Origin of the sequence: Pedobacter zeaxanthinifaciens (assembly GCF_003313335.1) — a bacterium.
GTDB lineage: Bacteria > Bacteroidota > Bacteroidia > Sphingobacteriales > Sphingobacteriaceae > Pedobacter > Pedobacter zeaxanthinifaciens.
In genome coordinates, this window is the sequence record NZ_QMHP01000002.1 from 57,672 (window position 1) to 115,342 (window position 57,671).

Annotated in this window: 57 protein-coding genes (2 of these 57 cut by a window edge); 21 read left to right on the top strand and 36 right to left on the bottom strand. The window is 37.7% G+C overall.

The features are described 5' to 3' along the window. Together DUT68_RS02800 and bshB1 are read left to right on the top strand one after the other, a co-directional pair. Positions 1 to 396, top strand: partial view of a glutathione peroxidase gene (locus DUT68_RS02800; RefSeq protein ID WP_113635573.1) — the 3' portion only. 111 nt of this gene lie to the left of the window's left edge; only the last 396 of its 507 coding nucleotides appear in the window; its start codon lies off the left edge, out of view; the stop codon is at positions 394 to 396. 90 nt (positions 397 to 486) lie between these two features. Beyond that, positions 487 to 1,203: a bacillithiol biosynthesis deacetylase BshB1 gene (gene bshB1 / locus DUT68_RS02805; RefSeq protein WP_113635575.1), complete on the top strand. Its 717-nt coding sequence runs from the start codon at positions 487 to 489 to the stop codon at positions 1,201 to 1,203. A gap of 9 nt (positions 1,204 to 1,212) precedes the next feature. Here the strand turns inward: bshB1 and DUT68_RS02810 are convergent, their stop codons facing one another. Both DUT68_RS02810 and DUT68_RS02815 read right to left on the bottom strand, forming a co-directional pair. Next, positions 1,213 to 1,557, bottom strand: coding sequence for a DUF5615 family PIN-like protein (locus DUT68_RS02810; protein WP_113635577.1), 345 nt, complete (start codon positions 1,555 to 1,557; stop codon positions 1,213 to 1,215). Position 1,558: 1 nt separating this feature from the next. After that, complete coding sequence (locus tag DUT68_RS02815; protein WP_113635579.1) at positions 1,559 to 1,795, bottom strand: DUF433 domain-containing protein; 237 nt, start codon at positions 1,793 to 1,795, stop codon at positions 1,559 to 1,561. 194 nt (positions 1,796 to 1,989) lie between these two features. Here DUT68_RS02815 and DUT68_RS02820 point away from each other — a divergent pair, with 194 nt between their 5' ends. Then, positions 1,990 to 3,351, top strand: coding sequence for an acyl-CoA dehydrogenase family protein (locus tag DUT68_RS02820; RefSeq protein ID WP_113635581.1), 1,362 nt, complete (start codon positions 1,990 to 1,992; stop codon positions 3,349 to 3,351). Here the strand turns inward: DUT68_RS02820 and DUT68_RS02825 are convergent. From DUT68_RS02825 to DUT68_RS02840, 4 genes are all read right to left on the bottom strand, one after another. Continuing rightward, positions 3,348 to 3,740, bottom strand: coding sequence for a hypothetical protein (locus tag DUT68_RS02825; protein ID WP_113635583.1), 393 nt, complete (start codon positions 3,738 to 3,740; stop codon positions 3,348 to 3,350). The two genes, DUT68_RS02820 and DUT68_RS02825, sit on opposite strands and share 4 nt — an antisense overlap. A gap of 98 nt (positions 3,741 to 3,838) precedes the next feature. Next, complete coding sequence (gene lat / locus DUT68_RS02830) at positions 3,839 to 5,170, bottom strand: L-lysine 6-transaminase (protein WP_113635585.1); 1,332 nt, start codon at positions 5,168 to 5,170, stop codon at positions 3,839 to 3,841. Between the two features lie 161 nt (positions 5,171 to 5,331). Then, entirely contained in the window at positions 5,332 to 6,198 is an 867-nt protein-coding gene (locus DUT68_RS02835) for a 1-aminocyclopropane-1-carboxylate deaminase/D-cysteine desulfhydrase (protein WP_113635587.1), read from the bottom strand. A gap of 48 nt (positions 6,199 to 6,246) precedes the next feature. After that, positions 6,247 to 7,284: a DUF6588 family protein gene (locus tag DUT68_RS02840; RefSeq protein ID WP_113635589.1), complete on the bottom strand. Its 1,038-nt coding sequence runs from the start codon at positions 7,282 to 7,284 to the stop codon at positions 6,247 to 6,249. Between the two features lie 191 nt (positions 7,285 to 7,475). Here DUT68_RS02840 and DUT68_RS02845 point away from each other — a divergent pair, with 191 nt between their 5' ends. Both DUT68_RS02845 and DUT68_RS02850 read left to right on the top strand, forming a co-directional pair. Continuing rightward, positions 7,476 to 8,510 carry an RluA family pseudouridine synthase gene (locus DUT68_RS02845; RefSeq protein WP_113635591.1) on the top strand — a complete coding sequence of 345 codons (1,035 nt, stop codon included), beginning with the start codon at positions 7,476 to 7,478 and terminating at the stop codon, positions 8,508 to 8,510. 1 nt (position 8,511) lies between these two features. Further along, positions 8,512 to 9,351, top strand: a complete 840-nt coding sequence (locus DUT68_RS02850; RefSeq protein ID WP_113635593.1) for an aminotransferase class IV — start codon at positions 8,512 to 8,514, stop codon at positions 9,349 to 9,351. A 125-nt stretch (positions 9,352 to 9,476) separates the two neighbouring features. Here the strand turns inward: DUT68_RS02850 and fmt are convergent, their stop codons facing one another. Beyond that, positions 9,477 to 10,391 carry a methionyl-tRNA formyltransferase gene (fmt, locus tag DUT68_RS02855; RefSeq protein ID WP_113635594.1) on the bottom strand — a complete coding sequence of 305 codons (915 nt, stop codon included), beginning with the start codon at positions 10,389 to 10,391 and terminating at the stop codon, positions 9,477 to 9,479. A 93-nt stretch (positions 10,392 to 10,484) separates the two neighbouring features. Then, positions 10,485 to 10,934 carry an SsrA-binding protein SmpB gene (gene smpB, locus DUT68_RS02860; RefSeq protein WP_113635596.1) on the bottom strand — a complete coding sequence of 150 codons (450 nt, stop codon included), beginning with the start codon at positions 10,932 to 10,934 and terminating at the stop codon, positions 10,485 to 10,487. Between the two features lie 140 nt (positions 10,935 to 11,074). Here smpB and DUT68_RS02865 point away from each other — a divergent pair, with 140 nt between their 5' ends. Next, positions 11,075 to 13,345 carry a TonB-dependent receptor gene (locus tag DUT68_RS02865; RefSeq protein ID WP_113635598.1) on the top strand — a complete coding sequence of 757 codons (2,271 nt, stop codon included), beginning with the start codon at positions 11,075 to 11,077 and terminating at the stop codon, positions 13,343 to 13,345. 142 nt (positions 13,346 to 13,487) lie between these two features. Here the strand turns inward: DUT68_RS02865 and DUT68_RS02870 are convergent, their stop codons facing one another. The 4 genes from DUT68_RS02870 to DUT68_RS02885 all read right to left on the bottom strand — a co-directional run bounded on the left by DUT68_RS02870 (position 13,488) and on the right by DUT68_RS02885 (position 16,751). Beyond that, entirely contained in the window at positions 13,488 to 13,904 is a 417-nt protein-coding gene (locus DUT68_RS02870; protein ID WP_113635600.1) for a type II toxin-antitoxin system VapC family toxin, read from the bottom strand. Beyond that, entirely contained in the window at positions 13,904 to 14,149 is a 246-nt protein-coding gene (locus DUT68_RS02875) for a DUF6364 family protein (RefSeq protein ID WP_113636274.1), read from the bottom strand. The genes DUT68_RS02870 and DUT68_RS02875 overlap by 1 nt, the downstream gene beginning before the upstream one ends. Positions 14,150 to 14,238: 89 nt before the next feature. Then, positions 14,239 to 16,098, bottom strand: a complete 1,860-nt coding sequence (locus DUT68_RS02880; protein ID WP_113635602.1) for an Nramp family divalent metal transporter — start codon at positions 16,096 to 16,098, stop codon at positions 14,239 to 14,241. Next, positions 16,098 to 16,751 (bottom strand): metal-dependent transcriptional regulator, encoded by a 654-nt coding sequence (locus DUT68_RS02885; protein WP_113635604.1) that lies wholly within the window; start codon positions 16,749 to 16,751, stop codon positions 16,098 to 16,100. The genes DUT68_RS02880 and DUT68_RS02885 overlap by 1 nt, the downstream gene beginning before the upstream one ends. Before the next feature lie 139 nt (positions 16,752 to 16,890). Here DUT68_RS02885 and DUT68_RS02890 point away from each other — a divergent pair, with 139 nt between their 5' ends. After that, the gene (locus DUT68_RS02890; protein WP_113635607.1) at positions 16,891 to 17,361 is read left to right on the top strand and encodes an Lrp/AsnC family transcriptional regulator; all 471 of its coding nucleotides are present in this window, start codon (positions 16,891 to 16,893) and stop codon (positions 17,359 to 17,361) included. A 96-nt stretch (positions 17,362 to 17,457) separates the two neighbouring features. On the opposite strand, the gene ung is transcribed toward DUT68_RS02890, so the two are convergent. Beyond that, positions 17,458 to 18,135: a uracil-DNA glycosylase gene (ung, locus tag DUT68_RS02895; protein ID WP_113635609.1), complete on the bottom strand. Its 678-nt coding sequence runs from the start codon at positions 18,133 to 18,135 to the stop codon at positions 17,458 to 17,460. A 48-nt stretch (positions 18,136 to 18,183) separates the two neighbouring features. Further along, positions 18,184 to 18,702: a TlpA family protein disulfide reductase gene (locus DUT68_RS02900; protein ID WP_113635611.1), complete on the bottom strand. Its 519-nt coding sequence runs from the start codon at positions 18,700 to 18,702 to the stop codon at positions 18,184 to 18,186. Positions 18,703 to 18,787: 85 nt separating this feature from the next. Here DUT68_RS02900 and DUT68_RS02905 point away from each other — a divergent pair, with 85 nt between their 5' ends. Then, positions 18,788 to 19,333, top strand: a complete 546-nt coding sequence (locus tag DUT68_RS02905) for a DUF2892 domain-containing protein (protein WP_113635613.1) — start codon at positions 18,788 to 18,790, stop codon at positions 19,331 to 19,333. Between the two features lie 53 nt (positions 19,334 to 19,386). On the opposite strand, the gene DUT68_RS02910 is transcribed toward DUT68_RS02905, so the two are convergent. From DUT68_RS02910 to DUT68_RS02955, 10 genes are all read right to left on the bottom strand, one after another. Beyond that, positions 19,387 to 19,599 (bottom strand): hypothetical protein, encoded by a 213-nt coding sequence (locus DUT68_RS02910; protein WP_113635615.1) that lies wholly within the window; start codon positions 19,597 to 19,599, stop codon positions 19,387 to 19,389. 94 nt (positions 19,600 to 19,693) lie between these two features. Beyond that, entirely contained in the window at positions 19,694 to 19,903 is a 210-nt protein-coding gene (locus DUT68_RS02915) for a KOW motif-containing protein (protein WP_237088246.1), read from the bottom strand. 96 nt (positions 19,904 to 19,999) lie between these two features. After that, positions 20,000 to 21,709 (bottom strand): lysine--tRNA ligase, encoded by a 1,710-nt coding sequence (gene lysS / locus DUT68_RS02920; protein ID WP_113635617.1) that lies wholly within the window; start codon positions 21,707 to 21,709, stop codon positions 20,000 to 20,002. A gap of 267 nt (positions 21,710 to 21,976) precedes the next feature. After that, on the bottom strand, positions 21,977 to 23,452 hold the full coding sequence (locus tag DUT68_RS02925; protein ID WP_113635619.1) for a cryptochrome/photolyase family protein: 1,476 nt from the start codon (positions 23,450 to 23,452) through the stop codon (positions 21,977 to 21,979). A 31-nt stretch (positions 23,453 to 23,483) separates the two neighbouring features. Beyond that, entirely contained in the window at positions 23,484 to 24,800 is a 1,317-nt protein-coding gene (locus DUT68_RS02930) for an ABC1 kinase family protein (protein WP_113635622.1), read from the bottom strand. Positions 24,801 to 24,816: 16 nt separating this feature from the next. After that, on the bottom strand, positions 24,817 to 25,473 hold the full coding sequence (locus DUT68_RS02935) for a TetR/AcrR family transcriptional regulator (RefSeq protein WP_113635624.1): 657 nt from the start codon (positions 25,471 to 25,473) through the stop codon (positions 24,817 to 24,819). Positions 25,474 to 25,976: 503 nt separating this feature from the next. After that, positions 25,977 to 27,887, bottom strand: a complete 1,911-nt coding sequence (locus DUT68_RS02940; protein WP_113635626.1) for an AMP-dependent synthetase/ligase — start codon at positions 27,885 to 27,887, stop codon at positions 25,977 to 25,979. 154 nt (positions 27,888 to 28,041) lie between these two features. After that, complete coding sequence (locus tag DUT68_RS02945; RefSeq protein ID WP_113635628.1) at positions 28,042 to 28,368, bottom strand: HesB/IscA family protein; 327 nt, start codon at positions 28,366 to 28,368, stop codon at positions 28,042 to 28,044. A gap of 111 nt (positions 28,369 to 28,479) precedes the next feature. Beyond that, complete coding sequence (iscU, locus tag DUT68_RS02950; RefSeq protein ID WP_113635630.1) at positions 28,480 to 28,893, bottom strand: Fe-S cluster assembly scaffold IscU; 414 nt, start codon at positions 28,891 to 28,893, stop codon at positions 28,480 to 28,482. Between the two features lie 124 nt (positions 28,894 to 29,017). Continuing rightward, positions 29,018 to 30,229, bottom strand: a complete 1,212-nt coding sequence (locus tag DUT68_RS02955) for an IscS subfamily cysteine desulfurase (RefSeq protein WP_113635633.1) — start codon at positions 30,227 to 30,229, stop codon at positions 29,018 to 29,020. 286 nt (positions 30,230 to 30,515) lie between these two features. On the opposite strand from DUT68_RS02955, the gene mce reads away from it, so the two are divergent. Then, entirely contained in the window at positions 30,516 to 30,917 is a 402-nt protein-coding gene (mce, locus tag DUT68_RS02960; RefSeq protein ID WP_113635635.1) for a methylmalonyl-CoA epimerase, read from the top strand. A 5-nt stretch (positions 30,918 to 30,922) separates the two neighbouring features. Next, positions 30,923 to 31,201: a hypothetical protein gene (locus DUT68_RS02965; RefSeq protein ID WP_113636278.1), complete on the top strand. Its 279-nt coding sequence runs from the start codon at positions 30,923 to 30,925 to the stop codon at positions 31,199 to 31,201. Positions 31,202 to 31,229: 28 nt separating this feature from the next. Here the strand turns inward: DUT68_RS02965 and DUT68_RS02970 are convergent, their stop codons facing one another. Further along, complete coding sequence (locus DUT68_RS02970; protein WP_113635637.1) at positions 31,230 to 31,409, bottom strand: hypothetical protein; 180 nt, start codon at positions 31,407 to 31,409, stop codon at positions 31,230 to 31,232. A 346-nt stretch (positions 31,410 to 31,755) separates the two neighbouring features. Between DUT68_RS02970 and DUT68_RS02975 the strand changes: the two genes are divergently transcribed. The 6 genes from DUT68_RS02975 to DUT68_RS03000 all read left to right on the top strand — a co-directional run bounded on the left by DUT68_RS02975 (position 31,756) and on the right by DUT68_RS03000 (position 36,755). Next, entirely contained in the window at positions 31,756 to 32,004 is a 249-nt protein-coding gene (locus DUT68_RS02975; RefSeq protein ID WP_113635639.1) for a type B 50S ribosomal protein L31, read from the top strand. 71 nt (positions 32,005 to 32,075) lie between these two features. Next, entirely contained in the window at positions 32,076 to 33,245 is a 1,170-nt protein-coding gene (locus tag DUT68_RS02980; RefSeq protein ID WP_113635641.1) for a putative sugar nucleotidyl transferase, read from the top strand. 92 nt (positions 33,246 to 33,337) lie between these two features. After that, positions 33,338 to 34,099 carry a triose-phosphate isomerase gene (tpiA, locus tag DUT68_RS02985; RefSeq protein ID WP_113635643.1) on the top strand — a complete coding sequence of 254 codons (762 nt, stop codon included), beginning with the start codon at positions 33,338 to 33,340 and terminating at the stop codon, positions 34,097 to 34,099. A gap of 68 nt (positions 34,100 to 34,167) precedes the next feature. Continuing rightward, positions 34,168 to 35,010 (top strand): 50S ribosomal protein L11 methyltransferase, encoded by an 843-nt coding sequence (gene prmA, locus DUT68_RS02990; RefSeq protein WP_113635645.1) that lies wholly within the window; start codon positions 34,168 to 34,170, stop codon positions 35,008 to 35,010. Positions 35,011 to 35,040: 30 nt separating this feature from the next. Next, a complete protein-coding gene (locus tag DUT68_RS02995; RefSeq protein WP_113635647.1) occupies positions 35,041 to 36,396 on the top strand; it encodes a UDP-N-acetylmuramate--L-alanine ligase in 1,356 nt (451 codons plus the stop codon). Positions 36,397 to 36,407: 11 nt separating this feature from the next. Beyond that, positions 36,408 to 36,755, top strand: a complete 348-nt coding sequence (locus DUT68_RS03000) for a helix-turn-helix domain-containing protein (RefSeq protein WP_237088247.1) — start codon at positions 36,408 to 36,410, stop codon at positions 36,753 to 36,755. A gap of 23 nt (positions 36,756 to 36,778) precedes the next feature. Here the strand turns inward: DUT68_RS03000 and DUT68_RS03005 are convergent, their stop codons facing one another. The 4 genes from DUT68_RS03005 to DUT68_RS03020 form a co-directional block, all read right to left on the bottom strand. Further along, positions 36,779 to 37,897, bottom strand: coding sequence for a GNAT family N-acetyltransferase (locus tag DUT68_RS03005; RefSeq protein ID WP_113635649.1), 1,119 nt, complete (start codon positions 37,895 to 37,897; stop codon positions 36,779 to 36,781). A gap of 79 nt (positions 37,898 to 37,976) precedes the next feature. Further along, complete coding sequence (locus DUT68_RS03010; protein WP_113635651.1) at positions 37,977 to 38,168, bottom strand: hypothetical protein; 192 nt, start codon at positions 38,166 to 38,168, stop codon at positions 37,977 to 37,979. A 424-nt stretch (positions 38,169 to 38,592) separates the two neighbouring features. After that, on the bottom strand, positions 38,593 to 41,526 hold the full coding sequence (locus DUT68_RS03015; protein WP_113635654.1) for a sensor histidine kinase: 2,934 nt from the start codon (positions 41,524 to 41,526) through the stop codon (positions 38,593 to 38,595). A gap of 13 nt (positions 41,527 to 41,539) precedes the next feature. Continuing rightward, complete coding sequence (locus DUT68_RS03020; RefSeq protein ID WP_113635656.1) at positions 41,540 to 42,328, bottom strand: LytR/AlgR family response regulator transcription factor; 789 nt, start codon at positions 42,326 to 42,328, stop codon at positions 41,540 to 41,542. A 130-nt stretch (positions 42,329 to 42,458) separates the two neighbouring features. Between DUT68_RS03020 and DUT68_RS03025 the strand changes: the two genes are divergently transcribed. Continuing rightward, complete coding sequence (locus DUT68_RS03025) at positions 42,459 to 43,178, top strand: ferritin-like domain-containing protein (RefSeq protein ID WP_113636282.1); 720 nt, start codon at positions 42,459 to 42,461, stop codon at positions 43,176 to 43,178. Between the two features lie 19 nt (positions 43,179 to 43,197). Further along, a complete protein-coding gene (locus DUT68_RS03030; RefSeq protein WP_113635658.1) occupies positions 43,198 to 44,052 on the top strand; it encodes a ferritin-like domain-containing protein in 855 nt (284 codons plus the stop codon). Between the two features lie 49 nt (positions 44,053 to 44,101). On the opposite strand, the gene DUT68_RS03035 is transcribed toward DUT68_RS03030, so the two are convergent. Together DUT68_RS03035 and mqnC are read right to left on the bottom strand one after the other, a co-directional pair. Next, positions 44,102 to 44,605, bottom strand: a complete 504-nt coding sequence (locus tag DUT68_RS03035; RefSeq protein ID WP_113635660.1) for a hypothetical protein — start codon at positions 44,603 to 44,605, stop codon at positions 44,102 to 44,104. 10 nt (positions 44,606 to 44,615) lie between these two features. Then, positions 44,616 to 45,740 (bottom strand): cyclic dehypoxanthinyl futalosine synthase, encoded by a 1,125-nt coding sequence (gene mqnC, locus DUT68_RS03040; RefSeq protein ID WP_113635662.1) that lies wholly within the window; start codon positions 45,738 to 45,740, stop codon positions 44,616 to 44,618. A gap of 966 nt (positions 45,741 to 46,706) precedes the next feature. Between mqnC and DUT68_RS03045 the strand changes: the two genes are divergently transcribed. Together DUT68_RS03045 and DUT68_RS03050 are read left to right on the top strand one after the other, a co-directional pair. After that, on the top strand, positions 46,707 to 47,945 hold the full coding sequence (locus DUT68_RS03045; RefSeq protein WP_113635664.1) for a M16 family metallopeptidase: 1,239 nt from the start codon (positions 46,707 to 46,709) through the stop codon (positions 47,943 to 47,945). Continuing rightward, the gene (locus DUT68_RS03050) at positions 47,938 to 49,212 is read left to right on the top strand and encodes a M16 family metallopeptidase (RefSeq protein ID WP_113635666.1); all 1,275 of its coding nucleotides are present in this window, start codon (positions 47,938 to 47,940) and stop codon (positions 49,210 to 49,212) included. The genes DUT68_RS03045 and DUT68_RS03050 overlap by 8 nt, the downstream gene beginning before the upstream one ends. Positions 49,213 to 49,259: 47 nt before the next feature. Here the strand turns inward: DUT68_RS03050 and DUT68_RS03055 are convergent, their stop codons facing one another. The 4 genes from DUT68_RS03055 to DUT68_RS03070 all read right to left on the bottom strand — a co-directional run bounded on the left by DUT68_RS03055 (position 49,260) and on the right by DUT68_RS03070 (position 55,741). Next, a complete protein-coding gene (locus DUT68_RS03055) occupies positions 49,260 to 51,155 on the bottom strand; it encodes a DUF3857 domain-containing protein (RefSeq protein WP_113635668.1) in 1,896 nt (631 codons plus the stop codon). Position 51,156: 1 nt separating this feature from the next. Further along, complete coding sequence (locus DUT68_RS03060) at positions 51,157 to 53,145, bottom strand: DUF3858 domain-containing protein (RefSeq protein WP_113635670.1); 1,989 nt, start codon at positions 53,143 to 53,145, stop codon at positions 51,157 to 51,159. Positions 53,146 to 53,389: 244 nt separating this feature from the next. Then, the gene (locus DUT68_RS03065) at positions 53,390 to 55,225 is read right to left on the bottom strand and encodes an outer membrane protein assembly factor BamB family protein (RefSeq protein WP_113635672.1); all 1,836 of its coding nucleotides are present in this window, start codon (positions 55,223 to 55,225) and stop codon (positions 53,390 to 53,392) included. 108 nt (positions 55,226 to 55,333) lie between these two features. Beyond that, positions 55,334 to 55,741: a hypothetical protein gene (locus DUT68_RS03070; protein ID WP_113635674.1), complete on the bottom strand. Its 408-nt coding sequence runs from the start codon at positions 55,739 to 55,741 to the stop codon at positions 55,334 to 55,336. Between the two features lie 309 nt (positions 55,742 to 56,050). On the opposite strand from DUT68_RS03070, the gene guaB reads away from it, so the two are divergent. Then, the gene (guaB, locus tag DUT68_RS03075; RefSeq protein WP_113635676.1) at positions 56,051 to 57,523 is read left to right on the top strand and encodes an IMP dehydrogenase; all 1,473 of its coding nucleotides are present in this window, start codon (positions 56,051 to 56,053) and stop codon (positions 57,521 to 57,523) included. A 54-nt stretch (positions 57,524 to 57,577) separates the two neighbouring features. Here the strand turns inward: guaB and DUT68_RS03080 are convergent, their stop codons facing one another. Then, positions 57,578 to 57,671, bottom strand: partial view of an SDR family oxidoreductase gene (locus tag DUT68_RS03080; protein WP_113635678.1) — the final stretch only. The gene runs 659 nt beyond the window's last position; only the last 94 of its 753 coding nucleotides appear in the window; the start codon falls outside the window, past its right edge; it ends in the stop codon at positions 57,578 to 57,580.

Here is a 57,671-nt window from a genome sequence, read left to right on the forward strand (position 1 = left end):
GGTTGTGGTTTTACGCCCCAGTTAAAAGAACTACAACAGTTACAAGATGAATTTCATGACCTTGGTTTCGAAGTGCTGGGCTTTCCATCAAATGACTTTGGGAAGCAAGAACCTTTAAACGGTACGGCCATTAATGAGTTTTGTGAAGTGAATTACGGCGTTAAATTCCCCATTTTTGATAAAGTGATGGTTAGAGGCAGGGAGGCTCATCCGCTATTTAAATTTTTGGCAGATAAGAAGCTCAATGGAAATTTGACCTCAACGCCACGTTGGAATTTCCATAAATATTTGGTGAATAAAAAAGGGGAGGTGGTAGAATATTTCTTTCCTTTTACCAAGCCCACGTCTTCAAAAGTGAAGAAAAAGATACAAAGGTTGCTACAGGAAAATGAGTAATGATTAATTGAAACAATGAGAAATTGGCTGAAATCATTGTCAAAAAATATTTTCTCGTTTAATCCTTCACTCACTTAAAATTGATTTTTAATGAAATTAGATTTGTTGGTACTAGCCGTTCACCCGGACGATGCAGAACTGGGTTGTTCAGGTACTATAATTAAACATATAGCCCAAGGTAAAAAAGTAGGAATTATTGATTTTACCAAAGGCGAACTAGGAACCCGAGGTACGGTAGAAACTCGTGACGAAGAGTCGAGAAATGCCAGTAAGATTATGGGAATTCATGCTAGAGAGAATATTGGCATAAGAGATGGTTTCTTTAAAAATGATGAGACTCACCAGCTAAAAGTGATAGAGATGATCAGGAAATATCAACCTGAAATTATCTTAACTAACGCACTATATGATAGGCATCCTGACCACGGAAGGGCATCTGAGCTAGCAAATGATGCTGTTTTTCTTTCGGGTTTACGCAGAATAGAAACAATGATGAATGGTGAGACTCAACAGCCATGGAGACCGCGATTGACCTTGCAATACATTCAGGATACTTACATTAAGCCAGATATTATTGTAGATATTTCTGAACAGATGGAACAAAAACTGGATGCCATAAGGGCTTTTAAAACTCAGTTTGATAGTCCAAGTGAAGATGAGCCTCAGACCTACATATCTACGCCAGCATTTTTACAATCGGTAATTGCTAGGGCTAGGGAAATGGGCAAAAATATTGGTGCGGAATATGGAGAAGGATTTACTTCTAGAAAATTATTAGGCGTAGATAGCTTGTTTGATTTGAGGTAATATTTAGTACTATTCTATTCCTTCTAACCTGTCATGGAAAAGATTAACTAACTTGTAGTTCGAATTAAGTTCAATTACTTGAGGCCAGAGCTTAGAGAGAATGTCATGAAACTGGCGCATTTTAACATTCCCTAATCGGACGTGGATTACCTTTGGCGGAGGTGTTTGCATAATCATTTTTGTCGAAAAGTCGCTGTCTTTCGTGATGATTGTTAGATGATTTAGTTTCGCATAATTCCAAATTTCCAAATCCGTCCACTCATCACCTAAATCAAATTGATGTATATAGTCTTCATCATTCCAGATTGAGAAAAATCTTGGAAGATTTACATCAATTAAATACTTAGCAGGCATCTTAAGCTACTGCTTTTTTGATTACGAAACTGTGATTTGTTAGTTCTGTAGCGAACTTTAAACAGGCTACAATATCATCAGCCTCTAATGAAGGATACTGTTCTAATATTGATTTATGGCTTTCACCGCTGCTCAAAAATTCCATAATAGTTTGCACAGTAATTCTTTTGCCTCTGATGATTGGTTTGCCATTGCAAATATTAGGATCTATATAGATGCGATCAAAAATCTGTTCCATTGCTTTTTTCTTTAACAAATTTACGAAAAATTATGTCATAATGTATTCATCTATAAACATAGCTAGATCGATAGCTATTGATGTGAAATTATCTAGAACACAGGTCATCTCCCAACAATTTTGCCGCTTCGGTGTTTTAAGTGAAAGAGTAAAGTCCACAGTTGACTTTTAATTTTTTATTTAAATTCCCATCTATGGCTAATCTATTTTCCTCATTAAAAAACGCATATCAATTATTTAAAAGTGTAGATTTTCAGCAACTTGATGCTTTATCTAAAAAAGTTGACTTGCCCAAAATGGTAGAGACAATTTCTAATTTAGATGAAAAGCAGCTTCAAGGCATGATGAAGATGATGGGTGGTGGTAATCGTAAAAAAGAACTTCCTCCCATTGAAGGAGATTTTTATCACTTAGGAGATGAGGCGCTCAATGAAGAAGATAGAGCGCTGCAATTAAAAGTCAGGGCATTTCTAGAAAAGGAAGTTAAACCAATCGTAAATCATTATTGGAACAGGGCCGAATTTCCTTTTGAGATTATTCCAAAGCTGGCCGAACTCAATATCTGTGGTTTAACCTACAAAGGTTATGGCTGTCCTGGAAAATCAAATTTAATGGAAGGAATTTTGGCTATGGAAATGGCTAGGATAGATACTTCTCTATCTACTTTTTTTGGTGTTCAAAGTGGCTTGGCAATGGGCTCAATCTATATCTGTGGTTCAGAAGAGCAAAAACGGCAATGGTTGCCGCTTATGCAAAAGTTTGAAATTATTGGCGCATTTGGTTTAACCGAACCTGAAGTGGGGTCGGCAGCTGCTGGTGGTTTAACAACCACTTGTAAAAAAGTAGGAGATGAATGGGTGCTAAATGGACAAAAGAAGTGGATAGGTAATGCAACTTTTGCTGATATTTTAGTGATTTGGGCTAGGGACGAAGACAGCGGCGAGGTGAAGGGGTTTATCGTTAAAAAAGATAATCCGGGATTTGCGGTGGAAAAGATGGAGAACAAAATGGCACTTCGTATTGTTCAAAATGGCCTAATTACATTGACAAATTGCAAGGTGGCAGAAAGCGATCGACTGCAAAATGCCAACTCATTTAAAGATACGGCAAAGGTGTTGCAGATGACTAGAGCAGGCGTTGCTTGGCAGGCGGTAGGCTGCGCTCGAGGTGCTTATGAAAATGCATTGGATTACACCAGAACTCGTAAACAGTTCGGAAAGCCGATTGCCTCGTTTCAGTTGATACAAAATCATTTGGTAGAAATGCTGTCTAATCTCACTGCAATGCAAACACTGTGTTTTCGTTTATCGCAATTGCAGGATCAGGGATTGCTTAAAGACGAACATGCCTCGTTGGCAAAGGTTTTTTGCTCGCTTCGCACCAGAGATGTAGTAAGTAAAGCCAGGGAAGTGATGGGCGGTAATGGTATTTTATTGGAATATAACGTAGCACGATTTGTTGCTGACGCTGAAGCAATTTATTCTTACGAGGGTACTAAGGAAATCAATACACTGATAGTTGGTAGGGCAATTACTGGATTCTCGGCATTTGTTTAGCGGTAAGGCCACTTGACTAAACCTACGTTACCCATCGCACTTTTTTCGTATCTAGCGAAGCACAAAGTGTTGAACTGAGGCTCGAAATTTACTTTGCCCGGGTAAAGTTTTTTAGGAGTATCCTGCACATTAAGGAAGAAATATACTTTGGTGTTCCCGTATTTGGTATGCGGCATTGCATTTCCATACTTGAGCAGTTCGGCTTGTGCAGTATCTTTAACTGTTACCGCATAAATTCTTTGAACTGGGCCAGTATTATTCTCGTTCCTGTATTTGGCAATTTCAGTGAAGCCACCTTTAAGCTGATCAATTCCGGATGACTTAAATGTGTCCTTTAACATCCATGCAATCAACACTAATACAAACAAGCCAATCCCGATTTTTTTCATGTCCGCAAGTTAAATTATCTAGAGGTTTATTTTGTTTTTGTGAGGTCATGATATAAAAAAGGCGTTAAAATTATCATCTAACGCCTTTCTATAACTATTTATAGTGTTTTAAGTATTTTGTGCATTACTTCAACGCCTTCATCAATATGTTGCTTTTCTATACATAATGCCGGCCTAAAACGGATGGTTTGATTACCACATCCAAGAAACATTACGTTGTTTTCCATTCCTTTTTCTACAAATTTATTGCGCATTTCCTTATTTGGAAAATCAAATGAGCACAGCAGCCCGCGGCCACGAACATTACTCATTTTATCGTATTTTGCAGCTAAGGTATGTAGTTGGTCCTGTAAATATGCTCCAACATTTGCCGCATTTTCGCATAGCTGGTCTTCTTCAACAATGCTTAGAATTTGCGTAGAACGAACCATGTCAACTAGGTTACCGCCCCAGGTTGAATTGATCCTTGATGGAACCCTAAATACATTGCCCTCTACTTCATCTACTTTGTTTCCAACTAAAATTCCGCAGATTTGCATCTTTTTACCGAATACAACAATATCCGGTCTTGCTTTTTCACTAAAGTGTTGATGGCACCAAAATTTGCCAGTTAAACCAACCCCGGTTTGTACTTCATCATAAATCAAAAAAGCCTCATTTTCATCAGCTAAACTTTTAAGTTGCATCAAAAATTCTTCTCTTAAATGATTATCGCCACCTTCAGATTGAATTGGTTCAACAATGATAGCACAAATATCGTCCTTATTGTCAGCAAAAGCCTGCTTAATCTGCGCAATTGCGGTAGCTTCAGTTTCCTCTACTGTTTTTAAGTTTTCATCATTTAAAGGAAATTTCAGTTGAGGCGTACTTACTCGAGGCCAATCAAATTTTGCAAACCATTTAGTTTTATCTGGTAAGGTATTGGTGAGGCTTAGTGTGTAGCCGCTACGTCCGTGAAATGCTTTTTCAAAGTGCAGCACCTTAAAACCTTTTTCTTCTTTATAACCTTTGGCAAAGTTTTTTTGGACTTTCCAATCCATTGCTACTTTTAGCGCATTTTCAACTGCCAAGGCCCCGCCAGCAATTAAAAACGCATGTGGTAAATAACTGGGAATACCAACTCGTGAGAAGGTTTTGATGAATTCAGCATATTGCTGCGTATAAACATCGGAGTTAGAAGGGTTAGCTAATGCTGCTAGTAATAAGTGATGCTTGAAATTTTCATCGTTCACCATCTTAGGATGGTTGTATCCCAATGGCACAGAGGCGAAGCAAGTAAAGAAATCTAAGAGTTTTCTGTTGTATTTAGCATCGTAAATATAAGCACCCTGGCTTTTTTCAATATCGTAGGTCAGGTCATAACCGTCTGCAAGAATATGCTTTTTTAATGTTGCGGTAACTTGGTCTGGAGCTACACTTATTTGATACATAATTTTCGTTTTGGTGTAGTTCAAATTTAGTAAAAAGCCTCAAAATATCAAATTTAGGCGGTTTTTAGACTCGCAGTTCAAAAACTAGGTTTAAATTGTTTAAACCTAGTTTTTCAGTTTTTTCTGCAATTTTTTTCGGGAATGTGGAAAAATATTTTTTACTAAAATTTATCGAACTCGTCTTTTTTTCCAAAAATTCCAAATAGGCCACCGGTATGAACTGCCAAAATTTTATCACTTCCAGATAGTATTCCTTTTTCTACTAAGTCGATGATAGCGTAGCACATCTTTCCAGTATAAATAGGGTCTAAAAGTATTCCGGTTTGGGCAGTAAAATCTTTAATAAATTGAATGAGCTGCGGATTTGTCTTGGCATAACCTCCGAAGTGATAATCGCAGTGTAGATTTAGGCAGTTGGTATTTTTTTCGTAGGCTGCTATTTCATCTTGTATAAATTCACCTGGTTTTAAAACAGGTACTACGTGAAGCCGGGTATGTAATTGCGATTGATTGATGCCTCTCAACAATCCCGCGGCAGTGGTTCCTGTTCCAGCTGCGCAAAAAATGTGATCAAATGGTTTTTCCAGCTCGCTTATGATTTCTGAACATCCGAGTACGGCTTCTTCGCTGGCGCCACCCTCGTCAATAAAATAAGCGTTCGCATTTGCATAATGTTGGTCAAATAGCAGCTGTTTATCCTTGTAGGTATTTCTATCCACAAAATGAAGTTGCATGCCAAATAGCTTGCATAGCATCAGCATTTCGTTGTTTACTATTTCTCCTCTAACAAATGCGCTGGCTTTAAGCCGATGTTTTGCTGCAGCAGCAGCAGTAGCTAATAAGTGATTGGAATAAGCACCTCCAAAGGTTACCAGCTGTGTGCTGTTTTGTTGTAGGGCTTTTTGAATGATGTACTTGAGCTTGCGCCATTTGTTGCCCGATACAAAAGGATCAATTAAGTCGTCTCTTTTTAAAAAAAAGTTAAAACCGCGGTACGAAACCTGATGAATTGGACTAGGTAACTGCATAAAAAAAGCTCCTCCAAAGAGAAGCTTTTAAAATGATTTTTAAAAATTTTATTTTCCTATGCCGAAACCGATACCGCCATTAACATAAGCATATTTGGCTTGGGTATATGAAGCGTAAACTCTGAAAAACGCCAAATGCAATTGAAATCCTAGTGAAGCTCTCATGCCACTTACATCAGTTTGCGAAAATGCAAAAGGGTCATTGTAAATTTGACGACCAGTTGGTGTAGCTGGAGAAACAGGGACCTGAAACTCGTAGGTTCCAAGTGCTTTAAGACTGCTTTCCGATTTTTGGTAACCAACACTTGCAAATGGCGTAAATACCGCTATCGTTTTAGAAACTATTGCGTCAGCACTCATACCTTTAATTTTTGCAGTTAAACGCTGGTTTGGGTCAGGGTTTGATCCCACGCTTAGTGGTAGGTTGTAGTTAAGCTGCGTAAATCCTAAAGCTACAGCAACGTCAATAGGGACTACTTTTTGAGCTTTTCCTAAAATTAAAGGTAAAACTTCAACTTTAGCACCGGCGCCAAACATATCAATCTGTCCATAATCTTTTAAATCTACTTTTGGGATATATCTCAAAGAAACATCGATATTTTGAGGGATACCAACAGTTAGTTGGAGTTGTGGTGCAGGGATATAGCCAAAATCTGTTCCGTTAGGTAAATTGAAATCATTTGTTGTCGTAGGATCGCCATTTAAATGCATTCTAGTCCCTTGTTTATCCTCACCAGAAAAAGTTGGAGAGATAGGATTCGCGTTTGGTGCAGGAGCCATGCTCGTTAAGCCCAAGCTGCGAACATCAAATGATTTATCGCTGTTGGGTACAATTGCAGCCGTAACAGTAAATCGTAAGTCAAAACGTAATGTGTTTTTGGCTTTGGCCGATGTGAACCATCCTGAGTTGATAGCAGTACCAAGCCCTGTAAAAATTGGCTTCAAATAAGCTTGAGTTAATTTTGAAGCATCTGCTGGTGCTCCTTTAAAAGCGGTTCCAATTTCATCTTGAGCCATTGAAGTTGCAGGCAATAAAAAAGCGCTAAACAAAAGGGTGTTTTTTAGCGCTCTAAATTTACGTTCCATATCTATTCGTTTGATTTTCAGGGTCGAAAATATATCTTTTTAATCAAATACGGAAAAAAATTCATTACTATCTTAACATTTTGGGTAAAGTTCTTCATTTTCATGTCTCCTTTCTGCTTCATGCTTTACTCTACAACAAATAAGCCAAATTGTTTGTAAAGAATATCATTTTCATCATTTACTTTTGCAACATGGAAAATTTCGCAATAGGGCAGGAAGAAGAAGAGCAAGATTTGTTTGAGCATTATAATATTGTTGTCGATAAAGGACAATCATTATTGCGAATTGACAAGTTTTTGATGCACCGTATAGAAAATGCATCACGAAATAGGATACAAAATGCTATTGATGCTGGAAACGTTTTGGTTAATCAGCAAGTTATCAAATCTAGCTATAAAGTAAAGCCTCTAGATCAAATTTCTATAGTTTACGCACATCCTCCGCGTGATACCGAGGTTTATCCAGAAGATATTCCACTGGATATTGTTTATGAAGATGACGACTTGCTAGTGGTTAATAAGCCTGCGGGAATGGTGGTGCATCCTGGATTTAATAATTATACAGGTACACTGGTGAACGCTTTAGCTTTTCACTTTGAGCAGTTGCCAACTTTACCCGGCAATGACGGCCGACCAGGCTTGGTACATCGGATTGACAAAGATACCTCGGGGTTGCTTTTGATCAGTAAGAACGAAATTACTATGACCAAATTGGCTAAACAATTTTTTGATCATAGTATTACCCGTAAATATTTGGCTTTAGCTTGGGGTGATATCGAGAATGATGGTCGTATTGAAGGTTATATTGGACGTAGTTTAAAAAACCGCATTGTTCAGGACGTGTTTCAGGATGAAGAAAAGGGAAAATGGTCGGTGACAAACTACAAAGTATTGGAACGTTTAAATTATGTGACTTTGGTGAGCTGCCAATTAGAAACTGGACGTACGCATCAAATTAGAGCACATATGAAACATATTGGGCATCCGCTTTTTAACGATGCTACTTACGGCGGCGATAAGATATTGAAGGGAACAACGTTTACTAAATACAAGCAATTTGTAAATAACTGCTTTGATTTGATGCCCCGCCAGGCACTGCATGCACAAACTTTGGGATTCATACACCCAACAACACAGCAGTATATGGAATTTGAAGCGCCATTGCCGGCAGATTTTGATTCAGTTTTAGCTAAATGGCGTAATTACTTATCGCAACCTCAATTTTAAAATGCCGCATTATACACTGTTTAACGACGAGTTTTTTGAAAAAGAAACACCAATTTTAAAAGTTGGTAATCGAGCTTTTAAATTTGGTGATGGCCTGTTTGAATCTATGAGGATGGCTAACGGCAGGTTGCAATTTCCAGAGCTGCATGCCGATAGGATTAAGGCCACCATGAAAGCCCTAAAAATGGATGGATACAACCTGTTGGACGAATATTTTTTGAAAACTAAAAGTACCGAGCTTGCTCGTAAAAATAAAATTCATGCTAATGCCCGTTTTAGGTTAAGCATTTACCGTGATGGTGAGGGATTATACACGCCAGAAACAAATAAAGTTGGCTATTTGCTAGAGGTAAAGCCTTTGGAAATGCCAAACTACGAGCTTAACAAAAAGGGGCTTATTGTAGATGTTTATGATGAAATTGCCAAGCCCATCAATAAACTTTCAAATTTTAAAACCTCCAATTCATTACCTTTTGTGATGGCGGCTATTTACCAAAAGCAGCACCGTTTGGATGAGGTTTTATTGTTAAATCAGAATGGATTTTTATGTGAAAGCACCAGCTCTAATTTGTTTGTAGTTTACCAAAATCAAATTTATACACCTGCACTTTCTGAAGGTTGTGTAGGCGGTGTAATGCGTAACGTAGTAATGCGCTTAGCAAAACAACATCAGCTGCCGCTAATAGAAGCGCAAATCAACCCGCAAATTTTAAACGAAGCTGAAGAGGTGTTTTTAACAAATGCTATTGGCGGCGTACGCTGGGTAATGGGTTACGGACGTAAACGCTATTTTAATGAAGTTTCAAGAGCTTTCAGTAATTGGTTGAATCAATTAAGTTGATGTCTAATCGGTTTTGATATCTCAACTTTACATCATCTAATCACCACATTTTGAAGGGAATTTCAGTGAAGTCTAGATAGCGGAATAAATTACCAAATTATCTCATTAGCCAATTATCTCATTAACTAATCCACCAACCTTACGCCCCTTAAAAATTCATCAACCATCATTCGTTTCTTCCCCTCTAATTGAAGTTCCAGTAACTTGATGTAGCCATTGTTAGTCGCAAATTTAAGAAAGGTTTTACCATCTGTTTCATAAGTTCCAGCAGTTTGCGTTGGTATGGTAAAGTCTTTTTCGACTTTAAAAACTTTTAAATTTTTGCCGTTTAAAGAGGTAAAGGCAGTAGGGTACGGACTTAAACCTCTAATGTGATTGTATACAGTTTGAAGATCTTGGTTCCAATTGATGTCACAAAAATCCTTAAATATTTTCGGGGCAGCTTTAAGTTCGGCATTCATTGGTTGGGGCACTTCTGTATAAGTGTTTCCGTCAATAGCCTTCACTGTTTTAACAATTAAATCTGCACCAATGTGCATCAGTTTATCATGTAGTGTGCCGGCAGTATCTTCATCTGTAATTGCCGTTTTAGCAGAAAAAATCACATCTCCTGTATCAATTTCGTGCTTTAGAAAAAATGTTGTCACACCAGTTTCTATTTCTCCGTTGATAATAGCATGATTAATTGGAGCAGCTCCACGATATTGTGGCAATAACGACCCATGTAAATTGATAGTGCCTTTTGGCGGCATGTTCCAAACCACTTCTGGCAACATTCTAAACGCAACTACCACCTGTAAGTCAGCCTTTAGCTGCTCAAGCTCGTTAATGAAATCAGGATCCTTTAGCTTTAATGGCTGTAGAACTTTAAGTCCATGTTCAACTGCATATTTTTTTACAGCACTTTCACTTAATTTTTGTCCTCTTCCCGCTGGTTTATCCGCTGCAGTTACTACTGCTGCAATATCAAATCCCGCATTTTTTAGTGCATCTAGTGAGGCAACGGCAAAATCGGGCGTACCCATAAAAACTATTTTCATAAATTAATTTTGAATGGTAAAATGACTAAATGAGTAAGTATTTGTGTGGTATTCGAATAAATGTCTCATTTATCCACTTACTCACTTACTTATTTAAAATTTCATTGCCCTGTCCAGCTCTCGTTTACTATCTCTCTCTTTGATGCTATCGCGTTTATCAAACTCCTTTTTACCTTGTGCCAGGGCTATCTCCATTTTGGCAAAGCCTCTTTCGTTGATAAAAATACGTAAAGGTACTATAGTAAAACCCTTCTCTTCGCCTTTCATCTTAAGCTTTCGGATTTCTTTCTTTTGCAATAACAGTACTCTATCTCTTTTAATGTCATGATGATAGAAAGAACTGTGGCTGTATTCTGAAATGTGAAGATTTCGTACATAGAGATTGCCACCGATGAAAGTGCAAAATGCATCGGTAAGGTTAGCTTTCCCCTGTCTTATAGATTTAATTTCGGTACCTAGTAGAGCAATTCCAGCTACATATTTATCTAAAATATGGTAGTCGAAAAAAGCACGCTTATTTTTTATTTGTATATCGTTAGGCATGGTGCAAATATCAACAATTATAGGTTATAAGTAACACATCGGCATCAAATATTGATTTTAAATTATCGATATTTTTATAAAAGTATTTCTAAATTTATTTTTAGATTTGTCTAAATTTATATTTTTGTAAAGCTAATTATATGAGGTGTCTTTTATTTTTTATTGTGTTTAGTTTAATTGGTTTGCTAGTTAGAGGGCAAGATTTGGTGCTTAAAGGGCGGGTAATTAGCAGCAGCGTTGCGTTGTCTAAAGCAAGCTTAAGGTTAGTTGAACTTCAGCGTTCTACCCAAACAGATACTGCCGGGATGTATGGTTTTGTAGCTTTGGCAAAAGGAAAGTATCAAATGAAAGTTTCTGCTTTAGGTCATCGCACTCAAGTGATTCAATTGGAATTAACTGGTGATACGGTGTTAAATATCGAGCTAGTTGAAAATAAGCAAGAATTAAAGGAAGTTGTTATTACAGGTACGCAAAAGGAAGTTGATAGATTAGAGAGTCCTGTTCCAGTAGAGGTATATAGTGCTAAGTTTTTTCAGAAAAATCCAACGCCGAGTATTTTTGATGCATTACAAAATATCAACGGAGTTAGGCCACAGCTGAACTGTAATATTTGTAACACGGGCGACATTCACATCAACGGATTAGAAGGGCCTTACACCATGGTCATGATTGATGGAATGCCCATTGTAAGTAGCTTATCGACCGTTTACGGCTTATCCGGAATTCCAAATGCTTTGATTGAAAGGGTAGAGGTGGTGAAAGGTCCAGCATCATCTTTATATGGTAGTGAAGCTGTAGGAGGATTGATTAATATTATTACTAAAGAGGTTAATAAAGCGCCAACGCTAAGTTTAGATTGGATGAGCACTAGTTACTTGGAACACAATCTTGATTTGGGCTACAAAGCCAAAATTCATCCTAAGGTAACTATGTTGTTAGGAGTAAATTACTTCAAATATGGCAACAAAGTGGATGATAATTTGGATAATTTCACTGATGTTACCTTGCAGGATCGCATTTCTGTATTCCAAAAATGGAATTTCAGTAGAAACGAAAACAGGTTATTTACACTGGCCGGTAGGTTTTTGTATGAAGATAGGTGGGGCGGCGAAATGAATTGGACCAAAGCTGCCAGGGGAGGTGACGAGATTTATGGCGAAAGTATTTATACCAAGCGCTGGGAATTGCTCGGTAATTACCAACTGCCAGTTAAAGAACGAATGTTTTTTGCCTTTTCGTTAACTAGCCATCAGCAGGATAGCAGGTATGGCACAACTTCTTATATCGCTCAACAAAATATCAGCTTTGCTCAACTAACTTTGGATAAAAAACTTAAAAACCATGATTTGCTTTTCGGTACAGCATTTAGATATACATTTTATGATGATAATACACCGGCTACGCTGTCGATAAATCAACAAAATAATCCAGAAAACACCTATCTGCCGGCTATTTTTTTACAAGATGAAATAAAACTGGCTCGTAAACATGCCGTGTTATTAGGGATTAGATACGATTATAATTCAAACCACGGAAACATTGTTACGCCACGTTTTGCTTATAAGGTAAATTTTGATGAAAACAGTATTTTGAGGTTAAACGCTGGTACGGGTTTTAGGGTGGTGAATATTTTTACCGAAGATCATGCTGCACTAACCGGGGCTAGGGAGGTGGTTATTGCTAGTGCGTTGAAGCCAGAAAAAACCTATAATGCGAACCTAAATTTTCTCAAACGTGTATATGCTGGCGGGCATACTTTTACTTTCGATGTATCGGCATTTTATACCCATTTTAACAATAGAATAGTAGCGGATTATGAAACCAATGCGAATCAAATTAGATATGATAATTTGAATGGCTATGCGGTGAGCAAAGGTTTAACCGGAAATTTGGATGTAATTTTGGATTTTGGCCTAAAGATTAATACTGGTGTAACTTTACAAGATGTTGCATTGGTGGAAGATGGATTGAAATCACAACAAATCTTAACAGAAAAGTGGATGGGGACTTGGTCGGTTTCTTATTTAATTAACCAATTGAATATAGGAATTGATTATACTGGTAATATTTATGGTCCAATGCGGCTGCCTTTGTTAAATGATTTGGATTCCCGTCAACCATATTCGCCAATTTGGAGTTTGCAAAACATTCAGTTTACTTACCGTGGATTTAAAGGTTTTGAAATTTACACTGGTGTAAAAAACCTGCTTAATTTTAAGCCGACAAGAAATAATCCTTTTATCATCGCTCGTGCTAATGATCCATTTGATAAGCAGGTGCAGTTTGGTAATAACGGCAATGCGGTAGCTACGCCTTCCAATCCGTACGGTTTAACATTTGATCCGAGCTATGTTTATGCACCAAACCAAGGTATAAGGGCATTTTTTGGATTGAGGTATCATTTGAGATAGGGTTTCATGGTGTGCGGATTGCAAATCCGCGGATAGGGCTTCGGAAGCACAAATAAAGGGCAGCATACAGTGTCGCAAATCCTTAATCCGCAATGGTAACGACTTAGCAATAGTTTTCTTTTTCCTATACCAGATGCTTCGCCTATCGGATTGTTTGTAAATAGGTTTCTGGCGACATGATAGATAGCTTACTCGTTTTATAATCTTTAATATTTCGGGTAATGATTACCTTAATTCCTTTGTGGCTTTGTGCTGCAAAATTTTGCAATGCATCTTCAAAATCTTTAAAATTGGAATTCATTGCGTCTAATATTGTCTCTCTGTGTATAGCAACTACGTCGATTATTCCTAATAAAGCTCTTATATTTTCAATTACTTTTTCATGGCTTGCTGTTTTTCTTAAAAGATAATAGACATTACTGATCATTACAGGCGTCACAAAACCATTAATTTTTCTTTTTTCGCATAGTGCTAAAATCTTAGACGCATCATCGGAGAAAGGTGATCTGTCAAAGAAGAAATCGAGAATGACATCTGTATCGATTAAAATTTTTTCCATTACAAATATTTTTCAGATAGACGATCTGCTAATTCCTTTTTGTAATCGAAATCTGCGGGTAACTTAAAAGAGCCTTTTAATGATTTAACAGTTGGCGTTAAATCATCCTCGGTAGATGTTTCACTTGTTAATGCCTTTAAGTAGTTTTCAATCAAATCTGATAAGCTCCTCTTTCTCTTCCGAGCATATTCCTTAGCCTTTTCTATAGTCTGTTGTTCTATCGTCAGGGTTAGTTTTGTATTCATAATTTTCATGCCTTTGCATAAAGATACAAAATAAATATTACACGTATTTATTTTTATTTTTTAACACGTGCTTTAGCTTGGCTTTAAGTTTACCTTACAATCAATACAGGTATTTCAACTTTATGTCTAACGGCGTCCACAGTAGTGCCAAAAATTAAATCTTTAAGTCCTTTGTGGCCATGGGCGCCCATTACTAAAAGCTCCAATTCGTTAGTTTTACTAATTTCGGCAATTGCTTTTGCTGTGCCACCAAAACCAATTTGCGGTGTGGATTCGTAACCTAGTTCGGCCAAATTCTCCTGATATTTTTTAAGATTATCGATATCCGATTGGGTTTCGTGATCCATAGCCGTTTTGCCATGATAGCGAGCCACCGCGGTTTCCACAACGTGGATGAGATAATAATGCGCATCTTTACCGCCTTGAATTAGCGCATGCCTTATCGTTTTCCTATCGTGTTCCGAAAAATCAACGGTGATGCCGATTTTTTCATAATTGATTTTCTCCACTATGCCTATTGCTAGTGCATCGCCATGTGGCACATTTCCAAAACGTGTTTTTTTGTTCAATAGTGGATAGATGAAGATATAGGCCAACAACAAGGCTACTAAAATGGCAATAGGCAAAACAAAAACATAGATGTACCAAGCATTGGATTCGGCCATCCATCCGCTAATTTCTTCGATTACCAGCTTGATATTTAACGCCACAATTACTGCAGCACTGAGCCAAGCTAGCACTTTCACCCAAGGTTTTATAGTAAATTCCTTCATTTCTTTCCTGTCGGAATTAAGGTGGATTAGCGGAATAATGGCAAAGCCCAATTGTAAACTTAACACCACTTGACTTAAAATCAGAAGTCCGCCTAGGGCCTTGTCGCCAAAATAAAGAATAGTGAAAAATGCAGGGACAATAGCCAATAAACGGGTAATTAACCTGCGAAGCCAAGGCTGTATGCGTAAATTGAGGTGGCCTTCCATTACAATTTGTCCAGCTAAGGTTCCTGTAACGGTGGAACTTTGGCCGGCAGCAATTAGGGCAATGGCAAATAATGCGGGTGCAACATTTCCAAAAATATTGGTGAGCAATTCATGTGCATCCTGTATCTCGGCAACTTCATGAAAACCATTTTTAAAAAACGCTGCTGCGGCCAAAATCAAAATTGCTGCATTCACTAAAAATGCCAAATTCAAAGCTACTGCAGTATCAATAAAATTAAACTTCAACGCTTCTTTAATACCTTTGCGGTCGCGGTCGAATTTTCTGGTTTGTACCAATGAAGAATGTAGATAAAGGTTGTGTGGCATTACGGTAGCACCTATAATTCCGATAGCAATGTAAAGTGCTTCGCCACCCAACAGTGAAGGCTCAAAACCCTTGGCAATTTCCACTATTGACGGCTGCACGATAAACATCTCAGCTAGAAATGAGATACCTACGATAAAGACCATAGAGACAATAAAAGCCTCCATTTTTCGCATGCCTTTGTTGAGTAAAAACAGGAGCAATACGGTATCAAAGATGGTAATAGAGATACCCCAAATTAAAGGCAGACCAAATAAAAGATTTAAACCAATGGCCATGCCGATGATTTCTGCTAGGTCGCAAGCGATGATGGCAGTTTGCGCCAGCACAAACAGCGGGACATTAACCCACGTTGGATAGGTATTTCGGGAAGCTTGCGCCAAATCTAGCCCTCTAACGATACCTAAACGGGCACTAAGCGATTGGAGCAATAGTGCAATGAGGTTAGACATGAGCAATACCCAAATCAGTTGATAGCCGAATTTACTACCGCCGGCAATATCAGTTGCCCAGTTACCTGGATCCATATAGCCAACGCTTACCAAATAAGCAGGACCTAAAAAGGCCAGTATTCTTCGCCAGCCTTTACGTTGGTTGGTGGTTACACTTTGGTGTACTTCGCTTAACGACTGTTTTTCTGCCATTAGTTTTTCGTAATTAAAATATGTTTTGCTACCTCTCTGCTAATATTTGTTTTTTGGCTCTCCACCAATAATTCTACTGAACCGTCAAATTCTAAAACTTCAATAATTTCAATTCTTTTACCTAAGGTTAGCCCAAGTTTTTCCAAGTGCTTAAGAAATGTTGATGAATGTTCGCTCACCCCGGTAATAGTACCTTTATCGGTAGGTTTTAGTTTGCTTAATTTGATAAATGCCAATTCAGCGAAATTGCCGTTTTTGTCTGGAATAGGGTCGCCATGAGGGTCAACACGTGGAAAATCCAAAAATTCGTCTAAACGTTCTACCAATAAATTAGATTGGATATGCTCCAGTTCTTCGGCAACATCATGTACCTCGTCCCATTTAAAATTGAGCTTATCTACTAAAAACACTTCCCATAAACGGTGTTTTCGCACAATGTTAATTGCCGTGGTTTTACCTTTTTCTGTTAAGGTTACGCCTTGATATTTCACATAATTTACCAGTTCTTTATCAGAGAGTTTTTTGATCATATCCGTTACCGATGCTGCTTTGGTTTGGATGCGTTCGGCAATGGCGTTGGTTAAAACGGGATTGCTTATCTCGGATAGATGATAAATTATTTTAAGGTAATTCTCTTCGGTATAGGATTGCATTTTTGCTTTTCTAATTCATTATTTAGACAAATCTAAAAATTTATCTATAAAATATTAGCTAAATTTTTACAATAATTTTAGAATAAAATTTTGCCGCTTAGCCTTTGTGTTTTACCTTTGAGCAATTCATTAATAAATTATGGCAGCAGAACTAGATAAAATTGACTTTAAGATTTTAAAATTATTGCAAGAAAACGGTAGGATTACCAATTTGCTGTTATCGCAAGAGATTGGCCTTTCGCCAGCGCCAACATTGGAGCGTGTAAGAAAGCTCGAAATGTCTGGTTATATTAAAAGCTACCATGCTTTAGTTGATGAAGAAAAGCTAGGTTTAGGTATTAAAACCTTTATCCAAATTCAGTTGGATTTTCATAAAAATAATACCATTCAGATTTTTTTAGACGAGGTTAACCAAATTAAGGAAGTAACAGAATGCCACCACGTAACTGGTCAGGCTGATTTCCTATTGAAGGTTTACGTTAGCGACATTAAATCGTATGAGCGTTTAATTATGGATAAAATCAGTAAGATTTCTGTGGTGAAAACGTTTCAGACGATGATGATCATGTCTACTACGAAAAAAGAGCCGATTGTTCCGTTGGAGTATTAATTAGTGGTTAGGTATTAGGAGTTAGTGGTAAGGAGTCAGGTGTCAGCTTATGAGGCATCTGTAGATTTACAAATTATACTTAAGGCTTACTACAAATCAACTGATTTGCCAATTAATCACATTTTTCCCTTCCTTTTTAAGGATTTCATTGGTCTTAGAAAAAGGTTTGGAACCGAAGAACCCGTTATAGGCAGAAAATGGAGACGGATGGGCAGATTTGATGATGAAATGTTTGTTTTGATCTATCAGCACTTCTTTTTGCTTGGCATAATTGCCCCATAAAATAAACACCAAGCCCGTTCTTTTTTCGGAAAGCTCAGTAATTACTTTGTCGGTAAACTGTTCCCAACCTTTGTTTTGGTGCGAACCAGCAGTATGCGCCCTTACAGTTAACGTAGCATTCAATAATAGTACACCCTGCTTTGCCCATGAGGTTAGCTCTCCGTGACTGGGAATTTTAAAGTCAGGGAATTCATCAGCTAGTTCCTTATAAATGTTTTTAAGAGATGGCGGCGGAACAACACCCTTTTGTACCGAAAACGACAAGCCATGCGCCTGACCTACTCCGTGGTACGGATCCTGGCCTAGTATTACAACTTTAACATTCTCAAATGGCGTGTGTTTAAAGGCATTGAAAATATCAGTGCCTTTTGGATAAACCGTGTGGCCCGCTTGTTTTTCCTGTTGAAGAAAAGCCTTCAACGATTTCATATACGGCTTTTCAAATTCAGCCCCAAGTACTTTTAGCCAACTATCTTCTAAATCTACCGCCATATTTTAAATTAAAAGTATAAAGGAGAAAGTAAAAACCACTGTAGATACCTACTTTTTAACAGTCAATATATCTACCAAATCAAGTTCTAAGCTTTTTTTAGGATGTTCAACGATACGGCCAATTTCTTTGCCCTTCTTATCAGTAACAATGAAAGTAGGTACACGCTGAATGTCTAATCCATCTAACAATCCATTTTCGGCTTTTTTTGCACCATCAACAGCAATAAAAGATACTTTTTCTTGATCAATTTTAGCAGCATCCATTATCTTCAAAAAGTTTGGAACTTGATATTTGCTATCGCCGCACCAAGTACCTAACACCACCTTAATCTTTTTATCCTTCATTAGCTTTTTAATGCCAGCAATGTTGGCGGAGTCTACCTTGTAGTTTTCGTAATTGGCATCGTAACTCGCTTTAAATTCCGGAAACTCAACTAATCCCTCTCTAGAACACTCGTTTAGCATAATTTCTTTATGTTTAATTTGATCTTCCAATTTTTTATTGATTTGTTGTGCGTTTGCTGAAACATAAATTACGGCAAACAAAATAGTGAATAGATATTTCATAGCAGTCTAATTTTTGTTGAAATTATAAATTTAATCCTTATTTTATGCTATATAAAACCGATATTTGCACAAATATTAGAAAACTATGTCAAATTTAATACGCTTAATTATAGGGTTTGCTTTATTGGGGGCGGCAGTTGCGCTTTTTGTTTTTGGTCATTGGGGCTGGGGAATTCCAACCGTATTTTTAAGTCTTTTTGTATTCATCACCTACTTTTATAACGAAAACATGCTGATTGCACAATGGTATTTGCGTAAAGATAACGTGGCAAAAGCTGAAGTTTTTTTAGGAAGAATTACCAATTATGAAAAGCAACTGAACAAAATGCAATATGGCTATTACAACTTGTTATTAGGGTTAATGGAGTCAAGAAAAGCGCCAATGAAATCAGAAAAGTATTTTAAAGCGGCTTTGAGTTATGGCTTGCACATGGATCACAATGTAGCTTTGGCAAAATTAAGTTTAGCAGGTATTGCCATGGGAAAACGTAATAAACGTGAAGCTCAAATGTACTTGGCAGAAGCTAAAAAAGCAGACAAAAATAAATTGTTAGCCGATCAGATTAAACAAATGAAAGATCAGTTGGGAATGTTAGATAAACAACAGCAAGTGCGTTACAGTCACAGATAATGCTGAAGAATGAAATAGTAGAGAGCTAATTGCCGCAAAGCGATTAGCTCTTTTTATTTGTCGCAAAGCCTGTCGAAGTTTTCTTCGTAGCTAGCGTCGTTTCTGCTCAATAAATCCTCATCATCGTCCATTCTTTTTCTGCTAAAAAATAATTCTTCGGCTTGTATGCGCTTAATCAGCTGGCGAACTAGAGATAAATCAAAAGTATCTTTACTTAATTTAATGCAGTATTCGTTTTCCGTAATTTCAATTGTTGAACTATTCATTTGAATAAAATTTTAGTACAACACTAAATTAAAAAAGGTTTTTTATAGTAATTACGTCAAGCGTTTAAGTTTCTGTTATGTTTATGTTAATTCATTAGGGATGATATTCTTCAACCTTCACATTTCTACCAAGCGTTTTAAAGCGTATACCACTAGCTTGCACTACTGTGATGGTCAAATGTTCTGTTTTACTAATATTTAAATCCTTTACAATGCCCTTTTTACCTTTATGTGCTCCCGCTATAACCTGGCAGTAGTCACCATCTTTAAGTTTAGTTTCATTTATAGTGTTAACAGTTTTCAAACTAAGCTAGCAAAATTTAGGTAATCAGCTAAGTATCAAAACAAAAAATCCCCAGTTAAAAACTGAGGATTTAGCAATCTAAAAAAATATTTATTTCTACTTATGGCCTAAAAACAAACCTTCATCTGTTTTATTTACTTTAAGGATGTTCTTTCCGGTTAATCCTTTTAAAGTAGTATCCCACTTCTTATTGCTCCATTCCGGTAACTTCGCTCTAACATCAGCCAGTAAAATTTGTTCACCTTCTTTTACTAGGGCATACAGCTCTGCTTCCTCTGCCGAAAGTTCAATTTTCTTTTTCTCTGGGCGCATTTGAGGGAAAAATAGTACTTCTTGGATAGTCGATTGGTCCGTCATCAACATTACCAACCTGTCAATACCAATACCTAAACCAGAAGTAGGTGGCATACCATATTCCAAAGCACGAACAAAATCATCATCCATTGCCATTGCCTCATCATCGCCTCTGGCAGCTAATTTCAATTGCTCCTCGAAACGCTCTTTTTGGTCAATCGGATCGTTCAATTCCGAATAAGCATTGCCAATTTCTTTACCCATTACAAAAAGCTCGAAACGCTCTACCAAACCTTCTTTGCTACGGTGTTTTTTCGCTAAAGGTGTCATCTCAATAGGGTAGTCGGTAATGTAAGTTGGCTGAATCAAGTTTGCTTCCACTTTCTCACTGAAAAGCTCATCCACCAATTTACCGCGTCCCATGCTATCATCAATCTCAATACCTAAATCTCTACAAGTTTGAGCCAATTGCTCTTCGCTCATTGCCGAAACATCAATACCGGTATATTTTTGAATGGATTCGTACATCGTCAACTTCTCGTAAGGGCCAGCGAAATCAATTTCATGAGCGCCAACCTTAACTACAGGCGAACCGTGGATAGCTACAGCAATTTTTTCTAAACACTCTTCCACCATGCCCATCATCCAAACGTAGTCTTTGTAGGCTACATAAATTTCCATCGAGGTAAATTCAGGATTGTGCGTTCTGTCCATCCCTTCATTACGGAACATCTTTCCAAACTCATAAACACCATCAAAACCAGCAACAATTAACCTTTTTAGGTAAAGCTCGTTCGCAATACGCAAAAATAAAGGCATGTCTAAAGTGTTATGGTGCGTAGCAAACGGACGGGCCGCTGCACCGCCATGCACTGCCTGTAAAATTGGCGTTTCCACTTCCATCCAACCTTGGCTATCGAAATAGCTGCGCATGGTATTAATTACCTTGCTGCGGTTGATGAAGATTTTTTTATAATCGGGATTTACCGTTAAATCTACGTAACGCATTCTGTAGCGCAACTCTGGATCGGTAAAACCATCGTAAATATTGCCCTCATCATCACGTTTTACTACCGGTAGGGGTTTTAATGATTTTGCCAATACCGTTAATGAAGTCACATGTACCGATATTTCACCAGTTTGGGTAGTAAAAACATAACCTTTGATGCCTACATAATCACCAAGATCTAGCAACTTCTTAAAAACAGTGTTGTATAAAGTCTTATCTTCATCAGGGCACAAATCATCACGCTTTAGGTAAAGTTGTACTCTACCGGTAGAGTCCTGCAATTCAGCAAAAGAAGCATTACCCATAATACGGCGGGTCATAATACGTCCGGCTAGGCTAATGTTCTTATAAGCAGTTTTATCTCTTTCGTAATTTTCGTTAATATCCGCTGCGTAGGCATTTACTTCGTAAGCCTCTGCAGGATAGGGGTTTATACCCAATTCGCGTAATTGTTTTAGCGAGTCACGTCTTTGTATTTCCTGTTCTGATAATCCTATACTCATTCTGAGAAATTTTTGCAAAAGTAGTAAATTTTTCGTGCTTTTTGGCTGTAAGGCTTAAGGTTTAAACCGATCTTTAACGAGCTAATTTTTTTGAAAAGCAAATAACGGCTACTATCAAAAATCAGTCGGGCTATCCGCTGCAATCTTTTTGTTTTCGGTATCCTGTCACCCAATAATGCTGCAACAAAAAGTATTTCCGCTGCTATCCCGTTTAGTTAACATCCGGTTGTGTTACTATTTCCGTTTTTTTTAACCAACGTTTTCAAGTTATTGCTTTTCGAGCTTCTTCAAAAAAGCATCAGCTGTAGTTAAATGCTTTTCACGTTTATCCGCATCCATCTTATCAAAGCTATTTAGTAACATCGATAAGCGTGGTTGCTTTGCAAAAAAGCTCCGATGTTGATCCATGAAATTCCAAAACAAGCCGTCCCAAATCTCCTGCCACTCGCCCTTTTCGTAATTGCTCATTTTTGTGACGTAATTGCTTCCGCTAATGTAAGGCTTGGTACTCATCAAGCCACCATCGGCAAAAAGGCTCATACCGTAAACATTTGGCACCATCACCCAGTCGTAGGCATCTATAAAAAGTTCCATAAACCACTGGTAAACCTCATTTGGATCAATGCCGCACAAATTCATGAAATTTGCCAGTATCATCAACCGCTCAATATGATGAACGTAGCCAGTTGTAAGCAGTTTTTTAATAGTACCGTCAATAGGTGCAATGCCCGTAGTAGCCGTATAAAAGCTGGCCGGAATTTTACGGTGGTGCTTAAAGAAATTTGAATTGCGTTGTTTAGTGCCAACACGCTCATACAAGCCTCTTATAAACTCACGCCAGCCTAATATTTGCCTTATAAATCCTTCTGTAGAATTAATTGGAATTTTGTGCTTTTTCGCAAACATTGTTGCTTCGGCAATAACTTTTTTCGGGTTTAAAAAGCCAATATTTAATAACGGCGAAAGTAAGCTGTGGTGTAAAATGTTCTCTTCTTTTACAATGCTATCCTCGTAAGTCCCAAACTCTAAAAATCTATATTGTAAAAACTCTTCAAACCAATCCTCGGCGTCTTTAAAAGTAACTGGATAAATCAGGTTTTTACCTAGTTTGCCATAGTTTTTAGAAAAATGCTTTTGCGTGTACGCAATGGCTTCTTTTGCATACTCATTGCTTTCTGGAAATTTAATGTATGGAGCCTGTTTGCCTTTTGGGTACTTCTTCCTATTGTCGGCATCGTAAGTCCATTGGCCGCCCTCAGGTTCATCGCCCTTCATTAAAATTTGAAGCTGTTTACGCTGTTGCTTATAAAAATCAGTTTGATGAAAGTGTTTTTTATCGGGCTTAAAATATTGCTTGAGCTCGTCCTGCGTATTGATAAAAAGCGGATTTTCTAGCCATAAGAAATTGAAATCACCTTCATATTTCCTGATCCGGTTTTCCAGCCAATTATCCACAGGCTCATATACCTCAATTTCACTGATGCCTTCTTTTTTAAGCTGCAGCAACAATGCTCTAATGTCAGAAAGTTTGTCGGTAGCGGCTATGTAGTTAACCTCAAACCCTAATTTAGTAAGGTAACTTTCATAGAATTTCATTGTGGCCCTATGGAAAGCTATTTTCTGCTGATGAAAGGCATATTGCTTAAAAAACAACCACTCTTCTACAAGGTAAATGCTGGTGCCTTTTTTAAATTTTACTACTTCGAAAAGTTGGTTTGGAAAAATAATGGCAATGCTTTTCATGAACTGGCTAAATTGTTAAATCCAAACGTTGCTATTTTATAAATTGTTCGAAATTTTTAATTTTTACTCGCTTGGCACCCATATCATGCATCATATTGTACAAACCAAAAAAAGTACGGTTCATGTAAATGAAATGCTTCGATCCGCGGTTAACATTTAAATCACGGATCTCATTTATCTTCGCATATTTTTGTCCTAAAGCTGCAATTTCAGCAAAGAAAGTTTCATCAGAAAAATCGAATTCATCCATGTTGAACGGCTTGGTGAATAGCGAAAGCATTTCATGAAAAAGCTGGGTGAAAAATGATTTTTCTTTCTCCGTATCGCTATCAAGCAAAATTTCCAATTCGTAAAGCTTTCGCTCGAAAAACGAACTGTCATTTAAATTCTTTTGGTCCGCAAGCTCAAAATAGGGAATATAAAAATCGTCAGGTATCTCCTTAATACAGCCAAAATCAATTACCAAAAGCTCATTTTTTGGAGAAATTAAAAAGTTGCCTGGATGTGGGTCGGCATGCAGCTGTTTAAGTACATGCAATTGGTACATGTAAAAATCCCAAAGGGTTTGACCAAGTAAGTTTTTAGCTTCTTCGCTTTGTTTTTTGCCAGTAAATTCCGAAAAATGTATGCCCTGTAGCCAATCCATGGTCAGGATCTTTTCGCAAGAAAACTCTGCATAGTACGCTGGGAATTTAACATTGGGAAGGTGCGAGCATGCTTTTGAAAAATGCTGACTACGTTTTAACTCCAATGTGTAATCAGTTTCTTCAAACAACTTCTCTTCAACTTCTTGAAAATACTTGTCCGATCCTTCCTTTTGGATGTTGAACATCTTAATGGCAATCGGCTTCACCAATTTTAAATCAGTAGAAATACTCTCTTTCACCCCAGGATATTGGATTTTAACCGCAAGTGCTTTGCCATCTTTCGTCGCTTTATGCACCTGTCCAATACTGGCAGCATTCACAGATTCCTCAGAAAAATCATCAAAAATTTCGCTCGGGTTTTTTCCAAAATATTTACGGAAAGTTTTCTTCACCAAAGCACCTGACAGTGGCGGAACTGAAAACTGCGATAACGAAAATTTTTCTACGTAGGCAGCCGGAAGCATATTTTTTTCCATGCTCAACATTTGTGCAACCTTTAATGCCGATCCTTTAAGTTCTTTTAAGCTGTCGTAGATGTCTTCAGCGTTGTTGCGGTTTAAAGTTTCCTTTGCCTCTGCTTCATCTTTAATGATTTTATCGCCGTAATATTTCAAATAATTGATGCCTACCTTGGCTCCGGCTTTCAAAAAACTACCCGCCCGCTGTATTTTGCCAGTAGGAATGCTATCTAAAGTTTTCATGCTATAAGTTTAAGGGTTACGACATTTGGAATTTCTCTTTCCAAAGAAACTTGCCTAAATCAATAAACTTATCAATCAGTGGATTTTGAACAATATCAAATCCAGTATCTATTGATTTTTCAATATATAAATCTGTTTTTTCGAAACTAGGAGAGGTGTCTTTCTTCCAAAAATCTAGTACAGAAAGAAAGTGAAGCCACAGAACCTCTTCTCTTGATTTTTCGGTGAAGTTTTTAAGTCGCTCTGGTGCTTTCTCAAATAATTTACCTTCTTCAAAATCAAGTTCTTTAACAAAGCTGTGGTGACTAGCTTTCAATTGCTTAAGGATATGAAATTGATCTCGCAAATCGTTTTTCAGCAAAGTAAGTACTAGCGATCGGTTTAAGTTTAAATTTTCAAAAAAGATAAAGTAAAGATTAAGCAGCTGCTCTTTGGCTTGCATCAATTCAAAATTCTCTATCTGCTTTGCTAAACCTACCGACTTGTCAAAGAAATATACCAAGTAAGCTTGCTCTAACGCTTCAAAACTTGCAAAATGTTCGTAAAATTTAGATTCTGAGAATTGATGTTCCTTTGCAAAAGTGTATACATTAACGGGCTGCTTTCCATTGCTTAGCAAATAATCGCTGTACTTTTCCATTAATATTTCCTTTGTCAATTGCTGCTTTTTCATATCTTATAATTTTGTACTAATTTAACAAATGAAATAGCTTGTAAGTGTAATATTAGTGTATTATTTTACTAATTTTTGAATAGTGGAAATACTGGCTAGGGTGACGCTTGTATGCGATAACAGCCGAACGCTATGTTCCTATTTTTAATGTTCCTTAACCTTCGTTAAAATAATTTAGGTTACTGCAATTGAAAATTCCTGAGAGGTAGTTAAACATTACAAATATTGACAGCAGTCGCTATATAAGAATGAGAAAAGGAATTTGATGTTGATGGTATTTAATTGCAGTCTGCTTTAGCTGGCTGCAAAAATATGTTATACCGTGGCTTTAGCCAAAAACCGAATTCAAGTCGTTGGAGGCAAAAGAAGAAACTGTTTAGTTGGTTAGCTAAGCCAAAGCGGAATAAAAAAGTTGTTAAATTTGGCAAGGGCGTTATTCAGAGCACAGCTAAAGACCAATTTTAGCTGCGCTAAACTGCAATCTAAAAAATCGGTAAAGTTAATTATTCCACCTCCGCGTTATCCTTCGCATACATTTCTGCAATAGCAGGAGCATATTTTTTCTCCACCACTCTGCGTTTTACTTTAAGGGTAGGCGTAATTTCACCTTCTTCAATACTAAACGGATTACGTTTGATAATAAAATGTTTAATGCGCTCAAATTTTGCCAGCTCATTACTAATTTTCTTGATGTCCTGCGCTATCCAATCATTGATTTCCTTTTCATCAATAAAATCACCTTCACGTTGGAAAAACTCTTCTTTTAAATTAAAGGTTTCCTGTAAAGTTTCTTTGTTAGGGATGATGATGGCTGTGATATATTCTTTCTTATCGCCAATTAAAAATAGTTGGTCAATTTTAGGGCTTTTCAAGTAGATGTTTTCCACCGGCGTAGGGTATACATTCTTACCGTAAGCATTCACAATCATGTTTTTCAATCGGTCGGTAATTTGCAAGTTACCTTTGTAAAAACGACCAATATCACCCGTATGAAACCATTGGTCTTTATCAATAGCTTCGGCAGTTTCAGCAGGTTTATTAAAGTAACCTTTCATTACGCAATGCCCACGAACAATGATTTCGCCCTCTTCGCATTCAAAGTTTTCGTCAAAGGTATCATGAGTTTGGATATTGATAATCTGCTTCGTTTCCACGTTCTGTATGCCAATTTCAATCCCTGGAATAACACGGCCTACCGTACCATACACTTGGCGATGATATTCAGTTACCGCCATTACAGGAGAAGTTTCGGTTAAGCCAAAGCCTTCTAATATTTTAATACCTAAATTCCCGAAAAACTCGCCCACATTTTTAGGTAGTGCAGCTCCACCGGAAATCATGAATTTCAATCGTCCTCCGGTTTTTTCTTTAATTTTGCTGAATACCAACTTCTCTGCCAAAGCTTTCTTTCCACTTAAAATTAAACCAGGATTTTTACCTGCTTCTTTTTTCTCGCGATAGGCACTTCCAGTTTCAATAGCCCAGGTGAAAATTTTTGCTTTCATACCTCCTGCGGCAGTTCCAGATTTGATAGCTTTATCGTGTATACGCTCCAACAAACGCGGAACGCATGACATTACCGTCGGTCTAACTTCGCCCATATTTTTGGCTAGTAACTCCAAACTTTGTGCAAAAGCAATTTTACAACCTTGGGCGCAGCACACATGATAGGTAGCTGTACGCTCAAATACATGCGATAGTGGTAAAAATGACAGGAAAGTTTCAGTTTCGTTAATTACTGGAATTTGTTGCAAGCATACCTCTACATTTTTTACAAAGTTATAGTGGGTAAGCATTACACCTTTTGGCGTTCCTGTAGTTCCTGAAGTGTAAATCAAAGATGAAACATCGCTGGGCAATACTTCTGATCTTCTTTGTTCAATTTCAGTAATTTCTGTTGCTGATACTGGTCTGTCTAAGATCTCTTGATAGTCGATAATTTCGAAACTAGCAGTTTCAGGTATGTTGATCTTTGCGAAATCAGCAAAGGCCGGGATAATGTATTTCAGTTCCTTGCAATTATCTGCAACTTTTAAAATTTTTCTGAATAGGAAAGGGTTGCCTACCAAAATTGCCTTTATACCAGAATCATTGATAATGTAAGCTACTTCTTGCTCAGATAGGGTAGGGTAAATGGAAACGTTAATTACTCCAATTTGTTGAATCCCTTGGTCGTAGTACACATATTCAGGTGAATTTTCAATCATCAAGCCCAATCGGTCTCCCTTAACAATGCCTTTTTCCAAGAAAAATGCTGCAACTGCATCGGCTTTGTTTAAGGTTTCCTCGAAAGATATTTCTTCCCATTTGGCTCCTTTTTTATGGATCAAAAAGGTTTCTTGAGGTTGATGGATGTTTTTTACAACGTTACGTAATAGCGAAGGTACGGTAGAAAATTCGTTGAATGATACCATGTTACATTTACTTTGGTGATGTTTTGAACCGACAATGATAAGGCATTGTAATTAATAATACAAAACGAAAGAAGGATTGTTGGTAAAAAATAGAGGTTAAAACAAAAGGGCATCGATAATTTCGATGCCCTAAATAAGATTTGTATAATTTCTACTAAACCGAAAAACTTTCTCCACAACCGCAAGTACGACTTGCATTAGGGTTAATGAAGTTAAATCCCTTTCCGTTTAAGCCATCAGAAAAATCAAGCTCTGTGCCGGCTAAGTATAAAAACGACTTCATGTCAAGCGCAATTTTTACGCCCTTATCTTCAAAAAACTGATCGCCAACTTTCTCTTCGTTGTCAAAATCTAAATTGTAAGATAGGCCAGAGCAACCACCACCTTTTACTGAAACACGTAAAAAGTAATCAGCGCCTAATTGCGAATCGTGCATCAGGTCATCTATTTTGCTTTTTGCTTTATCTGTTATGGTAATCATAATATTTACGATTTTAGATTTACGATTTTAGACTTTGCATCTGCAATCGTAAGTTTTATTCATTAAAGATTTGACAAATCAACAATCGTAATTCGTCAAATCTAAAATCTCTTAGTGGTGCGATTTAGGCATTTCTAATGCTTCTAGGCCGTTTTTAACGCGATAATCGTTAATTGCAGACTTGATAGCATCTTCAGCCAATACCGAGCAGTGAATTTTTACTGGAGGTAAAGCTAATTCTTCTACTAAGTCCATATTATCGATTGCCAAAGCCTCATCAATAGACTTACCTTTTAACCATTCTGTAGCTAAAGATGAAGAAGCAATAGCTGAACCACAACCAAATGTTTTGAATTTAGCATCAGTGATTACGTTGTTGTCATCTACCTCAATCTGTAAACGCATCACGTCACCACACTCTGGCGCACCTACTAAACCTGTACCTACATTTTTAGCATCTTTATTTAATGTACCAACGTTCCTTGGGTTGGTATAATGATCAATTACTTTATCTGAATATGCCATGATATTTTAGATTTTAGATTTACGATTTTAGATTGCCTGCCATCGTAAATTGTTATGTTTTTAATTTATTTTAATGATTGCCGATTTCAAATCGTAATTCGTAAATCTACAATCGTAACTCTTCCTAGTGTTCTGCCCACTCAATTTTACTCAAGTCGATACCTTCTTTAAACATTTCCCAAAGTGGAGAAAGGTCTCTCAAATGGTTTACTGCTTTCTTGGTATTTTCAATTGCGTAGTCAACTTCTTCTTCTGTAGTAAATCTACCTAAACCAAAACGGATCGAAGAGTGTGCCAAATCATCAGAAAGGCCTAATGATTTCAATACGTAAGATGGTTCTAACGAAGCTGAAGTACAAGCAGATCCGGAAGAAACAGCCATGTCTTTCATTGCCATCATCAAACCTTCTCCCTCAACATATTTGAAAGAAATATTGGCTACGTGAGGTAAACGATGCTCTCTATTACCATTTACATAACTTTCTTCCAATTCTGTCAATGCATTTTCTAATTTATCACGCAAAGCAGATAAACGTTTTGCTTCATCTTCCATCTCCAGGCGGCAAAGTTCGCAAGCCTTACCTAAGCCAACAATTCCAGGTACGTTTAATGTTCCAGAGCGCATGCCGCGTTCGTGGCCACCGCCATCCATTTGAGCAGTTACTTTAACTCTTGGTCCTTTTCTGCGTACATATAAAGCACCTACACCTTTAGGGCCGTACATTTTGTGTGCGCTAAATGCCATTAAGTCAATGCCGTCAGTATTAACATCCACCGGAATTTTACCAACTGCTTGTGTAGCATCAGTCATGAACAAAGCACCATGTTTGTGTGCAATGGCAGAAATTTCTTTAATTGGCTGAATTACACCAATCTCATTATTTCCATACATGATCGCAACCAATATCGTTTCTGGCGTCATTGCTGCTTCAAGTTCTTGAAGGTCAATTAAACCATCTTCTTTTACATTTAGATAGGTTACTTTAGCACCCAGTTTTTCTAAATGTTTGCAAGTATCTAACACAGCTTTGTGCTCTGTAGTAGCAGTAATGATGTGATTACCTTTGTCTGCATACATTTCAAAAACACCTTTGATGGCCAAGTTGTCTGCCTCGGTAGCACCAGAAGTAAAGATGATTTCTTTCTCTGAACAGCCAATCAATTTCGAAACTTGTTCGCGGGCATAATCCACGCCTTCTTCGGCAACCCAACCAAAAGCATGGTTACGACTAGCCGCATTACCAAATTTATTGGTGAAATAAGGCATCATCGCTTCAAGCACTCTTGGATCAAGTGGTGTAGTAGCATTGTTATCTAAATAAATAGGAAGTTCCATTCTTGTATCGTTTTTTAAAAATTTAGCTGAACACTTAAAGTAGAAGCTCAAAGCTGCATATTTTGTTGAGCTTTAAGCCATAAGCTTTAAGGCTTCGGCTTTTAACACTACAAAGATACAAAAAAACTTTCCTAACAATTATAATTTATACCTATGAACCTATAGATAAAACCTGCATTTTTACATTCTGTTAACGAGAACAGTTGTATGGTTGTTGTTTGATGTTTTGCGCTGAGCAACGACTATCACTTCCGACCTCGAACAGCTGACTTTCAGACTAAAGAACATGAACAAAATAGAGCACATTGGCATAGCTGTGGCTGATTTGGGCAAGGCCATCTCCCTATACGAACAATTGTTGGGTACGAATTGCTATAAAACGGAAACTGTAGCCAGCGAAAGCGTTGATACCGCTTTTTTCAAAACCGGTGAAAACAAAATTGAACTGTTATCAAGTACTTCTGAAGATAGTGCTATTGCCAAGTTCATTGCTAAAAAAGGAGAGGGCATACACCATATTGCTTTTGATGTAGATGATATTTATGCCGAGATGGATAGATTAAGGAAAGAGGGCTTTGTACTGTTGAACGAAACGCCTAAAAATGGAGCAGATAACAAACTGATTTGTTTTGTGCATCCAAAAAATACACATGGCGTTTTGATAGAACTTTGTCAGGAAATTAAATGAGCGGAATGTCGTTGAGTAAAATGGTGGGCAAAGATTTTGAACTGCCAGAAAATATGAGCGAGGAACATTTGCGAGATGTTTTGATCAAAGCTTTTGAGTATTTGGTAGAGGATGATTTTCCTAAATTGGTACAAATTCTTTATCGTGCCGATGTAGACCAAGATAAGTTGAAGCAGCTTTTAGAAAGTGCAGAAAATGCCAGTGCCGGCCAGGTAATTGCCGATGCGTACCTTGCACGACAGAAAGCAAAGCTGGAGATTTGGAACAAATATTCGAAGGCTTAACCTCTTGGTGACTTCGTGTTTTTATGTGCTAATCGTTAAGTAAATCGCGATTAAATTCATACACATTTCCCTCTTTATAGCTTTCCGAACTGCTGCTTTCTACTTTGCCAGAAATGAAATCGCTTTTAGAAGCATCTTCTACTTTAATAGTTATTTTTTGATTGCCGATATTGAGTGTGATTAGTTCACCCGCTGTTACTTTTGCCATATTTTTTTTTAAGATATAATGCAATTTGCGTTCAATTTGTTTTGTGAAAATTACATTCAGCTTATCTCAATTTTCATTTAGTTTTCAAGTATGATGACGCTGGTGGAAAAATTTTTGTGTTATGCGTTTGTAAGGAAAACCAGCTGATTTGCATTCGTTCACTTGCTTTTAATCCGAAACTTTACAATTTTTAAATAAAATTACATCGCACTTGCTAGTATCAAAAATTATCTTGATATTTGCACCTCTAAAATTATAGAGTTAAAGATTTATAGAAGCATCCATCAACATTTTTGCCAGCAAATTGCAACAATGAGGTTGAGGTTTCAAACAAAAAATAAAGAAAATGAAAAAAGATTTGCATCCATCAAGCTACAGATTTGTTGTATTTAAAGATATGTCTAACGACTATTCTTTCTTAACTAAATCTTGTGTTGACACGAAAGAAACGATTAAATGGGAAGATGGTAATGAGTACCCTCTTTACAAATTAGAGATTTCTCACACTTCACACCCGTTTTATACTGGTAAAATGAAGTTAGTAGATACAGCTGGTCGTATCGATAAATTCAAAAACCGTTACGCTAAAAAATAATTTTAGCTTAAAACATATTTTTTTCAAAGTCCCGGGCTTAAGCTTCGGGACTTTTTTTATTTTTGTTGCTTATGGCAATCAATCTATTTGATGACAAATCGTGGTTTACACTTAGGCCACTTACTTTTACCAGACCGGTAGCTGACTTAAGGTTGGGCATTTTAACCATTGCTGAAAAATGGTCGCACCACCTACAAACTGATTTTGGTTTTCATACGCAAGCTTACCTGCAAACAAAATTTAAAGCGAAGGATGCCACACTTTTAATTAATGGCTCCGTTTGCCCAGATGAGGAACTGATAGAAGCAGTTACAGCGTTACATGAAGGACAGGTTTTGCATGCCGCAGATATTGTAATTGCTTACCGCGGAAATGGTATCAACGACTATCATGAAGCTTTGTCCAAGTTGGAAAGAGTGGCATACCTTTCTGGGTTTGTGAAAATAGATTATCCAGAGCAGATTTTTGGCTGCAATGATGTGGAACTTAAAAAGGATTTCGCATTGCTTACCAAAAATCGGACGTCGGCTAAATTAAGCAATACCAATACTATTTTAGGCGATCATATTTTTGTGGAGGAAGGTGCCGTTGCAGAGTGCAGTACTTTTAATACGTTGCAAGGTCCGGTTTACTTGGGCAAAAATAGTGAGGTTTGGGAAGGCTGCCACATTCGAGGATCCTTTGCGCTTTGCCACGATTCGCAGGTGAAAATGGGGGCTAAAATTTATGGAAAAACTACCATAGGGCCATTTAGTAGGGTTGGAGGCGAAATTAATAACGCGGTGATTTGGGGCTATTCTTCAAAAGGTCACGAAGGTTATTTGGGTAATGCCGTAATGGGACAGTGGTGTAACATAGGTGCCGATAGCAATAATTCTAACCTTAAAAATAATTATGCCGAAGTAAGGTTGTGGGATTATGAAAAAGAGAGCTTTAGGAAAACGGGATTGCAATTTTGTGGGTTAATTTTGGCCGATCATGCTAAATGTGCGATCAACACCATGTTTAACACCGGTACGGTTGTAGGCGTAAGTGCTAATGTTTTTGGCGCTGGTTTTCCTCGTAACTTTGTACCAGATTTTGCGTGGGGAGGTGCCCACGGATTTGACATCTATACGCTCGATAAAATGCTACAGACAGCGGCTTTGGTTTACGAACGCCGAAATACCAAGCTTGATGAGGTGGAAAGGGATATCATTGCACATATTTTTGAGACCACTAAACCATACAGGCACTTTTAACGAAGGTTGAAAAAGTTGAAAAGTTTAAAGGTTCTTTTCCAACATTCCAACTTCAAACTTTATAACATTCCAACATAAAACCAAAATAGAAAATGAGAAAAAAAATAGTTGCAGGAAACTGGAAAATGAACAACGATTACAATGAAGGAGTATCATTGTTTTCGGAAATTGTAAACATGGTGAGAGATGAGAAAAAAGGCGATCAAATTGCTGTAATCTGTGCGCCATATATTCATTTGAACAGTTTGGCTCAATTGTCGGCTGGCGTTGTTAAGATAGGTGCACAAAACTGTCACCAAAATGAAAGCGGTGCCTATACAGGCGAGATTTCTGCAAAGATGATCAAATCCACTGGCTCTGACTACGTTATTATCGGTCACTCGGAGCGCCGACAATATTTCGCAGAAAGTAATCAGTTATTGGCAGAGAAAACCAAAGCTGCTTTGGCTAATAACTTAACTCCAATTTTTTGTATCGGCGAAACTTTGGATGAAAGAAATAACGGTAGCTATTTTAACATCATTGAAACGCAATTGGAAGAAGGTGTTTTTGATTTAAGTGCAGAAGATTTTGGAAAAGTGGTGCTAGCGTATGAGCCAGTTTGGGCAATTGGTACCGGTTTAACCGCTACGCCAGAGCAAGCGCAGGACATCCATGCTTTTATCCGCTCAAAAATTGAGGCTAAATATGGCATGAACGTAGCTGATGACACCACCATTTTATATGGCGGAAGTTGCAACGCTAAAAATGCACCGGAGCTTTTTGCTCAAGCGGATATTGATGGCGGCTTAATTGGTGGTGCATCGTTGAAATCTCGTGATTTTACGGACATCATTAAAGCATTAAATTCTTAAAATAATTTTAGTTACGTAAGGTATACGGGCAAATCAATGGCGCTTGTATACCTTATTTTATTTTTAATATGGACTATCTTAAAGTAAGTTTTGCCTTCGGTGAAATTGAAGAATACCAGAAAGATTTATTAATTGCCGATTTGGCAGAGATAGATTTTGAAACTTTTGACGACACCGACAATGGTTTTGATGCATTTGTGCAAAAAGACAGTTTTGAAGAAGAGAAACTTCAAGCTGTTTTGGCACAGCACAATGAACTTGCTACACGCTACGAGGTGGAGGAAATTGTAACCGAAAACTGGAACAAGGAGTGGGAAAGCAACTTTAGTCCCTTAATTATTAGTGATAATTGCTATGTTAGGGCAACTTTCCACGAAGCACAGCCTCAATATCAATTTGAAATAGTGATTGATCCAAAAATGTCTTTCGGTACCGGGCATCATCAAACTACTACCATGATGATGCAATATATTTTGGAAACTAATTTTGAAGGTACAGACGTACTTGATATGGGTGCAGGCACCGCAATTTTAGGAATTTTAGCAGCGAAAAGAGGCGCTAAAAACATCGTAGCAATTGACTATGACGAGGTTTGCTACGAAAGTGCTATAGAAAATGCTAAACTGAACGAAGTGCACAATCTCGTATCATTGCACGGCAGCAAGGAAGTAATTCCTCAGCAAAAGTTTGATGTGATTTTGGCCAACATCAACAGAAATATTCTACTGGATCAAATTGAAAGTTATGCTTCAGTATTAAAAAATGGTGGCTATATTTTCTTCAGCGGGTTTTATGAAACACCAGATTTGGAAATGATTCAATCGCACTGCGAAAAGTTTGGACTCCAATATCAAAACCATAAAAAAATAGATAATTGGGTAGCCGCTAAATTTATGAAAACAGAAAATTAGCTCATTGGCTAATTGGATAATTTGCTAATTATGAGAGTTCATTTGATTGCCGTAGGCGGCGCAGCAATGCATAATCTAGCCATTGCATTACATCAAAAAGGTTTTAATGTTACTGGTTCTGATGATGTGATTTACGAACCATCTAAGAGCCGTTTGGCGAAATATGGGCTTTTGCCTGTGGAAATGGGTTGGGATGAGGATAGGATTACCTCGGATATCGATGTGATTATTTTAGGTATGCATGCTCGTGTAGATAATCCGGAGTTGATTAAGGCGCAAGAGCTAGAGTTAAAAATCTACTCTTATCCAGCGTATATTTATGAGCAATCTAAAGAAAAAATCAGGGTAGTAATTGGCGGAAGTCATGGTAAAACCACCATCACATCCATGATTTTGCATGTGCTCAATTATCATCAAAAGGAGTTTGACTATTTGGTAGGGGCGCAACTTGCTGGCTTTGAAACCATGGTTAAGTTGACAGATACCGCACCGATTATGGTGATTGAAGGCGATGAGTATCTAGCTTCTCCAATTGATAGAAGACCTAAGTTCCACCTCTATCAAGCCAATATCGCTGTAATTAGTGGTATTGCCTGGGACCATATCAATGTTTTTCCGACTTTTGAAAATTATATAGCGCAGTTTAGTAAATTCATCGATACCATTACTCCAAAAGGCAAATTGATTTATTGCGAATTGGATGAAGACTTGAAAAAAACTGTAGCACAATCAACAGCTGATGTGGTTAAAATTCCTTATGGTGTACCCGAACATGAAGTTGTTAATGGCATTACTTATTTATTGCCTCAGCATGTGGCTTTGAATGTTTTCGGCGACCATAACCTGATGAACCTGAATGCTGCTAAAAATGTATGTGCTCAGTTGGGTATAAACGAAGATGTTTTTAATGCTGCAATTAGTTCTTTTGCAGGTGCCGCAAAGCGATTAGAGTTGATTAGTGCAAAGGATCAAACCAACGTGTACAAAGATTTTGCTCACTCACCGTCAAAACTGAAAGCTACTATTAAGGCGGTAAAATCTCAATTCACAGACAGAAAACTAGTGGCTTTTATGGAATTGCATACATTCAGCAGTTTAAATAAGGACTTTTTAAAAGAGTATAAAGGATGTATGAACGATGCCGATATTGCCATTGTTTATATTGATGCAAAAACCTTTGAACAAAAGAAGATGCAGCCATTGACTGAGCAGGATATTAAACAGGCTTTTGAAGACGATCGGTTACTGTATTTTGATAATCAGCAAGAGTTGTTGGCCTACCTCACAGGTTTAAATTATCAGCAAACTAATTTATTGATGATGAGTTCTGGTACTTACGCAGGACTTGATTTACATCAGTTAGCCAACCAGTTAAAAACAAAATAAAGTAGAGAAAATTGGCCAATCAGAAATTAATCATATCCGTAGGGGAGAACATTAAGCAGTTGCGGTTGGCCAAATCGAAAGGACAAACTGAGGTAGCTGGTGCTTTGGGGATTTCCGTTGCGGCACTGTCTAAAATAGAAAATGGACAGACAGATATCAATATCTCCCGTTTAGCCCAAATTGCCAAATATTTTGATGTCGCTATCAACACCGTTATTTCTAGGCAAGAAACATCTTCACTATCTCAGGAGGTAGTTGAGGAAATAGCTGAGTTAAAAAAGCAATTGACTGAACGGGAAGCTGAAGTGATGAAATTGCAGAAAAAAGTAATTGATTTATACGATAAATTGGGACTTTAGCTAGCTTTTTAAAGTGAACGTAGTTATAGCATTTTTCTTAAGGTTAAATGTTTCTTGGCAAATTTGGCACCTGTAGCTTCGTGTATCGCCAACATTTTATCATTAAAATCGCCTACCCAGGATAGTTCTAGTTCAGTATATTGGTTTTTTGGGAGTACATACTCTCCGAGTTTAATAAATAAGGCCGATTCTAAACCATGTTTCTGGTAGGCTTGCTTAGTGCCCATTACTATTGCTCGCATCCGTTTTACGCCCCTCCATCGTCTATAAGCAAATTTAAGCTTTTGCAACAAACCTAGTTTTCCATTAAAGCCAGTAATCATTTGATTTGCATCCGGAATTAGCACTATAAATGAAGCAGGCTCATTGTCGATGTACGCAAACCAGATCAAGTTTTCGTCCATAATTACCTCCATTTGTTTGAAACTCTCTTGCAATGTTTCTTTTTTTATAGGAACAAAATTTTCGAAATCTTTCCAGCCGTCATTATAGATTTCCATTAAATCATTAATGTATTTTTCGGCTTTGCTTTTCTCGAAGTGTTTGAAAGTGTAACCAGGTTTTGCTGCAACCCAATTGGCAATTTTGGTAAATCTTGCAGGAAATGGAATGGTCAAATCGATGATATTGGTAATTTGTTCGTAAGCCGTTTCGAATCCGTAGGTTTTAAATAAATTATGGTAGTAAGGCAAATGATAATTCATACCGTAGGATGCAGGGATAAAGCCTTCCACTAACAAACCCCAAAAACTATCGTTCTCACCAAAATTGATGGGGCCTTCCATAGCTTTCATGCCCCTTTCGCTTAACCATTGTTTAGCCGTTTCAAACAGCAGGTTAGCAGCCTTTTGATCATTGATACATTCGAAAAAGCCAACTCCACCGGTTGCAACTTCATAGCCATAAGCCTTCTTTTCGTTTACGAATGCAGCTATCCTGCCGATGGTTTTATTTTTATCGTCAACTAAAATCCATCTAACGCATTGTCCATGTTTGAAAAACGGATTATGTTTAGTGTCAAAAACCTTTTCTACATCTTGGTCAAGCGGCCTAATATATGCTTTATCTGCTCTGTAGAGCTTCTCTACGATGTTAAGGAATTTCTGTTGCGCTTGCTTGTTGTTAACTAATACGGCTTTCATGTGGGGCTAAAATAACAAAAAGCCCCGATAAATTAGGGGCTTTTGCATTTAGTATTCTTTTTATGAGTTTGCTATCTAATTAATAGTCGTCATCATCATCGTCGAAACTGTCAAAGGTATCAATGTCGTCAAGAGGCATGTCAAAATCATCTTCATCCTCATCTACGTTTTTCTCATCTTGGATATCATCCAATTCCTCGTCCATTTCCTCTTTCTTAGAATTTGGCTTGCCTGTTGGCTTGTTTTGAATAGGTTTCTTTGGCGTTTTCATTACACAAAAAATTGTTAAAGTTCCGAAAGTTAAATGCTCTAAATAAAGTTACAAAAATGTTTTCTGAAATAGAAAATAGTTGTGTTTGTTTATTTTTATAATGGCCCAAAAATAGAATAAAAACCACTTTTTGAAAACTTTTTTTGATTTTTTTAGGCTCGAAAATCGCCTCGTGATAAGCCCTTGGTTATAAACTAAAAAAGCGTCCTAATTACGAAAATCGGGACGCTTTTAACACACAAATGAAACCTGAATTGAGATATGATTTTAGGTTAGGTTAAAAAATATCTTTGTCAATCCTATAAGAACGCTCTCAGAACAAACAATTAATGTTTGCTTAATTTCTTATAACAAGTTTAATACAAAAAACACGAACTTACATGCTTATTTAGTGAGTGGTAGTAAAATTTGAGTGAACGGTATTTTAGGCGTTCAAAGGTAGTTCTAAGGTCACTGTTGTGCCTGTTTTTCCGTTCTGTTTAATGTCAAGGTGTATAGGTTTTGCTTCAATTTTATTCAGTAGGTTAATTCGTTCCTTAGTTAAATCCATTCCTTTACTATTATGGCCTTGCTTTTTCTCAGCTAAGGAGTTGTCTATTCCAACGCCATCATCAGTAATACTAATTAGCAATGTGTCTTTTGCCGTAGCTTTGATTTCGAGGCTGATATTGCCACCTTCTTCTTTAGGCATAATGCCATGCCAAATGGCATTTTCAATGTAGGGCTGCAATAACATCGAAGGAATTAAGGTTTCCTCTTTGTCAATGTCATCAGCTACTGTTATTTTAAATTGTAATTTCTCTCCAAATCGGTTTTTTTCGAGTGTTAAATATAGCTGCAGATAGTTTAGTTCTTCTTCCAATGAAATGTAGCTTTGCGTACATATTTCCAAGTTCTTTCTAATCAGCTTTGCAAAACCAGTAAGGATTTTATTGGCGGAGGCGGTATTTTTTGTGTTAATGAAATGTTGGATAGAATTCATTACGTTGAATACAAAATGCGGGTTCATCATGGCCTGTAATGCCTGCTGTTCTAACATTAAAATCCTGTTTTTAAGCAGTAGCTTTTCTTGCTCCTTATTTTTTTGTCGCTTGGTAATGTTAACACTGCTGATATAAATAAGGTATGCTCCAAGTAATAGGGCTGTGGCAATAAACCACCACGATTGATAAAACCTTTTTTCTAGGTTTAGTTTGATTTTTGCAGGTTTGCTCCAAGTACTGTTTTGGCTTTTTGCACTCACCTCAAAAATATATTGTCCAGGTTCTAAAGACGAAAGTTCGACTCTGCGATTTTTAGTTTCGATCCAAGATTGATTGCCCTTTAATCGGTATCGGTAAGTGATATTCCTGTTTTTAAAGTCAACGGCAGCATAATTAATGGTAATACTGAGATCTTTTGTTGGAATACTGAAACTGTTTTGTGTTAAATTTAACGCAACTTTATTATTCACTACCGAAGTAATGTAAATATTTGGAGCTTCGGTTTGTTGTAAAGTGTGATTGTATTTAAAATAAACTAAGCCGTTGTTAGTGGCAAAATAGGCAGTGTCTTTATCAATGTATAAGTCGTTCAAATCGTCGGAAAAAATGCCATTTAAATCGTCAAATGCACTTACCTGTGCTTTTTTTTGTTTAAAAGAAATGCGGTTAATACCCGTGTTGCTAATGGCCCACAAATAACCATCGCGTACGAAAAGTTTGTTGATGATATTGCTGCTAAGGCCTTTGGTGTGATTGAGCAGGTGGGTAATTTTCCCGTCTTTTAAAATAACGATGCCATAACCATCCGTAGCCATTGCTATACTGCCGTCGGCAAGTTGTCTAATGTCGTTAATTCGCTTAGAAAGGATATTGTACTTCTCGTAATGTTTGTTGAGCTTATTGTGGTTAAATTCCGATAATCCACTAATGTTTGAAAACCACAAGTTTTGATCTTTATCGTAAAACACCCGATAAGATCTGTCTTTAAAAAAATCTCTTTGTTCCTTATACTTAAAAGCTGAAAATTCTAACTTGTTCCTATCGTTGATAATTACTACCCCCGAGGAAAGCGATAAAGTAAGTTTGGTAGTTGAGTCGATGGTGAAATTTTTAATCACAAATACATTATCGTTCAATTCCCTTAAAAACTTAAAGCTGTTGGATTGAGGATAATTGGAATTAACAGAGCCCAGTCCAAGGTCGGAGGCGAAAAAAATGCGATTATTCAAATCGTCTCTAACCAATTGTTTGATCACTGCAAACTTATTGGCATCAGGAAGTTGAATGGTATTAATTTTCTTCGTAGCAATAAATAAAATATTAATGGTGCCATCACTACTTCCTAGCCATAAACGATTGCTTTTATCTTTAATGATACTTTTAACCATTGGCTTTTCCAATCCATTGACTTTTCCAAAAGTATACAGTTGATCTTTGAGTTGGGGAAGTTTATAGATGCCATTTTTGGTAGTAAACCACAGGTTGCCCTGGTTGTCGCGTATAGTTTGGTTAATGCCAACATTGGCTAAAAATCGCTTATTGTTTTGATCATCGATATCAATTCCGAAAACACCATTTTCATTGCCCAGCCACAAACGTTTTTCTCCCAAAAAAATATAACCCAAATCAGAATTGATGAGCTGTTTGTTTAATTTTAAGACCGTTGTCTGTGTACCATTTTTAAGCAATTGCAAACCTTCTTCATTCAAAAAATAAATGGCATCCTGTTGCTTGTTAATTGCTTTGTAGGATAGCGGGAAAAAGCTATTGGAAGTTTTTACAAAGTTGCCGTTTGCCAAAACAAAGTTTGCAGATTTGTTGATCGCTCTAATTTTGCCTTTTTCATCTTCGTAAATGAAAGCATTCTGAAATTTATATTGGCTGTTATTTGATAAGAATTTTTTGGTTTGTTTGCCGTCCCACGAACCGATGATGTTATTGTTGGTGCCGAACCACAAATTTCCTTTACTATCCTCCAAAAAAGAAACTACAACACCATTAAAATTAAGTTCTTTTAAAGCTGCGTCATTGCTTTCGTTGTGTATTTTGCCATCCAAAAAATAACTGAGCTGGCCATTTAGCGCCATAAACCAAAGCCTTCCCTTGCTGTCTTCCCTAATTTGTAATACTTGGTTATCAGGTAATCCGTCATCTACCGAAAAATTTTCAAACACCGAACCATCAAATCTGCTTACGCCTGCATCGGTAGCAACCCAAATGAAACCTTTTTTATCCTGTAACGTATAAAAACAATTATTGCTGGGTAAGCCATCTTTAGTAGTATAATGTGGTAAAAATACAGTTTGAGCCAAGCTTTTAGAAGCAATCAGCAGCAGTAAATAAAAACAATAACTCAGTATTTTAATGGTTTTCATTGTGCTCAAGGCCTTATGGTTTTTCGTTTTGCGAAACGGCGTACAGCTTTAGTTTGTCAAAAAAATCACTTGCCCGCCTTCTTGATACCGCAATACGCTCATCATTAACCAATAACAATAACAAACCGTTTTTATTGCTGTACTCTTTTACGTATTTAAGGTTAACAATACTCGATTTATGTACCCGTACAAACCGGTCTTCAGGTAAAATTTCCTCATAGTCTTTCAGCACTTTCGAAACGGTGGCTTTTTCTCTATTTTTTAAATGGAAGATGGAATAATTACTATCAGCTTCAATATGGATAATGTCATCAACCTCAACTACACGGTAACCCTGTCCAATAGGTAAAGTTAACCTGTTAATGCCTTTTTGTTCTTTTAAATCAGTTTCGAGATTTTTTAAGCTGCTATTTTTAATTAGCGCATTGGTTTTAAGGAGATGGTGTTTAGCCGCTTTTTCTACCGCTTCGATAAGTTCATCGATATCAATTGGTTTAAGTAGGTAATCGATGGCGTTAGCTTTAATTGCCTTTAATGCATATTGATCATAAGCGGTAGTAAATACCACCGTAGCGTTGGCTTCCTGCACCTGCGGAATTAAAGAAAAGCCATTTTCACCTGGCATGGCAATATCCAAAAAAATAAGGTCAATTTCATATTGCTGCAACAGCGTACGTGCCTCGCTAACTGATTTTGCAATACCACAAATGTTTACCTGCGGGCAGTTTTCTTGCAATAAAAAGTAAAGTGATGAGCGGGCAAATTCCTCATCGTCAACAATAATGGTATTTAGTGTAGCCATGCTTTAGTTTGGCTCAATTTATCAAAAATGTAGGTAAATCGAAAAAAAAGTATCGGTACTGAAATCCGTATCGCAATAATTACCGTAAATGACTTCAAACAACCTTTTCATTCAAATTAAAACTTGCATTATGGAAAATTTAAATGTGAACAAATCATCCTCTGCCAATGAAGCTGATGTTTTTCCGGGTAAATTGCAACGACGAGCTTTTTTACAATATGCCGGAGCCTCAGCTGCGGCGCTAGCCCTTACCACCGCTGGATGTAAAAAAGACAGATCGCCAATACTATCTTTTGGCGCAACGCTGGATTTTAAAGACGATTTCGGCGTGTTGAACTATGCCTATGCACTAGAGCAGTTAGAAGCGGCTTTCTACACACAAGTTGCTGCAAATCCGCCAGCAAACTTTACTACCGCTCAAAGAAATTACTTTCAAGATGTGCAGTATCATGAAATTGCACACCGCGAATTTTTTAAGAAAGCCTTAGGTACTGCTGCAATTGGAAGTTTGGAAGTGGATTTTTCGTCCATTAATTTCAGTGACGGCGCAAGCGTATTAGCTGCCGCAAAAACTTTCGAAGATTTAGGTGTAGCTGCCTACAACGGTGCAGGAGTGAGGTTAAAAACTGATGCCTACTTGGTAATCGCTGGTCAAATTGTATCTGTAGAAGCACGTCATGCTGCCTGGGTACGTGATCAAATTAGCAACGGTAGCTTCTCTGATCTTAATGATCTTACCGCACTTGGCGCCAACGTAGCAGGCGGTTTAGATGGTGCATTAACACCAGATAAGGTATTAAACGCTGCTAGTAAATTCATCAAAACTAAAATTAACGTGATTAATCTTTAATCTTTAAAACCTAGAAATTATGAATATCTTAAACATATTAGACGAGATTGAGAAAGTTGATGGTGAGATTTACGAGCGCATTAGTCCACGTAGAAAAGCAATGCAGGATTTTTTCCAAGTAGGTAAAAAAATCTCATTGGCAGCATTACCTTTAGCTTTAGGTTCGTTATTTAACAAAGCCTACGGACAAACCACTCCTTCTACAGTTAACGATGTGCTTAACTTTGCACTAACTTTAGAGTATTTGGAATATCATTTTTATAACCATGCTTTGGTAGCAACGCCTAACTTGGTTCCTGCAGGTGCGCCAAATGGTGCCATAACTACTATCAGGAACCACGAAAAAGCACACGTAGATTTATTGAAAGGTGCTTTGGGTGCTAACGCAAGAACGGAGTTGGTTTACGATAACTTCGATTTTACCGCAGGCGGTACTTTTGGTACAGTATATTCAGACTATGTAACTTTCCTAAAAGTGGCTACCGCTTTTGAAGATACAGGTGTTAGAGCTTACAAAGGACAAGCGCCAGCGCTAAAAGGAAATGCTGTATTAACCACTGCACTTCAAATCCACTCCGTAGAGGCTCGCCATGCATCGCACTTGCGCCAAATGTTGGCAGCTAACGGTGCAACAGGTTTGAAACCTTGGATTAGCTTAGGCGCCGGTGGCGTTTCTAACGATACAGGTATTGCTGCGGTAGATCCGGTATATGCTCGTGAAAACAACACGGTGCAGGCCAACATTGAAATTACTGCAATTAACGGTACAGCAGTAACTAGAGCGGCAGCAGCAGAATCATTTGATGAATTTTTAACTAAGGCGGAAGTGGTTACCATAGCCAACCTTTTCCTAAAACCTGGTTTCAAATTGTAGTTTGTAGTTTAAATGGTGTTCGGGCGGGTGTAAAACTTGCCCGAACTTTTTATTTAGAAATTTTAAAGCTCTGCAAAAACAGCTCCTTATTAGCGCTTTCTTGTCCATTAGGTAAAGCGCATGACAGGCTGTAATAAATGCCGTCAACAAAAATGATGTTCATAAAAATAGATTTTTGTTGCGTTTCGCTTTTCCCTTCTGTTTGGTAGCTTACATAATTTTTATGCTGCTTAATTTTAATTTCCGAAAGCTCATATTGAGGTAACGTAGTTTGTAAACTGTTTAAAAATTCGTTAGCAAACTCATTCGTAGTCACAAGTTTAGTAAATGCTCTTTCTTCAATTTTTAAATTTTGCGCAATAAAACTGTAGGTGGCGGTATAAATTGCATTGGTGCTATCTTTTAAAGCAAAAGTAGTTCCGGCCGTTTTAGTTGGTGCTGATGGAAAGTTGACGGTAAACTTTTTAGTTAGTTTTTGTGCATGCCATTTCTTTTGTGCAAAGGCAAAACTACTCACTAATAGTAACACGCAAGCTAACGCAACTTTTCTCATTTTCAATTATTTAATAGTTAATTACCTGCTCTTCCAATTGTTCAGGTAGCTCACGATAGTTGTATTTTTGCCCACGTAATTGAGGTTCAAATCCAGCTTCTTTAATGGCTTGTTGTATTCCTTTTGCTGTAAATCGGTGCGGCGCTCCAGCGGCCGATACTACATTTTCCTCAATCATGATAGAGCCAAAATCATTAGCGCCTGCATGTAAGCACAACTGTGCAACTGCTTTTCCAACAGTAAGCCAGCTAGCCTGAATGTTTTTAACGTTAGGTAACATGATGCGGCTTAGCGCAATCATACGCACATATTCATCTCCGGTAACATTGTTGCTTATGCCTCTCAAGCGTTTAAGTAAAGTGCCATCATCTTGGAAAGGCCAAGGTATAAATGCTAAGAAACCGTTCGCATCTGCAGGTTTTTCGCTTTGTACTTCGCGTATCCAAACCAAATGCTCAAAACGTTCTTCAATGGTTTCCACATGGCCAAACATCATCGTTGCCGAGGTGGTAATATCTAATTGGTGGCAGGCACGCATCACATCCAGCCATTCCTGACCGCCACATTTGCCTTTGGAAATTAAGCGGCGCACCCTATCATTTAAAATTTCGGCACCTGCTCCAGGTAACGAGTCAAGTCCTGCTTCTTTTAATGCTTTTAGCACTTCCGTATGTGATAAGCCTTCCAGTTTGGCAACATGGGCAATTTCCGGCGGACCTAAAGCATGCAATTTAAGGTCTGGATAAAGTTCCTTTAGCCTTTTAAATAGCGTAGTATAAAACTCCAAACCTAAATCCGGATGGTGTCCGCCTTGTAATAAAAGCTGATCGCCGCCGTACCTAAAGGTTTCCTCAATTTTAATTTTGTAGGTTTCAATATCGGTAATGTAGCTTTCGGCATGTCCGGGCCTACGAAAAAAATTACAGAATTTACAATTGGCAATACACACATTGGTTGTATTTACATTCCTGTCTATTTGCCAAGTAACCTTCCCGCTTGGAACCTGTATTTTTCTCAGTTCGTTAGCCACATAGGCCAAATCGGCTGTGCTGGCATTATGATATAAAAAAATACCTTCCTCTTTGGTTAAAAAGTCGAAGTTTAAGGCACGTTGCAATAATTCTTCCGTATTCATAACACAAATGTAAGTATAATTAGGCTTACAGGTATGGCAGTACAAAGCGTATTAACTAATTTTAACTTCTAAATTATATTTGATTTTTTGAAAAGCAGTTTTACCGCAATATTAGCTGTTAGTCCTGCTTTACGCTACAATCTTTTTGTTTTGGCTCTAGTTATCCCACGTTCGTAGAAATCTATTGCTCAACAGCTTAAACTTCCATATCCTTCACTAGCGTTCAGGATTCAAGCTATAACAAACAAAAAGGATTTTCACTTCAATCAGGTTTACTTACAAAATGCAGTGCATGGCAACTTTGTCAAAGCTTAATAGGGCAGTGCAAATTAGCTTTGACAAAGTGTGAGTGGCCTTCGGGGGAACTCAACATAGTTTAACAGGCAATTTGATGGGATTGGAACTTTGTCAAAACTCAATAGGTCAGTGCAAATTAGCTTTGACAAAGTTGTGGGTGGCTTCTGGGAAAACTCAACATAGTTTAACAGGCAATTTAATGGGATGTGAACTTTGTCAAAGCTGAATAGGGCAGTGCAAATTAGCTTTGACAAAGTTGTAAGTGGCTTCGGGGAAAACTCAACATAGTTTAACAGGCAATTTATGGGATTGGAACTTTGTCAAAGCCCAGTAGGGTAGTGCAAATTACAGCTCTTACGATTTAGATAGCTATGCACTATGCGGTTTGTTTATTGCAAAGGCTTAAGTAAAATAAACCCAATAGTAGCGGCAGCGCCCGGTGCAACCGGGACTAAAGCGGATAGTGGGACTAAAGATGCCATTTACTGCTGCCAAACATTTTCAAACGAGTATTAATTAGTATTTCAATTGGCTGTCATTTTTATGCTTACTCAACAGTATCGCAATTTCAAAATTCGATAATTAAGCTAATTTTCTACGGTTTCATCTTTACACTGGCTCAACAATATAACAATTTCGCAATCCAACAATTAAGCTATATTTGTTGCTATGGTAAATTTTAATCGTTTTACATTATCCAATGGCCTAAGAGTATTGGTACACGAAGACCCAACTACACCAATGGCCGTTTTAAATATACTTTATGATGTTGGTGCAAGGGACGAAGAGGAGGGACGGACAGGTTTTGCACATTTGTTTGAACACTTGATGTTTGGCGGCTCTGTTAACATACCTAGCTATGATGAACCTCTGCAAAGAGTAGGCGGCGAAAATAATGCGTTTACTAGTAACGACATCACCAATTATTACATCACTTTGCCAGCTGCCAACATTGAAACAGCTTTTTGGCTGGAAAGTGATAGAATGTTGAGCTTAGCTTTTTCTGAAAAAAGCTTAGAAACCCAGCGTAACGTAGTTTGCGAGGAGTTTAAACAGCGTTATCTTAACCAGCCTTATGGCGATGTTTGGTTAAAGCTACGTCCACTGGCTTACAAGGAGCACCCTTACCGGTGGGCTACCATTGGACAGGATTTGGCGCAAATTGAAAATGCGAAAATGGAAGACGTAAAGGCTTTCTTTAAGAAGCATTACAACCCACAAAACGCTATTTTGGTTGTTGGCGGTAATGTAAAAACCGATGAAGTGAAGGAACTTGCCGAAAAATGGTTTGGCCCCATTCCATCGGGTGATAAATATAACAGGGACTTGCCTAAAGAACCCGCACAAACGGAAGCTAGAAGTTTAACAGTAAATGCGAATGTGCCACTTAATGCCATATATATCGCTTTTAAAATGCCAGCACGTCTTGATTCAAACTATCAGGTATTCGATTTAATTTCGGATATTTTGTCGCAAGGGCAGTCGTCACGTTTGTTTAATAGCTTACTTAAGGAGCAGCAATTGTTTAGTGATATTAATGCCTATATTACCAGTAGTTTAGATGAGGGATTGTTTGTGGTTGATGGTAAATTGGTTGAGGGTGTAAGCATGGAAACTGCCGAGGCAGCTATTTGGAACGAGCTGCATAAAATTGCAACCGAGCTGGTAGACGAAAAGGAGCTAACCAAGGTGAAAAATAAATCGGAATCGATTATGGTTTTTGCCGAGATGAGTTTGTTGGATAAAGCAATGAACTTAGCTTATTACGAACTTTTAGGTGATGCTGATTTGTTGAATGTTGAAATTAACAAGTACCTATCTATTACTGCCGAGCAAATTAAAAGCGTAGCTGCCGATACGTTCAAAAAAGAAAAATCATCCACCTTATATTATTTAGCCAATGCTTAACAGAACAATGGCGCCTGCCTTTAAACAGGTAGCCGATATCAATTTTATTGCTCCAGTTAAAAAACAGCTTTCTAACGGTTTGCCTGTTTTTATTGTAAATGCGGGTGAGCAGGAGCTTGTGCGTATTGAGTTTATTTTTAACAACGTTAACTGGAATGTACAGAAACCCCTGCAGGCAATTGCAGTAAATGGTTTAATTAATAGCGGTACCGTTCAATTTAATGCCAAGCAAATTGCAGAGGCTGTGGATTATTACGGCTCATTTTTGCAAACCGAATACAGTGCTGATTATACCACTATAACTTTGTACAGCCTTACAAAGCACCTGCCAGCTGTGCTACCTGTATTATGGTCAATTTTAAATGAAAGTACTTTTCCTGAACATGAGCTGGCAATTTATAAACAAAATCAGAAGCAAAAATTACAGGTTAGCTTACAGAAAAACGATTATTTAGCCCGTAAAAATTTTGCCCATGCTATTTTTGGAGATACGCCTTATGGTTCGGACATTAACTTGGAAAGCTACGACCAGCTTACTAGGGAAGATTTATTAGCTTATTATCAGGCGGCATACCAGTCGGCCAATTGTACCATTATTGCTGCAGGCAAGTTTGATGATACAAGTTTTGGTGTGCTTGATCAGATTTTTGGTGGTACTTGGCGCAATCAAGCTGAATTTGCGGTTAATCAATTGGAGTTTTTAACTGAAGTTGGTAGGGAGCTTTATTTGGAGAAGCCTGAAGCGCTACAATCTGCAATTAGAATGGGTAATTTGAGCATTAACCGCACCCATGCTGATTTTCCTTCGTTACAGATTTTAAACTGCGTTTTTGGTGGCTACTTTGGCTCAAGGTTAATGGCTAATATCAGAGAAGATAAGGGCTATACTTACGGTATTGGATCGGGAGTTGCCTCGTTAAAACAAGCGGGTTATTTCTTTTTAGCAACTGAGGTTGGTGCCGATGTTTGTGGAAGTGCGCTTGCCGAAATTGAGAAGGAAATTGATTTGTTACGCACTGAACTGGTAAGCGATGAAGAGCTTGATTTGGTTAGGAATTACATGTTGGGCTCCTTACTAGGTAGCTTGGAAAATGCTTTTTCACATGCTGATAAGTTCAAAAACATTTATTTTGCAGGATTGGACTATAACTACTACGACAATTATATTCACAAAGTAAAAACCATTACCGCCGAAGAAATCAAAAATACGGCAATCAAATATTTGGATTGGAATGCAATGACGAAAGTTGTTGTTGGGAAGAAGTAAAACAAAACTGTCCAAGAAGATGGTACTTTTTGGACAGTTTTGATGTTTTATATTTTGTTGAGTATAGCTTTAGATTTATCTGCTTGTACTATCTTTTTGTAGAAGTCTACATACTCGCTGTATTTTTCAGGAGGGAATTTTTTAGACGTCATTGTTTGAGAACGTTTATAAGTGATTTTATTGCCCTGTTGACTAAACGAAGCACTGTATTCGCCAAATTCTGATACGAGCTTAATGTCTTTAGGTAAAAACTCTACCGCGAAACCTTTTGGCAGGGTATAAACAATCTCATCGTCATCATTGTAATCAAACGGAATAGCAAAATCTGTTTTCCTGTTGGTTATCTTTTCAGGAACTTGATCTTTTCTATTTACTTGATTTACAATTAGGAAAAGCTTGTCGCCACCTTTGCTGAGCAAGTTTTTGGTTTTAAACGCAATTTCTTCGTTAACTATTGGAAAATGTTTGTCGGGCTGTGTAATTTTTAATTGGTCTAGCTCGGTATCAGGAAATCGCAGCCTGTTTAAAACCCTTTTTCTGTATTCGCTGGGTTCAGCTAACAAAGCGCCAAGGTTATCTTCATATTGGGCATTGGCATAGCTCATTTTGATATTAATTTTTGCTAAACCATCATCGCTCAAATCAATTTCAGTTTTGCTTTTTTGATAATTCTCTAAGCTGCGGTATTTAGGTGTCCGGATAATTTGACCACCGTTTTCAGTTACCATGAGTACGTTTCTGTCTGAATTATCGTAGCCTATGTAGCCCATTGGGTAGTTTTGGCTAGTACATTCCAAAAACGTGGTGTCCTTGGCACTGGGTACTACCAAAATCATGTGATTGGCCTGCCCAATGCTGGAGTAAATTCGGTTAAGCTCTGGCATTCCGTTGCCAATTACCACCAAATTCGATTGAATTCCGGCTTCTTTCAGCAGTGCTTTCATGTAGTTGGACAGGGCTTTACAATCGCCATAATTTACCTGCGCTACCTTTTCAGCAATGATGGGCTTAAAGCCGCCAATACCCAATTGCACACTTACGTATCTGGTATTTTGCTGCAAATGATTGTAAAGAATCTGAATTTTTTCTTTTTCAGTCTTTGCATCTTTAATTAACGATTGTACCATCGTTTTTTTTGCTGCGGGCAGTAAATCTCCTTGTTCATTAAGCTTCGAAATCCAAGCACCCATACTGTTCCAAGAACTTAAATCTCCTTTCGAAGAATCAAATTCAAATTGGTTTGGAGCTATTTTAACCCAGCTAATGAGCTTGTCTAATCCAACGCTCAATGGTTCTCTGGTGTAAGCAGGTAAGTTACTTGCCGTCCAAGTGTAAACCATTTTATCTTTTACCAACGCAGAATCCGTTTTTAAATCTTTACTGGTTAATAATCTTACGTTTAAGTTGCTAGGCTTTTGAAAAGCATAGGAAGATTTTTCTGTGGAGATATGGTAACCCATAATGGATCTCCACGAAGGCAAAGTCAAAATGCCGTTAAAATCTTTGCTGTAGCTATATTCTAAAGTGTACGGATAGCTCAAGCTAACTACGTTCAATAGTTTAATTCTGTCGTCTTGAAATATGGTATAGTCTGAGGCCAAACTCTGATCTCTAAAATCAGAAGATTTAAAATCTTTTATTTTCTTGCCAAAAGCATCGTACAAGGTTGCTTTGATGTTATACAGCGTCGAAAATTTATCATAAACCTCAGCAAATTCGGCATAAGTATCTCCGGCTTTGTTAAGTACGGTAATTGCTACTTTGTACCTCATGGTGCCTGAACCAACACCTCGGTAATCATAAAATTTTTCCTCGTTTCTAACTACTGCAACGGCGTCTTGTTTTAGTGCATCAGGTATTTTAGTGGTATCATAAATATTTTGAGACCAAGCAGCGCCAGCAGTTAAAAGCAGGGTAGCCGCTAAATAAACTCGTTTCAACATCTTATGATTTCTTTTTAAATACAATTTGTTCTGCTTGTCTCTCAACAATTACTTTAAAAAGCTCCTTAATATCAAAATACTCCTCTGGAGCAAATAGCGCTTTATTAATTTCAATCACGCTTCTAACAAGAATTGTTTTATCCTGCGTTACGTAGCTAATAGAGAAAGAACCTTTGTTGTCAGGAAGTTTATATACCCCGCCCTTAGGTAACTTTTCAATCTCATAATTATCTGGAAAAGTAATAGTGCTGCGGATGCTTTCCTTCATTGGATATGCAAAGTCAACAGGGAATAATCTGTTTTCAAGTTTGAAGAAATTACTTTTTGTGCGTTCGTATAAAAGCGGATTTACATACAAATTGCCGCCAATCTCTTCTACGTTATCCTCAATGGTTACATTAATTTCTTCGCTTAAAATCTCATTTAAATCATTAAGATTGTTGATTTTGTAGGTGTCGATTTCTAAACCTTGCTTATCTTTTTTCAAGCCTTTGATAAATTCACTTTCGCTAGGGTTAGCACGATATCTATTTCTTAAAGATAAAGCGCCATATCCTTTGTAATACTGAAGCATAGTGCCTTTAAGCTTGTTTTCATTGTTTAGTACAAGGGTGTAATTATAAGTTTTTTCATCACCAAAAATAGGTTCAGTTGCTATCCATCTTCCAGTTTCGGATTGCAAATCCACTGAAAATCCCTGATGGTTAAGGTTTTCGTAAGATACCATCCCTAAAAAGTGATCGTTATCCGTAGCGTCAAGTATGATATCTTTACCGCCAACATTTACATGCGCTAACACGTTGTTGAACTTCGTGATTTGTGGGTGACCAGGATGTTGTCCATTTTCCCTGGTGCTAATTAATAGAGGGCTAACATTAATTTTAGCCTCCTTTAGCAAGCTTATTAAAACAAGGTTGATATCTGCAGATGAACCAGATTTTTTATCCAAGATACTTTTAGGATTGGTTTCGCCGCTGTACATGCGATAACTATCGTTCCATTTGATGTTGTTTTTTACATAGTCGAAAATTAAGCCCACTATTTTTAAGCTGTCTTTTTCAGCTTTGATAATGTTAGGAAGCAATTGTTTTGCTGCCGAATTCTTCTTTATAAAAAGTCCAAAATTCTCGTCATCAGCCAAGCCCTTGATGATTTTAGGCCATGTGCCGGTATAATCTCTGAAAATATCGTTCGGATAACGAGTACCCATCAGCTCAAATTCTACTGCGGTAATGTAGTCGTCCATTGTGGTGATAAAAGGTTCCTTTTTAATTGCAGGAACTTTTTCCATGATGTATTGCATGTACTTAGCAGTGGATGTTATGCCACTCACGTAATGGGCGTTAACCATTTCATTTTTAGTTTGATTTACTTTGTAGTAACCATTGTATGATGGTTTGTAAACCAAATATTCAGGGATTTTCACATTATACTCTGAATACAATGTTGGGATATCGCTCTGAAAAGACCAGCCCCTTAAGTTGAACGTATAGTTGGAGCGAATGGCATATTTGTATTCGATGATAGAGCCTTCTTTAACGTTGCCTAAGGTGTATTTTTTAATCTGATAGTTCTTGTTGAACTCTTCAGTAAACTTTGAATCTCTACCTAGCTTGGTAATCACCATCTTGCCATCTTCCATGTTGTAAGTGGCAGCATCCATTCTAAGTAAATCTTCTTTGTAATTAGAATTTCCTTTGTACAACGAAATTTTAAAGTCGGCTAAATCGTAACTGTTTTTGTTGATTACCTTATAACGCACATGCCTTTCAAATACATACACAAATCCATTATTGTCGTTATATTCAAAATAACAATCGCCTACGTCAAATAATTTAACTGCTGAAGCAGATGAATCTTGACCAAAAGCAACGGTTTTAAATTCTTCTGGAGCAATTTTACCAAACTTGAATTCTTTTTTTTGAGCGAGAGCAGAGAGGGATAGGCATAGCAACCCCATTAATAGGTAGGTAAAGCGTTTAATTAGCATAGTTTGTTTGTTTAAATCACAATAATAATAAAGAAATTTTGCTTAAAAAAGATGGTAGCTGCGATATGAGGCTTAATGTGGTATTTTTCTTACAACTATAAGGAGATGCGTTGCGATGCATAGTGTAAAAACATAGGCTTCAACAATGAATTTCGCCTAACTTATTTTGTAAGTAATAAGTTTATTACATTAAAAGGTTTGGTTTTAAATATTGAAATCTACCTCATGGTAGGAGGAGTAAATGTTATTTGCTGGATTTTAAAAGCGCTATTTTTCCGTCCATGGTACTCATTAAAACGGTTTTATCATCCATAACGTTGAAGGTATTAACCATGGAATTATCAAGTTTGTAAGCCCAAATAATTGCTTTATTTATAGGCGAAATGCAATACACTGTACCGTTTTTAGTTCCGAAGAATAGCTTTCCATTTTTTTCAATCAAATCCGAAGGGGTATGTTCGTACCCATAACCTACGTTCATTTTCCAGGCTATTCCCTCATCACTACGAGTGGTTTTGTAAGCAACAATTTCATCTTGCATGGTTTTGCCGTAAACCAAGCTGCTATCTGCAGATAAACCGATTGACTCCCTTACTTTTGCCTCTGCATTTCTCCACAGTGTGTTTCCTGTGTTAGCATCAATTGCGGTTAATACCCTATCAGGTGCTGCAATATAAATAGTGTTTTTTACACCAATAGGGGTGGCCATAGCTGGCGAAAACATCCTATTGCTGCTGCCGTTATTCCATTTCCAAATTAGATTTCCGGTAGTGGTTTCCAGCGCATAAAGGTGGCGACCCCAAGAGCCGAAGATGATTTTATTGCCATAAATTAGCGGCTTGCCAACTATAGTGCCTTCAACATCTTTAAACTGCCATTTTAATTTTCCCGTTCTTAGGTCCAAAGCGTTAAAAGTATTGTCGCTAGCGCCAATAAAAGCTACCTCATTTTGAATGATAGGAGAGCCTAACACTGATTTCTGTGCAGCGGTTTTCCAAACTATTTTGCCATCTTTTAGATTGAGTGCATACACGTGGCCATCACCTGAACCAAAAATTACCATTTTGCTAGCGGAAATAACTGGAGAGGAATAGATAGCACCTTTAGTTTGAAACTTCCAGATTTTTTTGCCCGTTTTGATGTCCAGCGCCTCAACTAAACCAAGGCTGTTCCCGAAAACAACTAAATTATCGCTGTAAGCGGGCGTATTCACCACATTTGCGTCTGAATGGTAAGTCCATACTGCTTTTACATCGCTATATTTTTTGTTGATGTCTAAGTTGGGTCGATCGTAAGTTTTATTGTCGTTTTGAAATGTTTTGAGCGCAATTTTTCTCCAAGTTGGTAGCATTTCACCATTGGGTTTTCTTGTTGTAAAATAAACGGTGTCACTCATCATGTTCACAATGTTATAACCGCCAATGCTGTCTTTAGCTCTTAAATTGGAACGACCCATAGTTCCTGCTATTCCTTCAAAATTGTAAGCTTTGTTTACGTGACCGTGGCCACAAATGGCATACTGAATATTTTTGTTTTTTAACTTGTCAACTGCCTCGTACCAATTGTCTAAACTATTATCGAGCGGGTAATGGTTAATGTAAATGATGGGCATTGATTTTGGCGTTTTACGTAAGAGGCTATCCAACCAAACGGTCGCATCACGTGGAATATGCCCGTCGCTCATACGCACATACGGACCAGAGGCGCAAGCAATAAACCGATAGCCGTTGTAATCGAAGGTAAATTTGTCGCTCCCAAATTCTTTGATGAACGATACACCGCCAGATTCAGACCATCCCGTATCGTGATTGCCAGGGATGACGTAATATTTTTTGTTTAAGCCTGAGAGAATTTCTTTTGCCAGCTTGAGTTCCTCGTTGGTTCCCATTTCGGTAACGTCGCCTGTTACCACTACAAAATCAATGTCTTTTTGACTGTTGATGTCTGCTACTGTTCTTCTTAAATCTTCCTCGCCCGTTGCGGTGCCAACATGTGTATCGGTTACGAAAGCATATTTAAAGTTTTGAGCACTACAGAAAGTGGCCAACAGTATTAATGCTACGAAAGAAAGAAGCTTCATTTTTAAAATATTTTAATATTAAAATGAAGTTAGGATAAATATTTATTATAGAAGAATTCTATCGTTATTTTAACGTAGATAATTAAATTTTCCATGCTGACTTAGTTTTCATCGTACTAATTTTGGTTTCCCATTTTCACAAGTAATGCCCTTGGGAGGCATAAGGAATGTACAATCGGAAGCTACATTCCATTTTTTATTGTAATTGCCTTGATATTGATTGTATTGTGCTACTAAACGTTCAAAGGAATACATGTCGATACTAGAGCTATAGGCTAAATAAGCAAAGGGCCCGCCGCAAGCTTTTGAACCAACTGCAATGTATTTCAGTTCTTGGTTGCCGTTACAGGTACTAGTTTCTGCCATGGCTTGTATTTCTGCATACATTTTCTCCAGCTTTTTTTGTTCGCTGGCCTGATCGTCTTTTTTACATGCTAAGGTTAAGATACTGGAGCATATTAAAATCCAGATTAACTTGAGGTTAAAAGTGTTCATTGATTTTAGGTTTAGTGCCATTACGATTTTAATTTGTGAAACGCTACAGGTTGCTGGAAATAGTTGTACTGTATGAAGTAAACCAAACCTGATTGAAATGGAAATCCTTTTTGGTTGCAACAATTGATTCCGATGCTTTGGTGGCTTACAGCAAGCAGGGCAAATTTGATGAGCAGCGCAGTGTTTACAAAAAGATTGAAATGTAAAGCAGGACTGTATTAGCCGATGAAATGGAGCAATAGCTTTACCAAAATATAACAATACTAGTTTCATTTTAACCGGAAATAGTGTATCTTTGCCCGGCAAATAATAATTCGTAATTTATTTGCTATGCAACTCGACCCCCAAAAATTTATTGCTTTAGGTTTAACTTATGATGATGTGCTTTTGGTACCATCGTATTCTGAAATTTTACCTAGAGATGTTAACACCAGCACTTTTTTAACCAAGAAAATTCAATTGAATGTTCCATTGGTTTCAGCGGCCATGGATACCGTAACTGAAGCTGAATTAGCCATTGCTATTGCGCAAAATGGTGGTTTGGGAATGCTTCATAAAAACATGAGCATTGAGCGCCAAGCTGAGGAAGTGCGTAAGGTAAAGCGTTCGGAAAGTGGAATGATCCAAGATCCTGTGACTTTATTGGAAACCTCGGTAGTTGCCGATGCTTTTAAAATTATGAAGGAGCATAAAATTGGAGGTATTCCGGTGGTGACTTCGGACAATAAATTGGTGGGTATTATTACCAATAGGGATTTGCGTTTCCAAAAAGACATGAGCAAACCCATTGCACAGGTAATGACTAAAGAGAACTTGATTACTGCACCTGAAGGAACGACGTTGAAACAAGCAGAAGAAATTCTGCAAAACCATAAAATTGAGAAGTTGCCAGTAGTTGATGGCAATGGCTTCTTAAGCGGACTGATTACTTTTAAAGATATTCAGAAAGTTAAAAATTACCCTGTAGCTTGTAAAGACGAGAAAGGTCGTTTACGTGTGGGTGCTGCGGTTGGTGTAACTGCCGATACCATGCAGCGTGTAGATGCCTTGGTAAAAGCGGGTGTGGATGTAATTGCGATTGACACGGCACATGGCCACTCGAAAGGTGTAATTGATAAGCTGAAAGAAGTAAAAGCCAAATATCCAGATTTGCAGGTGATTGCTGGTAACATTGCAACTGGTGCTGCTGCTAAAGCTTTGGCCGATGCGGGCGCTGATGCAGTGAAAGTAGGTATTGGACCGGGTTCTATTTGTACTACGAGAATTATTGCCGGGGTAGGGGTGCCTCAGTTGTATGCAGTTTTTGAATGTGCCAAAGCTTTAAGGGGTACTGGTGTGCCTGTAATTGCAGATGGCGGTATTAAACATACGGGTGATATTGCAAAAGCAATTGCTGCTGGCGCAAGTACGGTGATGGCTGGTTCGTTGTTTGCCGGTGTAGAGGAAAGTCCGGGTGAAACGATCATTTACGAAGGACGTAAATTTAAATCGTACCGCGGAATGGGTTCTATTGAGGCAATGGAGCAAGGCTCTAAAGACCGTTATTTTCAGGATGTGGAAGACGACATTAAGAAGTTAGTGCCCGAGGGAATTGTTGGTCGCGTGCCTTACAAAGGAACTTTGGCCGAGGTAATGTACCAGTATATTGGTGGTTTACGTGCCAGTATGGGTTACGTAGGAGCTGCTTCGATTGATAAATTGCAGGAAGCGCAATTTGTGCAAATTACGGCTGCAGGTATGCGTGAAAGTCACCCACATGATATTACCATTACTAAAGAAGCACCAAATTATACCAGTAAGTAATGAGGTAAGCTAATTGATATTTACGGGGCATTCTTTTTTAGGATGCCCCGTTTTTTATTTTACTACGGAGATTCCAGCATCAACTTTTAGGTTTGTGCCATGAATGTAGGATGCATCATCCGAAGCTAAAAATAGCACCGCTTTTGCA

Coding starts and splice junctions, on each gene's coding strand:
- lat (WP_113635585.1), bottom strand. CDS start 5,170: ATGTATCAAATAAGTGTAGCTCCAGACCAAGTTACCGCAACATTAAAA.
- DUT68_RS03045 (WP_113635664.1), top strand. CDS start 46,707: ATGGTAAATTTTAATCGTTTTACATTATCCAATGGCCTAAGAGTATTG.
- DUT68_RS02935 (WP_113635624.1), bottom strand. CDS start 25,473: ATGAAAAAGCAGCAATTGACAAAGGAAATATTAATGGAAAAGTACAGC.
- iscU (WP_113635630.1), bottom strand. CDS start 28,893: ATGGCATATTCAGATAAAGTAATTGATCATTATACCAACCCAAGGAAC.
- DUT68_RS03035 (WP_113635660.1), bottom strand. CDS start 44,605: ATGAGAAAAGTTGCGTTAGCTTGCGTGTTACTATTAGTGAGTAGTTTT.
- DUT68_RS02965 (WP_113636278.1), top strand. CDS start 30,923: ATGTCGTTGAGTAAAATGGTGGGCAAAGATTTTGAACTGCCAGAAAAT.
- DUT68_RS03030 (WP_113635658.1), top strand. CDS start 43,198: ATGAATATCTTAAACATATTAGACGAGATTGAGAAAGTTGATGGTGAG.
- DUT68_RS03005 (WP_113635649.1), bottom strand. CDS start 37,897: ATGAAAGCCGTATTAGTTAACAACAAGCAAGCGCAACAGAAATTCCTT.
- lysS (WP_113635617.1), bottom strand. CDS start 21,709: ATGAGTATAGGATTATCAGAACAGGAAATACAAAGACGTGACTCGCTA.
- guaB (WP_113635676.1), top strand. CDS start 56,051: ATGCAACTCGACCCCCAAAAATTTATTGCTTTAGGTTTAACTTATGAT.
- DUT68_RS02975 (WP_113635639.1), top strand. CDS start 31,756: ATGAAAAAAGATTTGCATCCATCAAGCTACAGATTTGTTGTATTTAAA.
- DUT68_RS02820 (WP_113635581.1), top strand. CDS start 1,990: ATGGCTAATCTATTTTCCTCATTAAAAAACGCATATCAATTATTTAAA.
- DUT68_RS03010 (WP_113635651.1), bottom strand. CDS start 38,168: ATGAAAACGCCAAAGAAACCTATTCAAAACAAGCCAACAGGCAAGCCA.
- DUT68_RS03055 (WP_113635668.1), bottom strand. CDS start 51,155: ATGTTGAAACGAGTTTATTTAGCGGCTACCCTGCTTTTAACTGCTGGC.
- DUT68_RS02945 (WP_113635628.1), bottom strand. CDS start 28,368: ATGATTACCATAACAGATAAAGCAAAAAGCAAAATAGATGACCTGATG.
- DUT68_RS02840 (WP_113635589.1), bottom strand. CDS start 7,284: ATGGAACGTAAATTTAGAGCGCTAAAAAACACCCTTTTGTTTAGCGCT.
- DUT68_RS03020 (WP_113635656.1), bottom strand. CDS start 42,328: ATGGCTACACTAAATACCATTATTGTTGACGATGAGGAATTTGCCCGC.
- mce (WP_113635635.1), top strand. CDS start 30,516: ATGAACAAAATAGAGCACATTGGCATAGCTGTGGCTGATTTGGGCAAG.
- DUT68_RS03015 (WP_113635654.1), bottom strand. CDS start 41,526: ATGAAAACCATTAAAATACTGAGTTATTGTTTTTATTTACTGCTGCTG.
- DUT68_RS02875 (WP_113636274.1), bottom strand. CDS start 14,149: ATGAATACAAAACTAACCCTGACGATAGAACAACAGACTATAGAAAAG.
- DUT68_RS02930 (WP_113635622.1), bottom strand. CDS start 24,800: ATGAAAACTTTAGATAGCATTCCTACTGGCAAAATACAGCGGGCGGGT.
- ung (WP_113635609.1), bottom strand. CDS start 18,135: ATGGCGGTAGATTTAGAAGATAGTTGGCTAAAAGTACTTGGGGCTGAA.
- tpiA (WP_113635643.1), top strand. CDS start 33,338: ATGAGAAAAAAAATAGTTGCAGGAAACTGGAAAATGAACAACGATTAC.
- DUT68_RS02910 (WP_113635615.1), bottom strand. CDS start 19,599: ATGAATAGTTCAACAATTGAAATTACGGAAAACGAATACTGCATTAAA.
- DUT68_RS02810 (WP_113635577.1), bottom strand. CDS start 1,557: ATGCCTGCTAAGTATTTAATTGATGTAAATCTTCCAAGATTTTTCTCA.
- DUT68_RS02890 (WP_113635607.1), top strand. CDS start 16,891: ATGGCAGCAGAACTAGATAAAATTGACTTTAAGATTTTAAAATTATTG.
- smpB (WP_113635596.1), bottom strand. CDS start 10,934: ATGCCTAACGATATACAAATAAAAAATAAGCGTGCTTTTTTCGACTAC.
- DUT68_RS02845 (WP_113635591.1), top strand. CDS start 7,476: ATGGAAAATTTCGCAATAGGGCAGGAAGAAGAAGAGCAAGATTTGTTT.
- DUT68_RS02880 (WP_113635602.1), bottom strand. CDS start 16,098: ATGGCAGAAAAACAGTCGTTAAGCGAAGTACACCAAAGTGTAACCACC.
- DUT68_RS02940 (WP_113635626.1), bottom strand. CDS start 27,887: ATGGTATCATTCAACGAATTTTCTACCGTACCTTCGCTATTACGTAAC.
- DUT68_RS02970 (WP_113635637.1), bottom strand. CDS start 31,409: ATGGCAAAAGTAACAGCGGGTGAACTAATCACACTCAATATCGGCAAT.
- DUT68_RS02905 (WP_113635613.1), top strand. CDS start 18,788: ATGTCAAATTTAATACGCTTAATTATAGGGTTTGCTTTATTGGGGGCG.
- mqnC (WP_113635662.1), bottom strand. CDS start 45,740: ATGAATACGGAAGAATTATTGCAACGTGCCTTAAACTTCGACTTTTTA.
- prmA (WP_113635645.1), top strand. CDS start 34,168: ATGGACTATCTTAAAGTAAGTTTTGCCTTCGGTGAAATTGAAGAATAC.
- DUT68_RS03050 (WP_113635666.1), top strand. CDS start 47,938: ATGCTTAACAGAACAATGGCGCCTGCCTTTAAACAGGTAGCCGATATC.
- DUT68_RS02870 (WP_113635600.1), bottom strand. CDS start 13,904: ATGGAAAAAATTTTAATCGATACAGATGTCATTCTCGATTTCTTCTTT.
- DUT68_RS02900 (WP_113635611.1), bottom strand. CDS start 18,702: ATGAAATATCTATTCACTATTTTGTTTGCCGTAATTTATGTTTCAGCA.
- bshB1 (WP_113635575.1), top strand. CDS start 487: ATGAAATTAGATTTGTTGGTACTAGCCGTTCACCCGGACGATGCAGAA.
- DUT68_RS02885 (WP_113635604.1), bottom strand. CDS start 16,751: ATGCAATCCTATACCGAAGAGAATTACCTTAAAATAATTTATCATCTA.
- DUT68_RS02955 (WP_113635633.1), bottom strand. CDS start 30,229: ATGGAACTTCCTATTTATTTAGATAACAATGCTACTACACCACTTGAT.
- DUT68_RS02980 (WP_113635641.1), top strand. CDS start 32,076: ATGGCAATCAATCTATTTGATGACAAATCGTGGTTTACACTTAGGCCA.
- DUT68_RS03065 (WP_113635672.1), bottom strand. CDS start 55,225: ATGAAGCTTCTTTCTTTCGTAGCATTAATACTGTTGGCCACTTTCTGT.
- fmt (WP_113635594.1), bottom strand. CDS start 10,391: ATGAAAATAGTTTTTATGGGTACGCCCGATTTTGCCGTTGCCTCACTA.
- DUT68_RS03060 (WP_113635670.1), bottom strand. CDS start 53,145: ATGCTAATTAAACGCTTTACCTACCTATTAATGGGGTTGCTATGCCTA.
- DUT68_RS03025 (WP_113636282.1), top strand. CDS start 42,459: ATGGAAAATTTAAATGTGAACAAATCATCCTCTGCCAATGAAGCTGAT.
- DUT68_RS02925 (WP_113635619.1), bottom strand. CDS start 23,452: ATGAAAAGCATTGCCATTATTTTTCCAAACCAACTTTTCGAAGTAGTA.
- DUT68_RS02815 (WP_113635579.1), bottom strand. CDS start 1,795: ATGGAACAGATTTTTGATCGCATCTATATAGATCCTAATATTTGCAAT.
- DUT68_RS02835 (WP_113635587.1), bottom strand. CDS start 6,198: ATGCAGTTACCTAGTCCAATTCATCAGGTTTCGTACCGCGGTTTTAAC.
- DUT68_RS02995 (WP_113635647.1), top strand. CDS start 35,041: ATGAGAGTTCATTTGATTGCCGTAGGCGGCGCAGCAATGCATAATCTA.
- DUT68_RS02825 (WP_113635583.1), bottom strand. CDS start 3,740: ATGAAAAAAATCGGGATTGGCTTGTTTGTATTAGTGTTGATTGCATGG.
- DUT68_RS02850 (WP_113635593.1), top strand. CDS start 8,512: ATGCCGCATTATACACTGTTTAACGACGAGTTTTTTGAAAAAGAAACA.
- DUT68_RS03070 (WP_113635674.1), bottom strand. CDS start 55,741: ATGGCACTAAACCTAAAATCAATGAACACTTTTAACCTCAAGTTAATC.
- DUT68_RS02865 (WP_113635598.1), top strand. CDS start 11,075: ATGAGGTGTCTTTTATTTTTTATTGTGTTTAGTTTAATTGGTTTGCTA.